The 55,158-nt window shown below is 70.1% G+C and carries 54 protein-coding genes, 1 tRNA gene and 1 riboswitch (1 of these 56 only partly in view); of the genes, 26 read left to right on the top strand and 29 right to left on the bottom strand.

From position 1 onward, the window contains the following. Positions 1-457, top strand: partial view of a response regulator transcription factor gene (locus ACFYRX_RS40300; RefSeq protein WP_007382946.1) — the 3' portion only. It extends 224 nt beyond the left edge of the window; only the last 457 of its 681 coding nucleotides appear in the window; the start codon falls outside the window, past its left edge; it ends in the stop codon at positions 455-457. 255 nt (positions 458-712) lie between these two features. On the opposite strand, the gene ACFYRX_RS40295 is transcribed toward ACFYRX_RS40300, so the two are convergent. Then, complete coding sequence (locus ACFYRX_RS40295) at positions 713-1,360, bottom strand: DUF461 domain-containing protein (RefSeq protein WP_389111468.1); 648 nt, start codon at positions 1,358-1,360, stop codon at positions 713-715. Positions 1,361-1,958: 598 nt separating this feature from the next. Here ACFYRX_RS40295 and ACFYRX_RS40290 point away from each other — a divergent pair. From ACFYRX_RS40290 to ACFYRX_RS40265, 6 genes are all read left to right on the top strand, one after another. Then, positions 1,959-2,441, top strand: coding sequence for a CarD family transcriptional regulator (locus ACFYRX_RS40290; RefSeq protein WP_006380568.1), 483 nt, complete (start codon positions 1,959-1,961; stop codon positions 2,439-2,441). Between the two features lie 317 nt (positions 2,442-2,758). Then, on the top strand, positions 2,759-3,523 hold the full coding sequence (gene ispD, locus ACFYRX_RS40285; protein WP_389111465.1) for a 2-C-methyl-D-erythritol 4-phosphate cytidylyltransferase: 765 nt from the start codon (positions 2,759-2,761) through the stop codon (positions 3,521-3,523). Beyond that, a complete protein-coding gene (ispF, locus tag ACFYRX_RS40280; protein ID WP_389111462.1) occupies positions 3,513-4,010 on the top strand; it encodes a 2-C-methyl-D-erythritol 2,4-cyclodiphosphate synthase in 498 nt (165 codons plus the stop codon). The genes ispD and ispF overlap by 11 nt, the downstream gene beginning before the upstream one ends. A gap of 139 nt (positions 4,011-4,149) precedes the next feature. Then, positions 4,150-5,547 (top strand): cysteine--tRNA ligase, encoded by a 1,398-nt coding sequence (gene cysS, locus ACFYRX_RS40275; protein WP_389111459.1) that lies wholly within the window; start codon positions 4,150-4,152, stop codon positions 5,545-5,547. A 111-nt stretch (positions 5,548-5,658) separates the two neighbouring features. Beyond that, positions 5,659-6,600 carry a 23S rRNA (guanosine(2251)-2'-O)-methyltransferase RlmB gene (gene rlmB, locus ACFYRX_RS40270; protein ID WP_389111456.1) on the top strand — a complete coding sequence of 314 codons (942 nt, stop codon included), beginning with the start codon at positions 5,659-5,661 and terminating at the stop codon, positions 6,598-6,600. A gap of 140 nt (positions 6,601-6,740) precedes the next feature. Beyond that, positions 6,741-8,402, top strand: a complete 1,662-nt coding sequence (locus ACFYRX_RS40265) for a DoxX family membrane protein (RefSeq protein WP_389111454.1) — start codon at positions 6,741-6,743, stop codon at positions 8,400-8,402. 231 nt (positions 8,403-8,633) lie between these two features. Here the strand turns inward: ACFYRX_RS40265 and ACFYRX_RS40260 are convergent, their stop codons facing one another. From ACFYRX_RS40260 to ACFYRX_RS40250, 3 genes are all read right to left on the bottom strand, one after another. Next, positions 8,634-9,365 (bottom strand): NDP-sugar synthase, encoded by a 732-nt coding sequence (locus tag ACFYRX_RS40260; protein WP_389111451.1) that lies wholly within the window; start codon positions 9,363-9,365, stop codon positions 8,634-8,636. A gap of 58 nt (positions 9,366-9,423) precedes the next feature. Next, positions 9,424-9,882 carry a hypothetical protein gene (locus tag ACFYRX_RS40255; protein WP_389111448.1) on the bottom strand — a complete coding sequence of 153 codons (459 nt, stop codon included), beginning with the start codon at positions 9,880-9,882 and terminating at the stop codon, positions 9,424-9,426. Positions 9,883-10,109: 227 nt separating this feature from the next. Next, entirely contained in the window at positions 10,110-11,246 is a 1,137-nt protein-coding gene (locus tag ACFYRX_RS40250) for an ABC transporter ATP-binding protein (protein WP_389111445.1), read from the bottom strand. Between the two features lie 215 nt (positions 11,247-11,461). Between ACFYRX_RS40250 and ACFYRX_RS40245 the strand changes: the two genes are divergently transcribed. Continuing rightward, positions 11,462-11,535: transfer RNA gene (locus ACFYRX_RS40245), tRNA-Thr, on the top strand. Positions 11,536-11,549: 14 nt separating this feature from the next. On the opposite strand, the gene ACFYRX_RS40240 is transcribed toward ACFYRX_RS40245, so the two are convergent. From ACFYRX_RS40240 to ACFYRX_RS40230, 3 genes are read right to left on the bottom strand one after another with little or no spacing between them, the layout of a single operon-like run. Further along, complete coding sequence (locus ACFYRX_RS40240; protein ID WP_389111442.1) at positions 11,550-12,608, bottom strand: DUF4037 domain-containing protein; 1,059 nt, start codon at positions 12,606-12,608, stop codon at positions 11,550-11,552. A gap of 13 nt (positions 12,609-12,621) precedes the next feature. Beyond that, positions 12,622-13,104: a GNAT family N-acetyltransferase gene (locus tag ACFYRX_RS40235; RefSeq protein WP_389111439.1), complete on the bottom strand. Its 483-nt coding sequence runs from the start codon at positions 13,102-13,104 to the stop codon at positions 12,622-12,624. Further along, positions 13,101-14,027, bottom strand: a complete 927-nt coding sequence (locus ACFYRX_RS40230) for an aminoglycoside phosphotransferase family protein (protein ID WP_389111436.1) — start codon at positions 14,025-14,027, stop codon at positions 13,101-13,103. The genes ACFYRX_RS40235 and ACFYRX_RS40230 overlap by 4 nt, the downstream gene beginning before the upstream one ends. Between ACFYRX_RS40230 and ACFYRX_RS40225 the strand changes: the two genes are divergently transcribed. The 3 genes from ACFYRX_RS40225 to ACFYRX_RS40215 all read left to right on the top strand — a co-directional run bounded on the left by ACFYRX_RS40225 (position 14,026) and on the right by ACFYRX_RS40215 (position 19,525). After that, entirely contained in the window at positions 14,026-14,679 is a 654-nt protein-coding gene (locus ACFYRX_RS40225; protein WP_389111740.1) for a rhomboid-like protein, read from the top strand. The genes ACFYRX_RS40230 and ACFYRX_RS40225 overlap by 2 nt on opposite strands. Positions 14,680-14,690: 11 nt before the next feature. Next, positions 14,691-16,085 carry an NAD(P)/FAD-dependent oxidoreductase gene (locus ACFYRX_RS40220; RefSeq protein WP_389111434.1) on the top strand — a complete coding sequence of 465 codons (1,395 nt, stop codon included), beginning with the start codon at positions 14,691-14,693 and terminating at the stop codon, positions 16,083-16,085. 209 nt (positions 16,086-16,294) lie between these two features. After that, positions 16,295-19,525 (top strand): Tat pathway signal protein, encoded by a 3,231-nt coding sequence (locus ACFYRX_RS40215; RefSeq protein ID WP_389111432.1) that lies wholly within the window; start codon positions 16,295-16,297, stop codon positions 19,523-19,525. Positions 19,526-19,600: 75 nt separating this feature from the next. On the opposite strand, the gene ACFYRX_RS40210 is transcribed toward ACFYRX_RS40215, so the two are convergent. Genes ACFYRX_RS40210 through ACFYRX_RS40200 form a run of 3 tightly spaced genes read right to left on the bottom strand, consistent with a single transcriptional unit; the run spans position 19,601 to position 23,334 of the window. After that, positions 19,601-21,097: an MFS transporter gene (locus ACFYRX_RS40210; protein WP_389111429.1), complete on the bottom strand. Its 1,497-nt coding sequence runs from the start codon at positions 21,095-21,097 to the stop codon at positions 19,601-19,603. 44 nt (positions 21,098-21,141) lie between these two features. Next, entirely contained in the window at positions 21,142-22,131 is a 990-nt protein-coding gene (locus tag ACFYRX_RS40205) for a zinc-binding dehydrogenase (RefSeq protein WP_389111427.1), read from the bottom strand. A 42-nt stretch (positions 22,132-22,173) separates the two neighbouring features. Continuing rightward, entirely contained in the window at positions 22,174-23,334 is a 1,161-nt protein-coding gene (locus ACFYRX_RS40200) for an NAD(P)-binding protein (protein ID WP_389111425.1), read from the bottom strand. A gap of 145 nt (positions 23,335-23,479) precedes the next feature. On the opposite strand from ACFYRX_RS40200, the gene ACFYRX_RS40195 reads away from it, so the two are divergent. After that, on the top strand, positions 23,480-24,217 hold the full coding sequence (locus tag ACFYRX_RS40195; RefSeq protein WP_389111422.1) for a pentapeptide repeat-containing protein: 738 nt from the start codon (positions 23,480-23,482) through the stop codon (positions 24,215-24,217). A gap of 360 nt (positions 24,218-24,577) precedes the next feature. After that, positions 24,578-24,790, top strand: coding sequence for a hypothetical protein (locus ACFYRX_RS40190; RefSeq protein WP_389111420.1), 213 nt, complete (start codon positions 24,578-24,580; stop codon positions 24,788-24,790). Between the two features lie 62 nt (positions 24,791-24,852). Here ACFYRX_RS40190 and ACFYRX_RS40185 read toward each other — a convergent pair whose 3' ends face one another. After that, positions 24,853-25,353 carry a hypothetical protein gene (locus ACFYRX_RS40185; RefSeq protein ID WP_389111418.1) on the bottom strand — a complete coding sequence of 167 codons (501 nt, stop codon included), beginning with the start codon at positions 25,351-25,353 and terminating at the stop codon, positions 24,853-24,855. Positions 25,354-25,394: 41 nt separating this feature from the next. Here ACFYRX_RS40185 and ACFYRX_RS40180 point away from each other — a divergent pair, with 41 nt between their 5' ends. Beyond that, complete coding sequence (locus tag ACFYRX_RS40180; protein ID WP_389111415.1) at positions 25,395-26,816, top strand: M1 family metallopeptidase; 1,422 nt, start codon at positions 25,395-25,397, stop codon at positions 26,814-26,816. Here the strand turns inward: ACFYRX_RS40180 and ACFYRX_RS40175 are convergent. Genes ACFYRX_RS40175 through ACFYRX_RS40160 form a run of 4 tightly spaced genes read right to left on the bottom strand, consistent with a single transcriptional unit; the run spans position 26,761 to position 31,788 of the window. Beyond that, positions 26,761-27,969: an XdhC family protein gene (locus tag ACFYRX_RS40175; protein ID WP_389111413.1), complete on the bottom strand. Its 1,209-nt coding sequence runs from the start codon at positions 27,967-27,969 to the stop codon at positions 26,761-26,763. The two genes, ACFYRX_RS40180 and ACFYRX_RS40175, sit on opposite strands and share 56 nt — an antisense overlap. 44 nt (positions 27,970-28,013) lie before the next feature. Continuing rightward, positions 28,014-30,197 carry a xanthine dehydrogenase family protein molybdopterin-binding subunit gene (locus tag ACFYRX_RS40170; RefSeq protein WP_389111411.1) on the bottom strand — a complete coding sequence of 728 codons (2,184 nt, stop codon included), beginning with the start codon at positions 30,195-30,197 and terminating at the stop codon, positions 28,014-28,016. A gap of 59 nt (positions 30,198-30,256) precedes the next feature. Then, positions 30,257-31,252 (bottom strand): FAD binding domain-containing protein, encoded by a 996-nt coding sequence (locus ACFYRX_RS40165; RefSeq protein WP_389111408.1) that lies wholly within the window; start codon positions 31,250-31,252, stop codon positions 30,257-30,259. Continuing rightward, positions 31,249-31,788, bottom strand: a complete 540-nt coding sequence (locus ACFYRX_RS40160; protein WP_389111405.1) for a (2Fe-2S)-binding protein — start codon at positions 31,786-31,788, stop codon at positions 31,249-31,251. The genes ACFYRX_RS40165 and ACFYRX_RS40160 overlap by 4 nt, the downstream gene beginning before the upstream one ends. A 288-nt stretch (positions 31,789-32,076) precedes the next feature. Between ACFYRX_RS40160 and ACFYRX_RS40155 the strand changes: the two genes are divergently transcribed. Continuing rightward, complete coding sequence (locus tag ACFYRX_RS40155) at positions 32,077-33,000, top strand: helix-turn-helix transcriptional regulator (RefSeq protein ID WP_389111403.1); 924 nt, start codon at positions 32,077-32,079, stop codon at positions 32,998-33,000. Positions 33,001-33,029: 29 nt separating this feature from the next. Here ACFYRX_RS40155 and ACFYRX_RS40150 read toward each other — a convergent pair whose 3' ends face one another. The 4 genes from ACFYRX_RS40150 to ACFYRX_RS40135 form a co-directional block, all read right to left on the bottom strand. Continuing rightward, complete coding sequence (locus tag ACFYRX_RS40150) at positions 33,030-33,551, bottom strand: hypothetical protein (protein ID WP_389111400.1); 522 nt, start codon at positions 33,549-33,551, stop codon at positions 33,030-33,032. 12 nt (positions 33,552-33,563) lie between these two features. Continuing rightward, complete coding sequence (locus ACFYRX_RS40145) at positions 33,564-33,986, bottom strand: hypothetical protein (RefSeq protein WP_389111398.1); 423 nt, start codon at positions 33,984-33,986, stop codon at positions 33,564-33,566. Then, the gene (locus ACFYRX_RS40140; protein WP_389111396.1) at positions 33,983-34,846 is read right to left on the bottom strand and encodes a helix-turn-helix domain-containing protein; all 864 of its coding nucleotides are present in this window, start codon (positions 34,844-34,846) and stop codon (positions 33,983-33,985) included. The genes ACFYRX_RS40145 and ACFYRX_RS40140 overlap by 4 nt, the downstream gene beginning before the upstream one ends. Before the next feature lie 202 nt (positions 34,847-35,048). Beyond that, positions 35,049-35,510: an ATP-binding protein gene (locus tag ACFYRX_RS40135; protein WP_389111393.1), complete on the bottom strand. Its 462-nt coding sequence runs from the start codon at positions 35,508-35,510 to the stop codon at positions 35,049-35,051. 158 nt (positions 35,511-35,668) lie between these two features. On the opposite strand from ACFYRX_RS40135, the gene ACFYRX_RS40130 reads away from it, so the two are divergent. Both ACFYRX_RS40130 and ACFYRX_RS40125 read left to right on the top strand, forming a co-directional pair. Beyond that, the gene (locus tag ACFYRX_RS40130; RefSeq protein ID WP_389111391.1) at positions 35,669-36,523 is read left to right on the top strand and encodes a helix-turn-helix domain-containing protein; all 855 of its coding nucleotides are present in this window, start codon (positions 35,669-35,671) and stop codon (positions 36,521-36,523) included. Beyond that, a complete protein-coding gene (locus ACFYRX_RS40125; protein ID WP_389111388.1) occupies positions 36,520-36,789 on the top strand; it encodes a DUF397 domain-containing protein in 270 nt (89 codons plus the stop codon). Before ACFYRX_RS40130 ends, ACFYRX_RS40125 begins: the two co-directional genes overlap by 4 nt. Positions 36,790-36,806: 17 nt before the next feature. Here the strand turns inward: ACFYRX_RS40125 and ACFYRX_RS40120 are convergent, their stop codons facing one another. Next, the gene (locus ACFYRX_RS40120; RefSeq protein ID WP_389111385.1) at positions 36,807-37,592 is read right to left on the bottom strand and encodes an alpha/beta fold hydrolase; all 786 of its coding nucleotides are present in this window, start codon (positions 37,590-37,592) and stop codon (positions 36,807-36,809) included. Between the two features lie 134 nt (positions 37,593-37,726). Then, positions 37,727-38,302, bottom strand: a complete 576-nt coding sequence (locus ACFYRX_RS40115; protein WP_389111382.1) for a TerD family protein — start codon at positions 38,300-38,302, stop codon at positions 37,727-37,729. 179 nt (positions 38,303-38,481) lie between these two features. Between ACFYRX_RS40115 and arfB the strand changes: the two genes are divergently transcribed. Together arfB and ACFYRX_RS40105 are read left to right on the top strand one after the other, a co-directional pair. Further along, complete coding sequence (gene arfB, locus ACFYRX_RS40110) at positions 38,482-38,919, top strand: alternative ribosome rescue aminoacyl-tRNA hydrolase ArfB (RefSeq protein WP_389111381.1); 438 nt, start codon at positions 38,482-38,484, stop codon at positions 38,917-38,919. Between the two features lie 144 nt (positions 38,920-39,063). After that, positions 39,064-39,903, top strand: coding sequence for a sigma-70 family RNA polymerase sigma factor (locus tag ACFYRX_RS40105; protein ID WP_389111379.1), 840 nt, complete (start codon positions 39,064-39,066; stop codon positions 39,901-39,903). On the opposite strand, the gene ACFYRX_RS40100 is transcribed toward ACFYRX_RS40105, so the two are convergent. Then, entirely contained in the window at positions 39,900-40,379 is a 480-nt protein-coding gene (locus ACFYRX_RS40100; RefSeq protein ID WP_389111376.1) for a GNAT family N-acetyltransferase, read from the bottom strand. The genes ACFYRX_RS40105 and ACFYRX_RS40100 overlap by 4 nt on opposite strands. A gap of 42 nt (positions 40,380-40,421) precedes the next feature. Continuing rightward, positions 40,422-41,012, bottom strand: coding sequence for a flavin reductase family protein (locus ACFYRX_RS40095; RefSeq protein ID WP_389111373.1), 591 nt, complete (start codon positions 41,010-41,012; stop codon positions 40,422-40,424). Positions 41,013-41,351: 339 nt separating this feature from the next. Here ACFYRX_RS40095 and cdgB point away from each other — a divergent pair, with 339 nt between their 5' ends. Together cdgB and ACFYRX_RS40085 are read left to right on the top strand one after the other, a co-directional pair. Next, the gene (gene cdgB / locus ACFYRX_RS40090) at positions 41,352-43,010 is read left to right on the top strand and encodes a diguanylate cyclase CdgB (protein ID WP_389111370.1); all 1,659 of its coding nucleotides are present in this window, start codon (positions 41,352-41,354) and stop codon (positions 43,008-43,010) included. A gap of 123 nt (positions 43,011-43,133) precedes the next feature. Then, positions 43,134-44,099 (top strand): carbohydrate-binding protein, encoded by a 966-nt coding sequence (locus tag ACFYRX_RS40085; protein ID WP_389111368.1) that lies wholly within the window; start codon positions 43,134-43,136, stop codon positions 44,097-44,099. Between the two features lie 11 nt (positions 44,100-44,110). Here ACFYRX_RS40085 and ACFYRX_RS40080 read toward each other — a convergent pair whose 3' ends face one another. From ACFYRX_RS40080 to ACFYRX_RS40070, 3 genes are all read right to left on the bottom strand, one after another. Then, the gene (locus tag ACFYRX_RS40080) at positions 44,111-45,040 is read right to left on the bottom strand and encodes a 1-phosphofructokinase family hexose kinase (protein WP_389111366.1); all 930 of its coding nucleotides are present in this window, start codon (positions 45,038-45,040) and stop codon (positions 44,111-44,113) included. 75 nt (positions 45,041-45,115) lie between these two features. Continuing rightward, positions 45,116-46,327, bottom strand: a complete 1,212-nt coding sequence (nagA, locus tag ACFYRX_RS40075; RefSeq protein ID WP_389111363.1) for an N-acetylglucosamine-6-phosphate deacetylase — start codon at positions 46,325-46,327, stop codon at positions 45,116-45,118. Continuing rightward, the gene (locus ACFYRX_RS40070; RefSeq protein ID WP_389111361.1) at positions 46,327-47,271 is read right to left on the bottom strand and encodes an ROK family protein; all 945 of its coding nucleotides are present in this window, start codon (positions 47,269-47,271) and stop codon (positions 46,327-46,329) included. Before ACFYRX_RS40070 ends, nagA begins: the two co-directional genes overlap by 1 nt. A gap of 169 nt (positions 47,272-47,440) precedes the next feature. On the opposite strand from ACFYRX_RS40070, the gene ACFYRX_RS40065 reads away from it, so the two are divergent. Together ACFYRX_RS40065 and ACFYRX_RS40060 are read left to right on the top strand one after the other, a co-directional pair. Further along, complete coding sequence (locus ACFYRX_RS40065) at positions 47,441-48,649, top strand: extracellular solute-binding protein (protein ID WP_389111738.1); 1,209 nt, start codon at positions 47,441-47,443, stop codon at positions 48,647-48,649. A 33-nt stretch (positions 48,650-48,682) separates the two neighbouring features. Then, positions 48,683-48,916 carry a DUF3263 domain-containing protein gene (locus tag ACFYRX_RS40060; protein ID WP_389111358.1) on the top strand — a complete coding sequence of 78 codons (234 nt, stop codon included), beginning with the start codon at positions 48,683-48,685 and terminating at the stop codon, positions 48,914-48,916. A gap of 98 nt (positions 48,917-49,014) precedes the next feature. On the opposite strand, the gene otsB is transcribed toward ACFYRX_RS40060, so the two are convergent. From otsB to ACFYRX_RS40045, 3 genes are all read right to left on the bottom strand, one after another. After that, positions 49,015-49,842: a trehalose-phosphatase gene (otsB, locus tag ACFYRX_RS40055; protein ID WP_389111355.1), complete on the bottom strand. Its 828-nt coding sequence runs from the start codon at positions 49,840-49,842 to the stop codon at positions 49,015-49,017. After that, the gene (locus tag ACFYRX_RS40050; RefSeq protein WP_389111352.1) at positions 49,839-51,230 is read right to left on the bottom strand and encodes a trehalose-6-phosphate synthase; all 1,392 of its coding nucleotides are present in this window, start codon (positions 51,228-51,230) and stop codon (positions 49,839-49,841) included. The genes otsB and ACFYRX_RS40050 overlap by 4 nt, the downstream gene beginning before the upstream one ends. Before the next feature lie 83 nt (positions 51,231-51,313). Then, a complete protein-coding gene (locus ACFYRX_RS40045; protein ID WP_266517541.1) occupies positions 51,314-52,258 on the bottom strand; it encodes a glucosyl-3-phosphoglycerate synthase in 945 nt (314 codons plus the stop codon). Between the two features lie 148 nt (positions 52,259-52,406). Continuing rightward, positions 52,407-52,565: riboswitch (SAM riboswitch) on the top strand. Between the two features lie 15 nt (positions 52,566-52,580). Between ACFYRX_RS40045 and thrC the strand changes: the two genes are divergently transcribed. The 3 genes from thrC to ACFYRX_RS40030 all read left to right on the top strand — a co-directional run bounded on the left by thrC (position 52,581) and on the right by ACFYRX_RS40030 (position 54,849). After that, positions 52,581-53,864 (top strand): threonine synthase, encoded by a 1,284-nt coding sequence (gene thrC, locus ACFYRX_RS40040; protein ID WP_389111349.1) that lies wholly within the window; start codon positions 52,581-52,583, stop codon positions 53,862-53,864. A gap of 60 nt (positions 53,865-53,924) precedes the next feature. Continuing rightward, complete coding sequence (locus ACFYRX_RS40035) at positions 53,925-54,200, top strand: MoaD/ThiS family protein (protein WP_389111346.1); 276 nt, start codon at positions 53,925-53,927, stop codon at positions 54,198-54,200. A 442-nt stretch (positions 54,201-54,642) separates the two neighbouring features. Then, complete coding sequence (locus ACFYRX_RS40030; protein WP_007382895.1) at positions 54,643-54,849, top strand: cold-shock protein; 207 nt, start codon at positions 54,643-54,645, stop codon at positions 54,847-54,849. The last annotated feature ends 309 nt before the right edge of the window (positions 54,850-55,158 follow it).

The raw sequence follows: 55,158 nt of genomic DNA, 5'->3' as shown, positions 1-55,158 counted from the left end.
CATCATGGTGACCGCCAAGGACAGCGAGATCGACAAGGTCGTAGGGCTCGAAATAGGAGCCGACGACTACGTCACCAAGCCGTTCTCCTCCCGCGAGCTGGTCGCCCGCATCCGCGCGGTCCTGCGCCGTCGCGGTGAGCCCGAGGAGGTCACGCCGGCCGCCCTGGAGGCGGGCCCGGTCCGCATGGACGTCGACCGCCACGTCGTGACGGTCTCCGGCTCCAAGGTCGACCTCCCCCTCAAGGAGTTCGACCTCCTGGAGATGCTGCTGCGCAACGCCGGCCGCGTCCTGACGCGCATGCAGCTCATCGACCGGGTCTGGGGTGCCGACTACGTCGGCGACACCAAGACCCTCGACGTCCACGTCAAGCGCCTGCGCGCCAAGATCGAGCCCGACCCGGGCGCGCCCCGGTACCTGGTGACGGTGCGGGGTCTCGGCTACAAGTTCGAGCCGTAGGCCGACACCGACCGGAGCCGGCGGACGGAGTCCGGCGCAGCACTTCGAAGCCTGCGAAGCAGCGCGAGGGGTGCGTCAGGAGGAGGTGCTCGAGCCGGACCCGGGTGCGCCCCGGTACCTGGTGACGGTGCGGGGTCTCGGCTACAAGTTCGAGCCGTAAATCCGAGCCGCAAAGAGAAACGTCTCCCGTACGCCGAAGGGCGGAACCTCCTCGGAGGTTCCGCCCTTCGGCGTACGACGCTCGCGTACGGCTGCTCAGTGGGTCGCGGCCGACTCGGTCGCCGTCGCGCTCGCGGAGCCCGCCGTGTCGGCCGGCGTGCCCGAGCCGGTCGGGGTCGCGGAGTCGGCCGGCGTGGGTGAGGTCACCGGCGGCGACGGGATCGCCGTAGGGCCCCACTTGGTGAAGTAGCTGTCGGCCGGGACCACGAACGCGCGCAGGCTCACGTCACCGGTCGTGCTGAAGGTGAAGGTGACCTTCTGGGCGTTGCCGTCCTTGACGCTCTCCCCGATCTCGGCCACCGAGGCGGAGGCGTTGCCCTTGCCGCCGATGACGACGGAGCCGTGGGCCGGGACGGTCACCTTGCCCTTGCCCTTGGCGGGCTTGAGCTCGGCGCTGCCGCCGCCCTCGACGCTCACGGCGTCCAGCGTCTGGGCGGTGCCGGTGCCGTTGAAGACGGTGGCGGAGACCACGGCGGGGCCCTTGGTCACGCCTGCGGCCTCGGTGGTGGGCTGGGTGATGACCACGACGTTCTGGAGCCTGATGCCGCCGACGCTGGTCTCCGCGTTGTCCGGCTTGACCTCCAGCGTCTGGGCGTTGCTTCCGGCTGCGCACGCGGAGAGCGCGGCGACCGAGAACGCGATGGCGGCGGCGGCGAGGACGCCGCGTCGAAGGCTGCTGCTCACGGCGGCGGCAACTCCTTGACTTGAGCGAGGCGGCCGTAAAGCCGCGCTAAGTGTCTGTCAGCGGCTTCAGGTTACCGAGCCGTTCCCGCCGTGCCGCACCCGACCCTCCCCAAGAGGCGTGTCACCCGGGTCACTCGGGTTCACAAGTGACTCATGAGTCACTTCGGTGCCGCACTCCGGCGCTCGTCCGGCATTCACATAAGAGCTTTCGGCATCCAGTAGCAAAACTTCCGTGAAGGAATGCGTGATCGCCTCCGGAATTGATCACCGGCTGATCCGTCCGGCCCGGGTGATCAATTCCTGAATCGACGCGGAACCGACTCCGGACTCCGAACGGAGTAGCGGAAGTCGCACACTTGGAACCGGACATTTGTGGACGTTAGCCCGCCTGGAGGGGCTTCCGGATGTGTGTAACGTACGCGTTTCACCTCCCCTGGAGAGCCGCTCCGACCTGCGAATACCTTCTTCCGCTCAGCTTCCGCAGCACGTTCCTGTTGCTGTTGTCAAGCCCCGAGATATGCCCTGACCTGCGAAAACGCCATTCAGGAACCGCGGTTTCCGTGTTACCCTGGATAGCCACGGAAGGGGTACCTGTCACATGACGTTCAAGGTTGGCGACACCGTGGTCTATCCCCATCACGGGGCCGCGCTGATCGAGGCTATCGAAACTCGCCAGATCAAAGGCGTGGACAAGACCTACTTGGTGCTGAAGGTCGCCCAGGGCGATCTGACGGTACGTGTGCCAGCGGACAATGCGGAGTTCGTCGGCGTGCGTGATGTGGTCGGTCAGGAAGGGCTGGACCGGGTCTTCGAGGTGCTGCGCGCGCCGTACGCCGAGGAGCCCACGAACTGGTCCCGTCGTTACAAGGCAAACCTGGAGAAGCTCGCCTCCGGCGATGTCATCAAGGTCGCGGAAGTCGTGCGTGACCTGTGGCGTCGTGAGCGTGAGCGTGGACTCTCCGCAGGTGAGAAGCGCATGCTCGCCAAGGCGCGGCAGATCCTGGTGAGCGAACTCGCCCTCGCGGAGAACACGAACGAGGACAAGGCCGAGGCGCTTCTCGACGAGGTTCTCGCGTCCTGAGCGTTCCTGTGCAGGCACCTCGCCCGCCCAGCTCAGCACACACTGAATCCCAATTGCCGCACTGAAATGCCGCGGTGCCCGATGACGCAACAGCTGTCGCCGGGCGCTGCGGCATGTTCGTTTCCGGATGTCGACACCTGTGACGTCACCGGTTGCCGTGCGCGTGTTCCTCTCGGGGAAAGCTCCCCCGATACTTGGCGTGCCGGGCCCGGACGGCAGGCTCGACCGGTGTCACGGAAGGGTCCGGTCAAGGCGTCGCGCCCGGCACGCTGTCTCCGTACCCACGTTGGCCGAGCACACAAACCTGACAGGAACCGATGTCTGACGTTTCGCGCCCCGAGCCCGCCGCAGCACGTGCGGAAGCCCGCACCGCGGTGGTGATTCCGGCCGCCGGAAGGGGCGTACGCCTCGGTCCGGGCGCCCCCAAAGCGCTCCGCGCGCTGAACGGCACCCCCATGCTGATCCACGCGGTCCGCGCGATGGCCGCGTCCCGTGCCGTCTCCCTGGTCGTCGTGGTGGCCCCGCCCGACGGCGCCGGCGAGGTCAAGTCGCTCCTCGACGCACACGCCCTGCCCGAGCGGACGGACTTCCTCGTCGTCCCGGGCGGCGACTCCCGCCAGGAATCGGTGAAACTCGGCCTGGACGCCCTGCCGTCCGGCCACGACATCGTGCTGGTCCACGACGCGGCCCGCCCGCTCGTCCCGGTGGACACCGTCGACGCGGTCATCGAGGCCGTACGGGAGGGCGCGCCCGCCGTCGTCCCGGCGCTGCCCCTCGCGGACACCGTGAAGGAGGTCGAACCGGCGACCGCCCCCGGCGAGCCCGAACCGGTCGTGGCGACCCCGGTCCGCGCCCGCCTCCGTGCCGTACAGACCCCGCAGGGCTTCGACCGGGCCACGCTGGTCCGCGCCCACGAGACGGTCACCGAGGACGTCACCGACGACGCGAGCATGGTCGAGCAACTGGGCCTGACGGTCGTGGTCGTGCCCGGCCACGAGGAGGCCTTCAAGGTGACCCGCCCACTGGACCTGGTCCTCGCGGAGGCGGTCCTGGCGCGCAGGAGGCTCAACGATGGCTTCTGAGCAGCCCGTGATCCTGCCCCAGGTCGGCATCGGCACCGACATCCACGCCTTCGAGGAAGGCCGCGAGCTGTGGTGCGCGGGCCTGAAATGGGAGGGCGAGGGCACCGGCCTGGCCGGCCACTCCGACGCGGACGTCGTCGCCCACGCCGCCTGCAACGCGCTGTTCTCGGCGGCCGGCCTCGGCGACCTGGGGCAGCACTTCGGCACCGGGCGCCCCGAGTGGTCGGGTGCATCCGGCGTCACCCTGTTGACGGAGGCGGCCCGGATCGTGCGCGAGGCGGGCTTCGCCATCGGCAACATCGCCGTACAGGTCGTAGGACCGCGCCCGAAGATCGGAAAGCGCAGGGAAGAGGCCCAGAAGATCCTCTCGGAGGCGGCCGGGGCACTGGTGTCGGTGTCGGGCGCGACAACGGACGGCCTCGGCTTCCCGGGTCGAGGTGAGGGCCTCATGGCAGTGGCAACGGCGTTGGTTGTGCGTACCGGGTGAGCGGACCCACCTTTCTTGGGGGCGCGGGGCTGTGTCGACTTGCGGCTCACCGCGTGGGCGCGACAAGCCCCCACCGGCCCGCACCCGACAATCCACACGCGGCTCCACACACACCCCGCCGCCCACTACCCTAGGCATCGTGACCATTCGCCTGTACGACACCAACGCCCGGCAGATCCGCGACTTCGCCCCGCTCACACAGGGCTGTGTCTCGATCTACCTCTGTGGTGCCACCGTGCAGGCCGCACCGCACATCGGCCACATCCGCTCCGGCCTGAACTTCGACATCATGCGCCGCTGGTTCGAACACCGCGGCTACGACGTCACGTTCATCCGCAACGTCACGGACATCGACGACAAGATCATCGCGAAGTCCCGCGACCAGGGCCGCCCCTGGTGGTCCATCGGCTACGACAACGAGCGCGCGTTCAACGACGGCTACGACGCCCTCGGCTGCCTCCCGCCCACATACGAACCGCGGGCCACCGGGCACGTCCCCGAGATGATCGAGATGATGCGCGGCCTCATCGAGCGGGGCCACGCCTACGAGTCCGAGGGCAACGTCTACTTCGACGTGAAGTCCTTCCCGGAGTACCTCCAGCTCTCCAACCAGGAACTGGAGAACCTCCTGCAGCCCTCCGCCGACGGCGAGACGGGCAAGCGGGACCCGCGGGACTTCGCCCTGTGGAAGGCGACCAAGCCCGGCGAGCCCGACTGGGAGACCCCGTGGGGCCGCGGCCGCCCCGGCTGGCACCTGGAGTGCTCCGCCATGGCCCACAAGTACCTCGGCACCGCCTTCGACATCCACGGCGGCGGCCTGGACCTGATCTTCCCGCACCACGAGAACGAGATCGCCCAGGCCAAGGCCTACGGCGACGAGTTCGCGAAGTACTGGGTGCACAACGCCTGGGTCACCATGAGCGGCGAGAAGATGTCCAAGTCGCTCGGCAACAGCGTCCTCGTCTCCGAGATGGTCAAGCAGTGGCGGCCGATCGTGCTCAGGTACTACCTGGGCACCCCCCACTACCGCTCGATGATCGAGTACAGCGAGGACGCCCTGCGCGAGGCCGAGTCCGCGTTCGCGCGCATCGAGGGCTTCGTCCAGCGGGTCGTGGAGAAGGCCGGCGACGTGGCGCCCGCGACGGAGGTGCCGCCCGCCTTCGCCGAGGCAATGGACGACGACCTCAGCGTCCCGCAGGCGCTCGCCATCGTGCACACCACCGTCCGGCAGGGCAACAGCGCCCTCGCGGCCGACGACAAGGAGGCCGCGGTGGCCCGCCTCGCCGAGGTGCGCGCCATGCTCGGCGTCCTCGGCCTGGACCCGCTCGACCCGCACTGGGCCGGCGAGACCGACCGAGGCGAGGACCTGCACGGCGTCGTCGACAGCCTCGTACGCCTGGTCCTCGACCAGCGCGAGGCGGCCCGCGCCCGCAAGGACTGGGCCACCGCGGACGCCATCCGCGACCAGCTCGGCCAGTCGGGACTGACCATCGAGGACAGCCCCCAGGGACCGCGCTGGACCCTCGGACCGCGCTAGCCCCGCCCCCGGTCACCGAAGATCGATTGTGCCGCCCGGCCTTCCGGGCGGCACACTGCATAGACGTACGAACATCTCACCGACGCAGCACCGACGTGGAACAGGTAGGTCATGGCAGCCAACAACCGCCGCATGTCCGGCAAGAAGGGCGCGCAGGTCGGCAGTGGCGGCCAGCGACGCAAGGGCCTGGAGGGCAAGGGCCCGACCCCGCCCGCCGAGGCGCGCAAGGGACACAAGAAGAACCGAATCGTCAACGCCAAGGCGAAGCAGGCGGTGCGCCGTCCCGCCCCGCGCGGCCGCGGCGGCAAGGGCACCTCGGAGATGGTCGTCGGCCGTAACCCCGTCGTCGAGGCGCTGCGTGAGGGCGTGCCCGCGGTGACGCTCTACGTCCAGCAGTTCATCGACAACGACGAGCGGGTCCGCGAGGCCCTCCAGCTCGTCGCCGACCGGGGCGGCGTCCACCTCATGGAGGCCCCCCGCCCCGAGCTCGACCGCATGACCAACGGGCTCAACCACCAGGGCATGGTCCTCCAGGTCCCGCCGTACGAGTACGCGCACGCCGAGGACCTCGCGAGCGCCGCCTACGACGAGGGGCAGGACCCCCTGATCGTCGCCCTCGACGGCGTGACCGACCCGCGCAACCTCGGTGCCGCCGTCCGTTCCGTCTCCGCCTTCGGCGGCCACGGCGTCCTCGTGCCCGAGCGGCGCGCGGCCGGCATGACCGCCGGCGCGTGGAAGTCGTCCGCCGGTACGGCCGCCCGCACCCCCGTCGCCCGCTGCACCAACCTGACGCGCGCCCTGGAGGCGTACAAGAAGGCCGGCATCGCGGTCGTCGGCCTCGCCGCCGACGGTGAGCACGAGGTGGGCGACCTGGAAGCCCTCGGCGGCCCCGTCGTCATCGTGGTCGGCAGCGAGGGCAAGGGCCTGTCCCGCCTGGTCGGCGAAACCTGCGACTACCGGGTGCGGATCCCCATGCCGGGCGGCGCGGAGTCCCTCAACGCCGGTGTGGCGGCGGGGATCGTGCTGTACGAGGCGGCTCGTCGGCGGGCCTGACGGTGCACCCCGTCGAGGTTGAACAGGTTTTCGGCGCGGGCCCCCACACGGGGTATTCGTGGCGTACGGGGCAACCTTGACGGGGTCCGGACAGATCCGGCGAGTCAAAGCAGTGTCCTAAACACACGTCACTCGGTTAGATGAGTGTGGACACCAGAACACCCCGCACACCCACGGGGGGCGGCTCGTCGGGATTCGATTCCGGGTTCGATGACGCTCCCGCGCTGAGCATGGTGAAGGTGCCGAGCGATCCGGCGCAGATCATCGTCAACCACGCCAGTTTCCGCGTGCAGTTGGGCGCGTCGACGCGGCGCACGGCCCAATCCCAGCGGATCGCACGGCACTTGAGCGCCGCCGAGGACACCGCGCGCATCGCGGCCGTCGGCGCCACGGCGGTCAGAACCGGCGCGGCCCCCGTCGCGGGGCGCCGCCGGCCCGTCGTGTGGAGCGGCAGGTCCGCCCCCGACGACACCGGCGCCCACCGCCTGCTCCAGGCCGTGCGGGGCGGCAGCGTCGGCCACGGTGAACGCCCCGCCGCCGACGCCGGAGCCACCCAGGTCATCCCCCGCATCGACGTCGAACGCGGCTACGAGGCCGACTACGACGGCGAGTTGGCCCAGACCATGGAGACCCCGGTCGTCGGCGCCCAGCGCACCCACGACGGTGCCGACGGCACCCGACTCCTCCCCGACATGCGGACCGTCGGCAGCGCGTACGACGAACACGCCTACCCGGGCCAGGAGTTCGACGACGGCTACGACGAGACCGGCACCGACCGCGCCTCGAAGCGGCAGGGCGACGAACCCGCGCGGCACGCGTACTTCCCGGGCCGCCGCATGAACCTCGGCGTCGTCCTCCTCCCGCTCCGCATCTTCCTCGGCTTCATCTCCATCTACGCCGGCATGGGCAAGCTCTGCGACCCCGTCTACTTCGACGGCGGCGAACGCGGCTCCATGGTCAAGTGGCTCAACACCCTGCACCCATGGGAAGTGGCCGAACCACTACGCCAGTTCGCCCTCCAGCACCCGGTCGGCGCCGGCCTCGTCATCGCCTTCCTCCAGGTCATCGTGGGCGTCCTCACGATCCTGGGCTGCTGGCAGCGCGTCGGCGCGATCGTCGGCGCCGGCCTCTCCGCCGCGCTCCTCGTCACCGTCAGCTGGAAGAGCGTCCCCGCCTACGACACCCCCGACATCATCTACCTCGCCGCCTGGTCCCCGCTGATCATCGCCGGCGCCCCCGTCTACTCCATCGACGGCCGCCTCGCCGGCAGCGCATGGCGCCGCCTCGGACCCCGCTCCGACATCTGGGAACTGCGCCGCTACGTCCTGCGCCGCGGCGCCCTCATCACCGCGATCGTCATCGGCCTGACCCTGCTGCTCGGCTCCGTGCTCGGCAGCGCCGTCCGCGACGCCGACCGCGTCATCGTCCCCGGCCCCGGCGAGGCCCCGCGCAACGAACTGCCCGGCTCCCCGCTCCCGCAGGACTCCGCCAAGGCCCGCAAGAAGAGCCCGCCGGCGTCCACCACGCCCAGCCAGGGCGCCACGAGCGGCCCGTCCGCCAAGACCTCCACCACCCCCGGCGCCACCCGCGACACCGGCGCCACCACCGGCGGCTCGCCCAGCCAGACCCAGGGCACCACCGGCCGGACCTCACCCCAGCAGTCCTCCCCGGCCCAGCAGGCCCCCAGCACCACCTCGGGCCCCACCGGCGGCACCAGCACCTCCGGCGGTTCAACAGGCGGCTCCGGCACGGGGGGCTCCTCCTCCGGCGAACCGGGCCTGGTCGGCGGCCTGTTGGGGTAGGCGGGCCGGTGGGCGACGTACTGGGCAACCCCACCGGCTGAGCGACACGAGCCCACGAAAAGGTCCCGCACCCATGGAGGTGCGGGACCTTTTCAACGAAACGAAGGGGGACCGAAGAGTTCACAGGGGCGCGGGCCTGCACTCGATGTGCGGCTACCGCCGCGTGGGCGCGACCAGCCACGACGGACCCGCACCCGCAAGACGCCCGTCAGCGCACTCGGAAGGCGCCCCTCACCGCCCCAACGCGGCCAGTTCCTTCGCCGCCTCGGTCAGGTCCTTCGCCGTGTCGATGGCCCGCCAGTACGCCCCCTGAGGAATCGGGAACCCGGCCAGCCGCAGCTCACGCGCGAGCGTGGGGAACGTCGTCCGCTCATGGTCGCCGCGCTCCGGCAGCAGATCGGCGAACGCCGGCGAGAAGACGTACACACCCGCGTTGATCTCGAACGTCGACGGCGGAGCCTCGATGAAGTCCGTGATGTGACCGAAGCCGTCGGTCTGCACCGCCCCCCACGGAATCCGCGGACGCGCCAACGCCAGCGTCGCGACCGCGTCGCGCTCGGTGTGGAAGTCCGCCATGTCACGCAGCGAGAAACGGGTCCAGATGTCACCGTTCGTCGCGTACCACGCCCGCTCCGGGTGCGGCAGATGCGCGGCCGCGTACTTCAGACCGCCACCCCGCCCCAGCGGCTCCGTCTCGATGACGGTGGTGACCCGCAGCGGAAGATCGGCCGACTTCAGCCAGTTCTGCAGCACCTCGGCGAGATGCCCACAGCTGACCACCACGTCCGTCACGCCCTCCTCGGCGAGCCAGACAAGCTGATGGCCGATGATCGGAGTCCCCGTACCGGGGATCTCGACCATCGGCTTGGGCCGGTCGTCGGTGTAGGGACGCAGCCGGGAACCCTGGCCGCCGGCCAGGATCACGGCCTGGGTGGGACGGGACGCGCCGTTCTGATCGGTCATGACCGAAACTGTACGACGCGCCCCTTTCCCGAGCTCTGTCGGCGTCCCCCGTCGCGGGTCAGCCGTGCGCGGCCGCCACACCCGTCGCGAAGGACGTGTCGCAGACGGGGCGGGTGTACGACTGGGCGCGCTTGGGACCGTACACACGGACCGCTGCACGGCCCAGGGCCTTCGCGATGGAGACGCAGTGCCTGGCGAGCGACGGACGGTCGTTGACGGCCTCCTGGAGGTGCGTGAGGGCGATGCCGGGGTTCTTCTCCTGGAGCTCGGTCAGCAGCTGCTCGCGCAGGGCGTCCTGCGGAGCCAGGGGAGCGCTGCGCGGCTTGCCGTCGGAGACCGTCGCGTCCGAAGCGGTGAGCACCGAAGAGCTCGAGGGATCTCCCGACCAGTTGACTCGGGTGACCGCCAGGGTCCCGGAGAGCACCAGGACGACAGGCAGGACAAGGGCGAGGGAGCGGCCGATACGGCGGGCGGGGCCCCGGCCGCGTCGCGTCTGTTGGTTAGTGGAGTGCTTCACGCGTGTGAGGGTAGCGTGCGGTAATGATTTGGCGACATTTAGTCACCGGTTCGGGGGATGAGATGGTGCCGCTTTTTGGGTAAGGCGTTGACGCACACTGCTCGAAATGACTGAAGTGCCGGGGTATTCGCCCCACGGTGCCGTCGGCAGCGTCCAGACGCGAGAAGGGCCCCGCAGCGTGCTGCGGGGCCCTCTTCGTCAGCCGGACCGGGCCGGACTCAGTCGTCTCAGTCGGTGAGGCGCTCGCCCGTGGAGGTCGAGAACACGTGGGTCTCGCCCGGACGCGGCACGACGTGCAGCGTGGCGCCCTTGTCCGGGACCGCACGGCCGCTGACACGGACAACCAGGTCCTTCAGCTCGCCGTCGACCTTGGCGGAGCCGTAGACGTAACCGTCGGCGCCGAGCTCCTCGACGACGTTCACGGTGACCGCGAGACCGGCCGGGGCGTCCTCGGTGTCCTTGGTGAGGGCCGCGGCGGCGGCGCCGTTGTGCTCGACGACGTCGAAGTGCTCGGGACGGACACCGACCGTCACCGTGGTGTCACCCTTGTCCGAGGCGGCCTTGAGGGCCTCACGGTTGACGGGCACCACGCTGTTGCCGAACTTCACACCACCGTCGGTGATCGGAACCTCGACGAGGTTCATCGCCGGGGAGCCGATGAAGCCGGCGACGAACAGGTTCGCCGGACGGTCGTACATGTTGCGCGGGGAGTCGACCTGCTGGAGCAGACCGTCCTTCAGCACGGCCACCCGGTCGCCCATCGTCATGGCCTCGACCTGGTCGTGGGTGACGTAGACGGTGGTGATGCCGAGACGGCGCTGCAGCGACGCGATCTGCGTACGCGTCGACACACGGAGCTTGGCGTCCAGGTTGGACAGCGGCTCGTCCATGAGGAACACCTGCGGCTCACGCACGATGGCACGGCCCATCGCGACACGCTGGCGCTGACCACCGGAGAGGGCCTTCGGCTTGCGGTCCAGGTACTCGGTCAGGTCGAGGATCTTCGCCGCCTCCTCGACCTTCTGCCGGATCTCCGCCTTGTTGATGCCGGCGATCTTGAGCGCGAAGCCCATGTTGTCGGCGACCGACATGTGCGGGTACAGCGCGTAGTTCTGGAACACCATGGCGATGTCCCGGTCCTTCGGCGGCAGGTGCGTCACGTCGCGGTCACCGATGCGGATGGCACCGCCGTTGACGTCCTCGAGCCCCGCCAGCATGCGGAGCGAGGTGGACTTGCCACAGCCGGACGGGCCGACGAGGACGAGGAACTCGCCGTCCTCGATGTGGATGTCGAGACCGTCGACGGCGGGCTTGGTGGAACCCGGGTAGATCCGGGTCGCCTTGTCGAACGAAACAGTGGCCATGGTGAAGGGCCCCCTTCTACCGGCAGGAACGTGCCGGACGATCCGTTGTAGGAAGGTGGTGGTGTAGTCCACACGAGTGGACTGGGTCAGGACGGTACCTGGGGTTCACGCGTATGTCAGTACCTGGAGGTCTGTGAACTTCGCGGAAATTTTCGACAGGCCCCTCCGGTGACCTGGGTACACTGCTCGGGCGCACGCACGCGGTAAGCGGGCACGCCTCCTTAGCTCAGATGGCCAGAGCAACGCACTTGTAATGCGTAGGTCGTCGGTTCGAATCCGACAGGGGGCTCTGGAAAGCCCAGGTCAGGAGGTTTCTGGCCTGGGCTTTTGTGTGTTTTCCGGGGTCGTGTCCGTCGGGGCCGGTAGGGGTAGGGCTCTGATCGTCGGGTCCGACACCCGGGACTTCAGTGCTTCCGCGAAGCGGTCCGCTCGCAGGACGCGGTAAGGGCGGGAGTGGTACGGGCGGGTCGTCGGGTCGAGGGTGTCGGTGAGGCCGAGGCGGTTGTGGAGGGCGGCGACCGTCTCGTAGGCGGTGGCGAGGTGGCGTTCTCGGTCGTGCCAGTTCGTGGAGGCCAGGGCTGCTGTGAGGACCGGGGTCAGGCGGTCGGCTGCCGGCGTGTGCGCGAAGGCGCTACCGAGCCATTTGGCGTACGGCGGGTAGCGGCGGTCCATGAGGAGGCACAGGCGCATCAGGTCGCGGGTGATGCGGGCGGCGATGACGGCTGAGCCGAGTTCGTCGCCGACCTCGCCGCAGCGGCCGACGAAGGCTTCCTCGTGGGCGATGCGTTGCCACTGGCAGGCCAGGACGTGGAGCCAGAGGTCGTGGGGGTACCAGCGGAGGGCCGTGCGGGCGGGGGTGAGGGTGTGGAGCCCGTCGTGGAAGACGGCGCCGGCGGTGACTTCGGCGAGGCGTTGGGTGGGGGTGCCGAGCCAGTCGGCGGGGGCGATGGGGGCGGTCGGGTCGAAGCCGAGGGTGCTGGTGAACCAGGAGGCGATGTGGGTGATTTCGACGCGGTGGTGGACCGGGCCCCGGGTGCTGCGCATGGTGCGGATGTCGCGGGTCTCGCCGGTGGGGGCGAAGTTCGTGGGGTAGCCGAGGAAGGTTTTCGGCAGGTGTTCGGCGAGGACGTGGCTGATGGTGTCGGCGTGGTGGGTGGCGTCCTGGGGGTGGAGGAAGAGCTGGAGGCGTGGGCCCCATTCGTGGTCGGCGGAGCGGGGGGTGTCGTAGCCGAGGACTTCGGAGCCGGGGCCGATGCGTGCGGCGGAGTGGACGATGCCTGGGGTGGTCTTCTTCAGTAGAGGGGCCACGGCTTCTGTGTAGAAGCAGCGGGAGAGTTCGAGGCCGGGGAGGAAGGCGGGCAAGGTGTGGGCCCTTTCAGCGGGTGGGCGTGCGGGCCGCCCGTGTCAGGGCTTCGTCGGTGAGGCGGTAGGTCGTCCATTCGGTCTGGGGGTGGGCGTCGAGGGATTCGTAGAAGGTGATGGCGGGGGTGTTCCAGTTGAGGACGGACCATTCGAGGCGCTGGTAGCCGCGGTCGTCGCAGATGCGGGCGAGTTCGGTGAGGAGGGCCTTGCCGTGGCCGGCGCCTCGGGCGGCCGGGCGGACGTAGAGGTCCTCGAGGTAGATGCCGTGGACTCCGCGCCAGGTGGAGAAGGTGAGGAACCAGATGGCGTAGCCGATCACCGTGTCCGTGGAGTCGGTTGCCACGTGGGCGTAGGCCGCGGGGTGGGGGCCGAAGAGGGCCTCTTGGAGTTGTTCCTGGGTCGCCTTCGCTTCCTTCAACGCCTTTTCGTAGTCGGCGAGTTCGCGGATGAGGGTGTGGATGGCGGGGATGTCGGCGGGGGTGGCGGGGCGGATCATGGCTGGTGGCTCCGGTGGGTGCGCAGGCGGTGGGCGATCTCGACGTGGTGGGGTGCCAGGGGGCGGCTGTCCCAGATGGCGTTCTGGAGGAGGCGTGCCAGGGTCCAGGCACGCGCGCGTGTGCGGTCGAGGCCGAGGGTGTCGGTCATGGCGTCGAAGCGCCAGGTGATGTCGTCGGCGTCGAAGCGGTTGTCGAGGGCGGGCCAGAGGTCGAACCCGGGGTCGCCGGCGAGGGGTTTGGGGTCGATGGCTAGCCAGGGGGCGCGGTCGGAGGCGAGGACGTTGTCGTAGTGGAGGTCCCAGTGCAGGAGTCGGTCGCCGGGTTCGTCGGCGACTTCGCGCAGGGCGGCGGCGCAGTCGGCGACGAGGTGGCGGGTGTCGGGGTCGGCGATGCGGTGCAGGGTTTGTGGGGTTCTGTCGAGCATGTTCGCCGCGATGTCACCGAGGCTGCGTAGGCCGGGTGGGGCGGGGGTGGCGGTGAGGTGGGCGAGCAGGTCTGCGATGACGAGGACGGCTTCGCGGGTGTCGGGCAGGGTGGAGAGCATGCGGGTGGAGTCGAGGCGCTCCAGGAGCATGGTGTGGGTGGTGGGGTCGTGGTCGAGGAGGCGGACGGCTCCGTCGCCGTTCCAGACGCGTAGGGCGAGGGGTTCGCCGGCGCTCTCGTCGTCGCGGAGTTGCAGTTTGAGGGCGGCCGGGGTGTCGTCGGCGCGGCGGACGACGGGCAGGACGAGGGCGGTGACTCCGTGCATGGGGGTGCCGTCGGGTCTGAGGTCCCAGCGGTCCAGGAAGTCGGTCACCAGCGCGGGCAGTGCGGCGATGAACTCCCGTCCTTTGTCGCCGTTGTGAAGCTCCTGTGTCGCCGCCAGTTCCGCCGGGATGTCGATCACGCGGGGGACCCTACCGGCGTGCGTGAATCGCCTCATGCGAATTAACCGGGGTGTCCACTGGGTGCGGGCCTGGGTCCGCGGGGCCCCCGGCACCTATGTCTGGCTGGGGATTCTGTTCGTGACGACGGTGGCGTTGCATCACATGTCGCCGGAGTTCGAGGAGGAGTTCCTGCGGCAGCGTTCGACCAATATCCATGAGTTGTCGAGCAATCCGGTGCGGGTGCTGGTCTCCAGTGCCATGTGGATCGACGGCGGGCACTGGTTGCCGTATGTCGGGCTGTACTCCCTCTTTCATGCGCCGGTGGAGCGTTGGCTGGGTACCGCGCGGTGGCTGGGGGTGTGTGCGGCGGCGCATGTGCTGGCGACGCTGATCAGTGAGGGGGCGTTGTTGTGGGGGATCCGGCACGGGGTGGCGCCCGCGTCGGCGGTCAACACGCTGGACATCGGGGTGAGTTACGCGTTGGCGGGGGTGGTGGCGGTGCTGGTGTACCGGATTCCGGCGCCGTGGCGGTACGGCTACGGGTTCGTCGTTCTCGTGGTGTACGCGGTGCCGTTGGTGACCGGGCGGACGTTCACCGATCTGGGGCATTTCACCTCGGTGCTGATCGGGTTCGGGTGTTATCCGCTGGTCAGGGGGCGGAAAAGTGTGCGGATTCCGAAGGAGACAGCGGGGGCTTCGGCGGGTTAGCGTCCCGGGCCATGAGCAGTGGTGTCGTGAACGGCGGTGTCTCCTACTGGTACGCGGACGACGGTTTTCCCGGGGTGCAGGAGCCGCTCGGTGGTGACGCGTCGGCGGATGTCGTGATCGTGGGTGGCGGGTACACGGGGCTGTGGACGGCGTACTACCTGAAGAAGGCCGTGCCCTTTCTGCGGATCACCGTACTGGAGCAGAAGTTCTGCGGTTACGGCGCCTCCGGGCGTAACGGGGGTTGGCTGTACAACGGCATCGCGGGGCGGGAGCGGTACGCGAAGCTGCACGGTCATGAGGCCGCCGTGCGGCTTCAGCGGGCCATGAACGACACCGTCGACGAGGTCGTCCGGGTCGTCGGCGAGGAGGGTTTCGACGCCGGTCTCCACAAGGGGGGCGTCCTCGAAGTCGCGCGTTCGCCCGCGCAGTTGGCGCGGTTGCGGGCTTTCCACGAGCACGAGTTGTCGTACGGCGAGAAGGACCGTGAGCTGTACGGGGCCCGGGAGACGGCGGAGCGGGTGAGGGTCGCGGACGCGGTGGGCTCGTCGTGGACGCCGCACGGGGCGCGGGTGCATCCGGTGCGGTTGGTGAAGGGGCTCGCGGCGGCGGTGGAGGCGCTGGGGGTGACCGTTCACGAGCACACTCCGGTGACGGAGATCCGGGCCAAGCACGCGGTCACGCCGTACGGCACGGTCCGTGCGCCCTATGTGCTGCGGTGCACCGAGGGCTTCACGGCGGCTCTGAAGGGTCAGCGGCGGACCTGGTTGCCGATGAACTCCTCGATGATCGCCACCGAGCCGCTCTCTGAGGAGCAGTGGGCGGAGATCGGCTGGGAGGGGCGTCAGACGCTGGGGGACATGGCGCACGCGTACATGTACGCGCAGCGGACGTCCGACGGGCGGATCGCGCTGGGCGGGCGTGGGGTGCCGTACCGCTTCGGGTCGCGGACGGACAACGACGGGCGGACGCAGGAGGCGACGGTCGAGGCGCTGCGGGAGGTTCTCGTGAGCTTCTTCCCGATGCTGGCCGGGGTGCGGGTCGCGCATGCCTGGTCGGGGGTGCTGGGGGTGCCGCGTGACTGGTGCGCGTCGGTGACGCTGGACCGTTCGACGGGGGTGGGCTGGGCGGGCGGTTACGTGGGTTCGGGTGTCGCGACCGCCAATCTGGCGGCCCGGACCCTGCGGGATCTGGTGCAGCAGGACTCGGGGCAGGGTGGCCGGACGGAGTTGACGGACCTGCCGTGGGTGGGGCACAAGGTGCGCAGATGGGAGCCGGAGCCGCTGCGGTGGCTGGGCGTGCAGGGGATGTACGCCACGTATCGCGCGGCGGACCGGCGGGAGTTCGCGAGCCGTCGTGCGGAGTCGTCACGGCTGGCGCGGTGGGCGGACCGGGTTGCCGGACGGTAGTGATCGGGTCGGCGGCGAGTGCTCGGATCACCGGAGGCGGGTGATCGGGTCGCTGGTCGGCGCTGGTCGGACCGTCTGCGGTGGGTGATCGGGTTGCTGGTCGGCACTGATCGGATAACGCTTTCTGCTGCCTGTGGATAACTCACGTGGTGCTGTCGGACCCCTGTGTCACTATCGCCTCAACGTTTTACTGATCCAGGGGGGATCCTTTGTCCGTCGATGACTCCTGTCCGCCTGGCGGAAGGCGGAGACGGGTTGCCGTCTTCGCCGCTGTCGTCGCGCTGTTCGCCTCGCTGCTGACTCTGACCGGGGCGAGTCCGGTGCTCGCCGCCGACCTCGCCGACGAGGAGTGCGCGCCGGTCGTGCTCGCGTCCTTCGGGGATCCCGGGGACGCGGTCAACAAGGCCACGCTCCCGGCCGAGAGCAGCACCTGCTTCACGATGACGGTCCCGGCGGCCGGTCTGTATCTGGTGTCGCAACAGCGGAGCAACCCCGCGAACGCGACGCTGTACGACGCCGACGGCACAGCAATCGACTGCTACGACGAACGGGCGTCGCGGGACGGCCGGTGCCAGGTGCCGGCCGCCGGCACCTACACGTTCAAGGTCGTCAACGACCGGACTTGGGCCACCGACGCCTCGTTCACCGTCGTCCCGCTCGGCGCGGACACTCCGGGCTGCTTCGATCCCATCGGCACGAGCTGGGACCTCGAGCCGGTGAACCGGACCACCGTGGGTGAACTGGAGGTCGACTGCCAGGAGTTCGAGGGCAAGCCCGGCGAGCGCGTCCTCCTGACCAACAGGACGACGTACTACGGCAGCAGCCTCGCGTGGATCACCGACGAGACCGGCGCCTGGATATGCCCGCGCGTCACCGAGGACGACGAGGACACCCGCAGCTGTGTGCTGCCCGGTGACGGCCCCTACCGGGTGGTGTCGCAGGTGACGGAAGCGGAGCGGGGTTTCCCCGCCGAGTACGGAGTCTTCGTGCGGTCGCTGTCCGACCCGCAGGGCTGCCGTACCGCGTCCGTGCGTCCCTTCGGTGCGCTCACGGAGCTGGACTACGGCACCAACACCTGTTTCACCTTCACTGTCGGCAAGGCGGGCCAGTACGTCGTGCACTCCGTGGACGACTACTCCGCCGACCGGGTCCGTGTGTACAGCGCGGACGGGAAGATCGCCTGCGAGGAGGGTGACCCATGCCGTCTGCCGGCCGCGGGCACCTACACCGGGATCATCACCTACGCGTCGCCGGACGACCTCCTCGTCCTCGATCTGGCCTCCGACGCGGGGTGCGTCACCGCCGAGGCCGGTGTGTACCGGGGTGAGTTGCGGACGGTCGGGCAGTACGACTGCCTGGCGCTGGACATGCCGCAGGGCGCCCATGTCGCCGGGCTCACGCCGCTCGGCGCGTCCGGCATTGACGCGCAGGTGCAGGTCTACGACGCGAACGGCAAAGGGCAGTGCATAGGGACCGCACTTGCCGACGGTAACTGTGCGTTGACCGGTACGGCCCCCTACCGGGCGCTGGTGCACTCCGACGGCGTGGGCGATGGGGCGACGGGCCCGTACGCGATCGCCTTCCACCGCACCGACGGCGGGAACGACTGCCCGGTGCTGCCCGTCGGCGGTTTCTCCGCCGACGGTGCGAAGGCCACGTTCGGCACGGGTGACGGCGTCTTCTCGCGGTGCCTGAGTATTCCGGCCGACGCGCACACCGGTGCGGAGGTCCTCCAGCTGGTGAAGACCTCAGGTGGTGCCACCGCGAAGTTCGCCGTCGTGGACGCGACCGGCAGGAACGTCTGCGGCTACCCCGCCACCGGCAGCGGCTGGGTGATCTGCTCGCTGACCGCCGGCCAGGCCCACACCGTGCTGGTCACCGGCTACGACGCGACCGCCTCGTACACGCTGGCCCGGCGGGATGTGACCGCGAGTGCCACTTCGGTGGGCTGTGCGAAGAGCGCCGCGACCAAGGTCGGCGGGCCGTCCCTGGCCGCGGCGTCCGGTGAGCCGGGCACCCTGACCTGCCACCAGATCACCACCGGCGCGGCCACCGACGTGCTGCATGTCAACCTGCGGGACGCGCTGGGCACCGCCGACCTCGCCGTGTTCGGCCCGGACGGCGACTACGAGTGCTCGTACGGCAACGACTCCTGCGGGGCCACCGGGTCCACTGCCTACCAAGTCCTCGTGGAGACCCCGGTCACGCGGAAGGCGGCGCCCGAGTACCACCTGGACGCCCTGCGGATCGCGACGGCGGACGGTCCGGCGCCGGAGTGCACGAGGGTGTCGGCGGTGTCGTACGGCTACGGGCCGGTCACCGGCACGCTGGACGAGCAGCACAACGCGGTGTGCGCGGTGCTGCCGACGGCCGGGAAGGACAACTTCGACGTGGTCGTCAAGGACACCACCGGCGCGGGTGCGAGGATGGTTCCGGCGCTTTACAGCACGTCGTGGACCAACGACTGTTCGCAGTACATATCGCCGACCTGGCAGTGTTCGGCGGGCGGTTGGACCTCGGCGCCGAGCCCGAGTGTGTTCGTACTCGGCTTGCCGGACAAGGCGTCCAGTACCGCCTACAGCGCGAAGCTGACCTGCACGCGCACGCTCTGCGGCTTGGACCAGGTGAGTGTCGCCTCGGTGGGCCCCGCCACCGGGGTCGCGGGGAGCAAGGTCACCTTCACGGTGACCGGTACCGCGCTGCCGGCGAACGCCACGGTCCGGCTGACGCGGAGCGGCACGACCCTGACCGCCACGACGGACTCCGTCTCGGCGGACAACAGGACGCTGACGGCGACCCTCGACCTGACGGGCGCGGCCGCGGGCAGTTGGAGCGTCAGCGTGTCCACCACGTGCTGCCAGTACCAACGCGGCACCTTCACCGTCACCGAGCCCCAGCTCACCAACACGGCGGCCCCGAAGATCACCGGGACGGTCAAGACCGGCGCCAAGGTGACTGCGGCGCCGGGCAGTTGGTCGGCGACGCCGACGTCGTACACGTACCAGTGGAAGGCGAACGGCACCGCGATCAGCGGGGCCACCGCGAGCACCTACACCGTTGCCGCCCCGGTGGTCGGGAAGAAGCTCACGGTGACCGTCACCGCGGTCAGGAGCGGGTGGAAGAGCGGGACGGGGACCTCGGGCGCGGTGACCGTGGCCAAGGGGGACGCGCCCAAGGCGACCAAGCTGCCGGTGATCAGCGGAACGGCGAAGGTCGGCAGGACGCTGAAGGCGTCGAAGGGGACATGGACTCCGGCGCCGACGTCGTACGCGTACCAGTGGTACGCGAACGGCAAGGTGATCAGCGGGGCTACCAAGTCCTCGCTGGTGCTGAAGACCGCCCAGAAGGGCAAGAAGATCACCGTGAAGGTGGTCGCGCACCGCACCGGTCACAAGGACGGGTCGGCGGTGAGCAAGGCGACGAAGGCGGTCGCGAAGTGAAGTGAACTGAACCGGCCGGCCTTCGGTGCCGGTGGAGAGGGGCGGCCCGGAAGGACCCGGGCCGCCCCTTCGCGTTCAGGCCACGGATTCCGGCAGCGGAGCCGGGGCGGGCGCCCCCTGCTTCGGCGGCTTCGTCGTCACCATCAGGGCCGCCACCAGGCCGGCCAGGAGCATGATGCCGACGGCCCACCAGATGGCGACGGTGTAGCCGTGCACGACACCCTCCCTGACGACCAGGGCCTTCTGCGAGGAACCGGCCAGATGGGCGCCGACGTAGGCGGTGCTGCTGGTGGTGGCGATCGTGTTGAGCAGTGCCGTACCGATGGAACCGCCCACCTGCTGTGCGGTGTTGACGGTCGCCGAGGTCACTCCGGAGTCCTGCGGGGCGACGCCCGCGGTGGCGGTGGAGAACACCGGCATGAAGGTGAGGCCCATGCCGAGGCCCATCAGGAGCAGGGCGGGCAGGATCTCGGTGGCGTAGGAACTGTTCACGGTCATCCGCGTCAGGACCAGCATGCCGCCCGCCGCGAGGACCATGCCGGGGGCCATGAGCATGCGCGGCGCGACGTGGTTCATCAGCCGGGCCGAGATCTGCGTGGAGCCGACGATGATCGCGGCGGTCATCGGCAGGAAGGCGAGGCCGGTGCGGACGGGGGAGTAGGCGAGCACGACCTGCAGGTAGTAGGTCATGAACAGGAACAGGCCGAACATGCCGATGACGGCGAGCCCCATGGTCAGGAAGCAGCCCGCACGGTTGCGGTCCTTGACGATGTGCAGCGGGAGCAGGGGTGTGCGCGCCCGGGACTGCCACCACACGAAGGCCGCCAGGAGTACGACGCCCCCCACGATCAGCGTCAGCACGAGGGGGTCGCTCCAGCCGCGGGGCTGGGCCTCGCTGAAGCCGTAGACGATCGCGACCAGGCCGCCGCAGCCCAGCAGGACGCCGGGCACGTCGAGACGGGCGCCCGCGTGGCCGGGGCGGTCGTGCAGCAGGACGAGGGCGCCGATGACGGCGGCGACTGCGATGGGCACGTTGACGTACAGGCACCAGCGCCAGTTCAGGTACTCGGTGAGCAGGCCGCCGACGATGAACCCGATCGCCGAGCCGGAGCCGGCGAGGGCGCCGTAGATCCCGAAGGCCTTCCCGCGCTCCTTCGGGTCGGTGAAGGTCGTGGTCAGCAGGGACAGCGCGGAGGGGGCGAGGACGGCGGCGAAGACGCCCTGGAGGGCGCGGGCGGCGAAGAGCATGCCGGAGCCGGTGGCGGCGCCGCCGAGTGCGGAGGCGGCGGCGAAGCCGACCAGGCCGATCACGAAGGTGCGTTTGCGGCCGACCAGGTCGGCGATGCGGCCGCCGAGGAGGAGGAGACCGCCGAAGGCCAGTGTGTAGGCGGTGATGACCCACTGCCGGTTGCCGTCGGACATGCCGAGGTCGCGCTGCGCGGAGGGGAGCGCGATGTTCACGATCGTGGCGTCGAGGACGACCATGAGTTGCGCGAGGGCGATGACCACCAGACCCCACCAGCGGCGGGGGTCCGTCTGTTCGGCTGATTGGGCCGACCGGGTGACGCTCACCCGGCCAGAAGACCATGAATCGGTGTGAGTCGCATCTGGGCGTGTCATGGCTCCAGGACCACCTTTCCGGTTGTGCCGCGCGTTTCCAGGGCCCGGTGCGCGGCCGCCGCGTCGGCGAGGGGGAAGCGTTGTACGGCGGGCGTCAGGCGGCCCGCGGCGGCCTCGGTGAGGGCGCGCAGTTCGAGCGTGCGAATGGGGTCGGGTCCGCCGGCCTTCCGCATCATGACGGGCCCGAGGACCTGCTCGGACAGGCCCTCGACGAGGTACGGCCGGCCGTCGTGGATGCCTTCGCCGGACCAGCCGAAGACGATGTGCCGGCCGGTCCGGTTCTCGTGGCCGAGGAGGCCGACGCACGCGCGGGCGACCTTCCCGCCCACGCCGTCGAAGACGACGGTGACGGACCGGCCGCCGAGGAAGGCGCGGACCGCGTCCGGCCACGCGGGGTCGGTGTAGTCGACGGCGAGGTCGGCGCCGTTCTTCTCGGTGAGGCGGACCTTCTGCGGACCGCCCGCGAGGCCGATGACGGTGGCTCCCGCGTTCTTCGCGTACTGCACGAGCAGGGTGCCGATGCCTCCGGCCGCCGCCGGGATCACGACCACGGAGTCCGGGCCGAGCTCGGTGAACTGGAGGATCCCCATCGCCGTACGGCCCGTGCCGATCATGGCGACGGCCTGGGCGAAGTCGAGGTTGCCGGGGATCTCGTGGACGCGCTCGACCTCGGTGACGGCCAGTTCGGCGTAGCCTCCCGGGGCGAAGCCGAGGTGCGCGACCACGCGCTTGCCGAGCCACAGCGCGGCGACGCCGTCCCCCAGGAACTCGACCGTGCCGGCGACCTCGCGGCCGGGGATCGTGGGCAGCGCGGTCGGCTTCGGCAGCGGGCCCTGCCGGCCCTCGCGCAGGGCGGTGTCCAGGAGGTGGACTCCGGCCGCCCGTACGGCGATACGGACCTGGCCGGGGCCGGGCAGCGGATCGTCGGTGCTCTCGTAGGTGAGGTTCCCGGCGGGGCCGAAGGAGTGCAGGCGGATGGCGTGCATGAGGAGAACTCCCTGTGTCGTCAGGGGGACCACTCTTCGACCTCAAGCATGCTTGAGGTCAAGGGCGTTGCGGCCCAGTGCCAGCGATACGGCGGTGAGCGCGCTGGTGAAGGACACCTCCGACAGCACCCCGGGCGCCGCGACCTGGTCGCCCGCCAGGTAGACGCCGTCGCCCCGGTCGACGGCGGGCCGGTCGCGCCAGCTCGTGCCGGGCAGGTCGACGGCTCCGGTACGGCCGTTCGCGACGGACTCGCTCCGCCAGGTCACGCGCTCGCGCCAGCCCTCGAAGGCGAGATCGAGCAGTTGCTCCGCACGCGCGACGCCGTCGGCCCTGCTCTCGTGCGGGGCGATCGGGATCTGCCCCTGGAGGAGCTGTTCGCCCGCGGGTGCCAGGGTGCGGTCCTGGGCGGTGAACCGTTCGATCCAACCGGGCGAGTCGAGGTCGGATACGGCGAAGGCGTCACCGCGCCGGGTGCGCAGGGCGAGGTCGAGGAGTGCCGTACGGCCGCTCGGCCAGGTCAGCGAGTCGTCGCCGAGGAGCCTGCGGGCCGCGTCGAGGGAGGTGGCTACGACGACCGGGCTGTCGGTGGGCAGGGTGTCGACGCGGGACAGGGTCTCCATCCGGACGCCCAGGTTCCAGGCGCGGGCGGCCATCCGGTCCACGACGCCGGCCCAGCCGCCGCGCGGGTAGTGCGCCTCGGGCGGCAGCCTGGTCGCGCGCCGCAGCCGTTCCTGCACGAACGCGGCGGACAGGGCGCCCGGGTCGTGGTGGAAGAGCGCGACGGCGGAGTAGTGGGCGGCGGCCCGGGCACCCTCCTCGCCCGCCTGCTCGGTCGCCCACGACATGAAGTCCACGTCGACGGGGGCGCGTTGGGCGCTGCGGCGGAGCAGCTTGAGCATGGCGAAGGGCGGGGTGCGGCGCAGGATGCCCTTGTGCCTGAGTCGCAGCCGGGCCGCCTCCAGGGGAGGCAGCGGGGCCAACGGGCCGACGAGGTCGCGCTGCTGGAGCCAGGACCAGTGCGGCCCGCCGTTGTAGAGGGCGTGCGGACCGTCGTTGGTGCGGTACGGCGCCTCGGCGGTGCGGGCCCGGCCGCCGAGCGTGTGATGGGCCTCGTACACGGTGACCTTGACGCCCGCCTCTGCGGCGGTGATCGCCGCGGTCAGTCCGGCGAGGCCACCGCCGACGACGGTGATGCGGTGCATGGCTGGGGGTCTCCCTCTGCTCGGGATTCGCGTGTCTCGCCGGTATGACTGACTGAGGGCACCGGAATGTGACATGGAGGGGTGTTCTCGCAGGTCAGGGTGGATGTCACGGGGGATTGTCAGTGGCGGGGTGCAGGATGGGGGCATGGCGAGGAAAGCGACGGGTGGAGCGGGCCGGTCCGGTGAGTCGGGGGGCTCGGGTACGGCGGGTGCGGCGGCCGGCTCGCGGGTGAAGGGTGCGCGGCGGCCGGAGGTGCGGCTGCCGCCGCTGGAGCCCTTCGGGGCATTCGGGGGAGGGGAGCTGGAGCCGGACGGGGACTACGACGGGCTGGAGTTCCTGGAAGTGGACTTCGTGGGGCAGGACGGGGCGGGGGCCCGCTTCATGGACTGCGCGCTGAGAAGCTGCGCGCTGGACGAGACCCGGCTCCACCACGCCCGCTTCCTCGACTCGGTCCTCACCGGCATACGGGGGGTGGGCACCGACCTCGCGGAGTCGACCCTCCGTGACGTCGAGCTGGTCGACGCCCGCCTCGGCGGCGTCCAGCTGCACGGTGCGGTGCTGGAACGGGTGGTGATCCGCGGCGGCAAGATCGACTACCTGAACCTGCGCACGGCCAGGCTGAAGGACGTCGTCTTCGAGGGCTGCGTGCTGGTGGAACCGGACTTCGGGGGCGCCCGGCTGGAGCGCGTGGAGTTCGTGGACTGCGCCCTGAAGGGAGCGGACCTCACAGCGGCGACCCTCAAGGACGTCGACCTGCGCGGGGCGGCCTCACTGGAGATCGCCCGCGGGATCGACCGGCTGGCGGGGGCGGTGATCAGCCCGTCTCAACTACTGGACCTGGCACCGGTGTTGGCGGCGGAGGTGGGGATCCGGGTGGAGTGAGGGGGAGGGGCGGTTTCCCTGAATGACAGCTGTCTCGCTGAACCCGACCACGACAATCACAGTGGCGGTGGCGCAGCGACATACCCGATGATCGGCTCCATGGATGTCGTCGTTCAACGAGTACGCACGTCATGGACGAAGGCGTCCCGGGGCGGGGCCGGGGCCGCCGCGCGAAACGCAGCCCCCACAGTGTTCCCACTCCCGCTTGGCCTGAAGTCCGGCCTGCACGAGGTCGTCATGCGGGAGTCCGACGCGTTCAGACCGAAGATGTCCGAGCAGGACCTGTCGGATCCCGGCCTCGTTCTTCGCGACGCCGACGGACTGCTACGAGTCCATCCACCAGAGATGACGATCTTCAGCATGCCACGACGCAACCGCCGCCCTCCGGCGGTCCGACTCGCCCCCGGGCAGTGGCTGCAATGGCGGATCAACTACCGGTTCATCGGCACCGAGGGCGGGCCGTGGTCATACCGACTCGACACGTACAACATCTCCTACGGCCTCGCCTCGCCCGAAGTCTTCCTCGGCACACCACCGACACGCACCGTCGACGAGTGCGATTTCCTGCGCTGAACCATGAGGGCGCTGGGACGGCCACACAGGGTTGTCATCAGAGGAAAGTTCCTCAAACGGCGTCACGACATGCGCGGGAACCGTGCCTGGAGTGTCCAGATCGCCGGGTTCTCGCCCAGGTCGTCGTGGAGGTCGACGAGGTCGGCGATGAGGTCGTGCAGGAAGTCGCGGGCCTCGCGGCGCAGATCCGTGTGGGAGAAGGTGAGCGGGGGCTCCTCCACAGGCATCCAGTCGGCCTCGATGTCCACCCACCCGAAGCGGCGCTCGAAGAGCATGCGGTCCGTGGACTCGGTGAAGTCGAGTTCCGCGTGCTGGGGGCGGGACGCGCGGGAGCCCGCGGGGTCGCGGTCGAGGTGTTCCACGATGTCGCACAGCGCCCACGCGAAGTCGAGCACCGGCACCCATCCCCAGGCTGTGGACAGTTCCCGGTCTTCCTTGGTGTCGGCGAGATACACGTCCCCGCAGAACAGGTCGTGCCGCAGCGCGTGGACGTCCGCGCGGCGGTAGTCGGTCTGCGGGGGGTCCGGGAAGCGGTTGGAGAGGGCGTAGCCGATGTCGAGCACGGAGCCGATGGTGTCACGCGCCTGACCGTAGGATCACCGCCGTGTCCCGATCCGCGCAGCTCGTCCCCGCCACCGCCCTGCTCCTGGTGGGAGCCCTCGCGCTGACCGCGTGCGACGGCGGCGTGCACGGCACCCCGGGCGGCTCCGGCCCGCGCGACCCGTACTTCCCGAAGTCGGGCAACGGCGGCTACGACGTCACCCACTACGCCCTGGACCTCGCCTACGACCCGGACGGGAACCGGCTGTCCGGCACCGCGACCCTCACCGCCCGAGCCACCGACGACCTGTCCGCCTTCGACCTCGACCTCGACGGCCTCGACGTCAAGAGCGTCACCGTCGGCGGCGACAAGGCCCGCTGGAACCGCACCGGCCAGGAACTGACCGTGCGCCCGCACGACGACCTCGACGAGGGCCGCACCTTCCGGGTGACCGTCCGCTACTCCGGCACCCCAAGGACGATCACCGACCCGGACGGCTCCGAGGAGGGCTGGCTGCCCACCGAGGACGGCGCGGTGGCCCTCGGTGAACCGACCGGCTCGATGGCCTGGTTCCCCGGCAACCACCACCCCTCCGACAAGGCGCCCTACGACCTCACCATCACCGTCCCCGAGGGCCTCCAGGCCGTCTCCAACGGTGAGTTGACCGCGTCCAGGACCAGCGGCGGCCGTACGACGTCCACCTGGCACACCGCCGAACCCATGGCGAGCTACCTCGCCACCCTCGCGATCGGCGACTACGACATCCGGCGCTCCACCATCCCCGGCATCGAGGGCGCCTCCGATGGCGGCCTGCCCGTGTACACGGCCGTCGACCCGTCCGAGGCCGCCGCGAGCCGGAAGGTGCTGGCGCAGCTCCCCGGGATCATGAAGTGGGCCCAGGCCGCCTTCGGCCCGTACCCCTTCTCCTCCACCGGCGCGATCGTCGACCGCCAGGGCGACGCCGGATACGCCCTGGAAACCCAGAACCGCCCCTACTTCCCCGGTACCCCCGACACCGGGACGCTCGTCCACGAGCTGGCCCACCAGTGGTTCGGCGACTCGGTCACCCCGAAGACCTGGCGCGACATGTGGCTCAACGAGGGCTTCGCGACCTACGCCGAGTGGCTGTGGACCGAGGACCACGGCGGCGACAGCGCCCAGCAGACCTTCGACGCGCTCTACGACCACGGCGACGACGTCTACGACGACCTCTGGGACTTCCCGCCCGCGAAGCCGTCGAGCGCCGCGCACCTCTCCGACAGCCCCGTCTACCAGCGCGGCGCGATGGTCCTGCACAAGATCCGGCAGACCGTCGGCGACAAGGCGTTCGCGGCGCTCGTCCGGGGCTGGGCCGCCGCCCACCGACACGGCAACGCGGACACCGACGACTTCACGACGTACGTCGAACACCAGGCACCCGACAAGGACTTCACCCCGATCTGGGACGACTGGCTGTACGGGGACGGCAAGCCGGAGCGGGCGTAGCCGACGGGGCGCGACCACCCTCCCCGGAAGGGAGGTCGGTTCGGTCATGGTGGATCGGGATCTGTGAGTCGCTCAGGGGAAGCCCTGTTCCGCCGTGGCGGGCGGCGACGATCTCGGCCGCGATGGACAGGGCGGTCTCCTCGGGCGTGCGGGCGCCGAGGTCGAGGCCGATGGGTGAGTGCAGGCGGGTCAGTTCGGCTTCGGTGAGGCCGACTTCGCGGAGTCTGCGGTCGCGGTCCTGGTGGGTGCGGCGGGAGCCCATCGCACCGATGTAGGCGGCCGGCAGGCGCAGGGCCGTTTCCAGGAGGGGTAGGTCGAACTTGGCGTCGTGGGTGAGGACGCACACCACGGTGCGGTCGTCGGTCCGGGTGCGGCGCAGGTAGCGGTGTGGCCAGTCGACCACGATGTCGTCGGCGTCGGGGAAGCGTGCCCGGGTGGCGAAGACGGGCCGGGCGTCGCACACGGTGACGTGATAGCTGAGGAACTTGCCCACGCGTACGAGCGCCGTGGCGAAGTCGATGGCGCCGAAGACGAGCATGCGGGGCGGCGGCACGCTCGACTCGACGAACACGGTCAGGTCCGGCTCGCAGGGGGAGCCGTCCCGCGCGATGTCGAAAGTGCGGGTGCGGCCGGCGTTCAGCAGGGAGCGGGTTTCGCCGACGACGGCACGGTCCAGGTCGGGACGTCCGCCGAGTTCGCCTTCGTAGGAGCCGTCCTGGCGGACTGCCAGCGCCCGGCCGAGGAGCTCTGCCGGGCCGCGGACCACGCGGGCGAGTGCCACCGCCTCGCCCCGGGCGGCAGCCGCCAGGGCCATCCGGAACGTCTTCCTGCCGGGCGCGTCGGCGGGCACCGGGGTGACCAGGATGTCGAGGACGCCGCCGCAGGTCAGTCCTACGGCGAAGGCGTCCTCGTCGCTGTAGCCGAACCGCTCACGCACCACCTGGCCGTCGGCAAGGGCCTGAACGCACAGGTCGTAGACCGCGCCCTCCACGCAGCCTCCCGAGACGGACCCGATGGCGGTGCCGTCGGCGTCGACGGCGAGCGCGGCGCCCGGACCTCGCGGCGCGCTGCCGCTGACGGCCACGACGGTGGCCACGGCGAAGGCGCGTCCTTCCTCGAGCCACCGGTTCAGCTCGTCCGCGATGTCCAGCACGTGCATGCCTTTCTGGAGGAGGGATTGGGCGAACCGCCCTCGCTTCAGAGCAGTTTGTCCAGCGTGATCGGCAGGTCCCGCACCCGTTTGCCGGTCGCGTGGTACACGGCGTTCGCGACGGCCGCGCCGACACCCGTGACACCCACCTCGCCCGCGCCGAGGATGCCGAGGGGTGTGTTCGGATCCGGTTCGTCGAGGAAGGACACGTCGATCGGCGGGATGTCGGCGTGCACCGGGACGTGGTACTCAGCCAGGCTGGGGTTCATGATCCGTCCGTTGCGCGGGTCGACGAGGGTCTCCTCGGCCGTCGCCAGGCCCAGGCCCATCACGATGCCGCCGCGGACCTGGCTGGCCGCCGTCTTCGCGTTGATCACCCTGCCGATGTCGAACACGCCGACCCAGCGCGACACCCGTGTCTCACCGGTTTCGGCATCCACGCGCACCTCGCAGAACTGCACACCGGAGGCAGCCTTGATCAACCGCTGGGCCCCGAGCAGGAAGCCCGGGAGGAACCGTGCCCGCCCGGCGATCCGGCCGAGCCGCGTCTCCGACCCGACTTTGGCTTCGACGTGCGGCACCTTCGCGCGCCGGAGAATCTCCTCGTGGCTCTCGCCGCCGGTCTTGCGGGCCATGGACTTCAGCGTCTGCTTCAGCTCCTCGCACGCCTGCAGCACACTGGCGGCGGTGCTCGCGGTCTGGACGGAGGAAGCGGCGGCAGGCCCCATCGGCAGATCGGAATCGCCGTACTCCACGCGCACGGCGTCGAACGGCACACCCAGCGCGTCGGCCGTGATCTGGGCCTGAGCCGTGGCCGCGCCCATGCCCATCTCCTGGAAGGCGCAGCGCACCAGCACGCTGCCGTCGGCCGACAGCCGGACCGTGACGTTGACCGGCATCATCAGCGCCGGGTGGAACGCCGTGGCCACACCCGTCCCGACCAGCCACCGTCCCTCGCGCGTCGAGCGCGGTTCGGGGTTGCGCTCGTGCCAGCCGAACCGCTCCGAACCCAGTGCATACAGCTCGGGCAGCTTGCGGTGGGAGAACTTCTTCTTGCCGTCGATCGGGTCGACCGCGGTGTCATTGCGCAGGCGCAGCGCGATCGGGTCCATGCCCAGCTCATAGGCCAGCTCGTCGATCGCCGACTCCAGCGCGAAGGTGCCGATCGCCTCGCCCGGCGCCCGCATGAAGGTGCTGGGCAGCAGGTCCATCTGGACACGGTCGTGCCGCGCGAGGATGTTCTCGGCCGCGTACAGATGCTGGGACACACCGGTGACCTGCTCGAAATTACCGCCGATCTCGCTGGCGCGGGTGACGCTGGTGTGCAACAGCGAGGTCAGCCTGCCGTCACGGTCCGCTCCCAGCGCGACCCGCTGGATGGACGGGGTGCGTCCGCCCACCGTGCGGTAGACCGCCTCCCGCGACAGCACCAGCCGCACCGGCCTCTTGGTCGCCCGGGCCGCCAGCACCGCGAGAATGGTGCCGGGCCAGATCGCGAACTTGCCGCCGAAAGCGCCGCCGACGAAGGGCGCCAGCACCCGTACGTCTCTCCTGGGCACGGAGAACCGCAGCGCGAGGTGGGTGCGGAACCAGTCGATCGACTGCGTCGCGTCGTGAACGGTCAGCCGGTCGCCGTCCCAGACCGCGATGGTGGCGTGCAGCTCCAGCGCGTTGTGGCTGTGCTGCGCGGTGGTGTACCGCAGGTCCAGCGACACCTGCGCGGTGGCCAGCGCCGCCTCCGCATCACCCCTGCTTGCTCCCCGGGGGAAGAACGAATCGTTCGGTTGCGGCTGTGCGTCGTGTTCGGCCCCCTCGAAGTCCACCGAGGACTGGGTGACGGCGTACTCGGCGCGCACCAGTGCGGCCGCCTCCCGGGCGGCGGCGGAGGTCTCCGCGACGACCACCGCGATCGGCTGCCCCTCCCAGTGCACCTCGTCGGTCTGCAGGTAGTTCACCGAGGTCCCGGAGAACAGACCGGCGAAGTTGAATGTTCCGGGCAATTGCGCCGGTTTCATGGGGGGCGCGTTGAGGTGGGTGAGGACGGCGATCACACCCGGCACCGCGCTCGCCGCATCGGTGTGCAGGGCGGTGACGCGGCCTCGGCTGATGGTGGCGTGCACGAGTACGGCGTGTGTGAGGCCGGGATAGGAGTGCTCGGCCGCGAACTTCGCGGCACCGGTCGTCTTGACGCCGCCGTCGACACGGTCGAGCGGTTGTCCGATCGTGGTCATGCCGCCCTGCCTTCTTCCGTACGGCCCGGTCGCTCCTGACGTGGGAGTTGAGTTCGGCATCAGGCGGCGCTCCCCTCGGTCAGCAGTTGCCGCAGGGTCGCCACGATCGTGCGCCGCGCGAGTTCGATCTTGAAGGTGTTCTGCGGCCCGCCCTCCGCGGCGGCGAGTTCTGCTTCCGCCGCCCGCCGGAAGGCTTCCTCGGTCGCCGGCCGGCCCAGGAGCGCGCGTTCGGCTTCGGTGGCGCGCCAGGGTTTGGTGCCGACACCGCCCAGCGCGAGCCGCACCTCGGTGACCACGCCGTCCTCTACGGCCAGCGCGGCGGCGACGGAGACGAGGGCGAAGGCGTAGGACGCGCGGTCGCGGACCTTGCGGTAGCGCGAGTGCGCCGCGACCGGCACCGGCGGCAGTTCTACGGCTGTGATCAGCTCGTCGGAGGCCAGCACCGTCTCGATGTGGGGAGTGTCGCCGGGCAGCCGGTGGAACTCGGCGACCGGGATACGCCGCACGCCGCGCACACTCTCCACCTCGACGACGGCGTCGAGCATCACCAGCGCCACCGCCATGTCCGAGGGATGCGTCGCGTTGCAGTGCTCGCTCGCCCCCAGCACCGCGCTGCCCCGGGAGAACCCGCCGATCGCGTCACACCCACTGCCGGGCACACGCTTGTTGCACGCCGACGTCTCGTCGTAGAAGTACATGCACCGGGTGCGCTGCAGCAGGTTGCCGCCCACGGTCGCCATGTTCCGCAGCTGGGCGGACGCCCCCAGCAGGATCGCCTGCGCCAGCACCGGACAGCGGGCACGGATGACAGGGTCGGCCGCGAGCCGGCTGTTGGTGACCAGCGCCCCGACGCGGAGGGTGCCGTCGGGGAGCTGGTCGATCCCGGTCAGCGGCAGGCGGGTGATGTCCACGACCGTCGACGGATGCTCGATGCCCTCCCGCATGAGGTCGACGAGGTTCGTGCCGCCCGCGAGGAACTTCACGTCCTCGCCGTCCGTGATCGCGTGCAGCGCCGTGGCCGTGTCCGGTGCGCTGACGTAAGAGAACGACTTCACTTCGCGACCTCCTTGATCGCCGCGACGATGCCGTTGTAGGCGCCGCAGCGGCACAGGTTGCCGCTCATCCGCTCCCGGATCTCCGCCTCGTCCAGCTCCCCGCCGCTGTCGGCGAGGTGCTCGGTCGCCGCGCTGGGCGCGCCCTCCTTGTGCTCGGTGAGCATCCCGATCGCCGAGCAGATCTGGCCCGGCGTGCAGTAGCCGCACTGGAATCCGTCCGCGCGGACGAACGCCGCCTGCAGCGGGTGGTCGACCCCTTCGACGGTCGTGATGTCACGGCCCTGGTACTGCACCGCCAGCGCCAGGCAGGCGTTGATCCGCCGACCGTCCACCAGCACCGTGCAGGCCCCGCACGCGCCCTGGTCACAGCCCTTCTTCGTGCCGGTCAGGCCCAGGTACTCGCGCAGCGCGTCGAGCAGGCTCACCTGCGGTGCGACGTCCAACCGTCGGGCGGATCCGTTGATCCGCAGCTCTATCTCCACCGTGTCATTCCTCCGGTTCACCCGAGGGCTCGTTCTCTTAAAGGGGGGCGCCATCAGGCACAAGGGGCTGGATCAGAAGGACTCTGGCCTGCGGCCTGGAACTTCGCGTTGCGGCCTGGAACCCGCGTTCTGCCTGGCCATGCTCACGAAGGGTGATCTTTTTTCCGGTGGGGTGAGTTCCTCCAGCTGAGGTTCCGCGCCCGGCTGCCTTCCGGCCGGGCACGCGGTGGCCAGCGTCCCGGCCGGGCCCGCGTCCATCCAGGCCACGGCTTTGCCTACGCCTGCGATGCCTACCACTGGTTGGGTCAGGCTGGTGTGCGTCCGAACGTAGATACTCAAGGTATGGACGAACACCCCGAACCGGTGCTCGAGCCCGCCGTCGGCGCTCTGGACCCGCGTGCCGAGCTCAGTGAGTTCCTGCGCACCCGGCGGGCCCGGCTGAAGCCGGAGGATGTGGGGCTGCGGAGCTTCGGACGGTACCGGCGGGTGCCGGGGCTGCGCCGCGAGGAGCTGGCGCAGCTGGCCGGGGTGTCAGTGGCCTATTACACGCGCCTGGAGCAGGGCAACGGGCAGCACGTGTCCGCGGAGGTCCTCGACGCCATCGCACACGCGCTCAGGCTGAGCGACGCCGAGCACGCCCACCTCACGCACCTGGCGAAGCCGAAGCGGCAGAAGAGGAAGCCGGCCGCCCGCACCCAGCAGGTGCGGAGCCACCTGCGGACGCTGCTGGACGCCATGGACGGCGTCCCGGCGATCCTCGTGGGGCCGCGCTCGGACATCCTCGCCTGGAACCGGATGACCGCGGCGGTCTTCGGCGACTGGGCCGAGTTGCCCGAGCAGGAGCGGAACTGGGCGCGGCTGGTGTTCCTCAGGCCCCGGTACCGCGACCTGTTCGTGGACTGGGAGCACAAAGCGAACGACGTCGTCTCTCAGTTGCGCATGTACGCCGGCACCCATCCGAACGACCGCCAGGTGTCCGCGCTGGTGGGCGAACTCTCCGTGAAGAGCGAGGAGTTCAGGCAGTTGTGGGCCGCCCACGACGTCACGGAGAAGTGCCGCGGCGTCCAGCGCCTGCACCACCCGCTCGTCGGCGAACTCGATCTACGCCTCGAGGCGTTCCACCTGGCCGACGCCCATGAACAGATGCTGCTGACGTACCACGCCGAACCGGGCTCCCCGTCGGCGGAGGCCCTAAGACTGCTGGCCAGTTGGGGCACCGACGCGACAAGGGCGGGAGCCGGGATGCCGCCGACACACACTGCTTGATGCACTTCCGATGCTCGCTCCTCCGAGAATCATCCCAACTCGCCCACCAGGGAGACGTCGTGGCAGGTGCCGTCACGGCTGCCGCGGCACCACCACACCTCTGGGTTCGACGTGTCCGTTTCGCCCCCGTGCCAGTCGTCAGTGGTCCCTGCGGGACGAAGGTGCATTCCGACCTTGTGCTCCAGGCAGATCGGCCAGGCCTGCCAGAGCAGCTCCATGATCGTGTCCTGCGCCGCCCCCGCGACCAGGCTCAGCGCCGTCATCGCATCGTCCGGCTCCGGCGGGTCGCCCTCCTCCAGGTCCGCGTTCACCGCGTTGCCCTGCCAACGGCCGTCCGGCATCGCCACGAAGACCAAGCCCCTGTCGATCCCGTTCGGAGGCAGCGGCTGCCAGGACGGGGCGACCATCAGTATCAGCGGGTCCTGACCGGGCAGGGTCGCCGTCACGTCGCGATTGACCACGGCGAGTGTGGCCTCGAATTCCGGCCACTCACCGGGCTCGGCGGGTCTGGGCTCCTGGAGGGGCGGCCGGTCATACGAGAAGGAGTTCACCGAGGCATCGTCTCAGCCACGCCGTCCCTCATCAGCCGTGTAGCGCGGCAGACCGTCCGTGGAGATGGTCCAGTCGGCGATGGTGACGTCCTCGCCGTAGACGAAGTCCTTGCGGGTGGCGTAGCGGGGGCCTTCGGGGGTGGGGTGGATGTCGGTGAGGACGGCGCCGGTGCCGGTGCGGGGGTCGAAGATCGCGTAGACGGGGATGCCGATCAGGGGGTAGTCGCGGACCTTGCCGACCCAGTCGTTGTCGGGGCTGCACGCGGCGGTGAGTTCATGCCGACCGACGCCCGCTGTGATGTCGTGAACGATCCCCTTCTTGGTGATCTCGAACCTGCCGGGCACGGTGTCGTCCAGGGACTGCACGAAGTCCCGCATGGCGCGGTACCGGTGGTGAGAGGTGGCTCGCCGGCCGTCGCCCGGGGTGCCCGTCATGGTGCGGCACGGCAGTCGCGGCAGCGGCCCGGTTCGGGGGCGCGGAAGACGCGGGTGCAGCCGTCGCAGTCCTGGAACGGGTGGAGGACGGCTGGTGGTGCCGCGCCGAGCGGCCGGAACGGGGGCGGTGGGGGCGGCAGCAGGTCGGTCAGCCGGTGGGCCAGGAAGGCCGCGGGGTGGCGGGGGCCGTCGGGAGGCAGGTCGGCGGTGAGGGCGTCGCGTACGGCGGTGGGGGTGACGTCCCGTTCCAGCCAGGCGGCGACTCCCGGGGCGAGGTGGCCGGTGTCCCGGGCGGAGAGGGGCAGGCGGGAGTCGATGCGGCGCAGGCCCGCGAGGAGGTCGGTGGCCTTCTGGAGGAGCCCCGGGGAAGGGCAGGCGGGCTGCGGTACGGCGCGCAGGGACGGTTTCTCGGAGCGCGGAGTGTCGTGCGCGGGCGGTGCTGCCCTTCGTGCCGGGGCTGTGCGGTGCTGTTTCGGCTGGTTGCAGGAGACCGTGCGGGTGACGATGCGGCCGCCGGGGATACGGCGCCGCTCGCGACGCAGGTAGCCGTGGGCCTCCAGTTCGCGCAGGGCGGCGGCGATCCGGTCCCGGCCCTCGGGAAAGCGGTCGGCCAGGAACTTGATGTCGGCGCAGGCGCCCTGCGGCAGCGACTGGAGGTGTGTGGCCAGGCCGATGGCCAGCAGCGACAGCTCCGGGTGCTGGCTGAGGTGGTTGCCGATCACCGTGAAGCGGGTGGTGTGGCGGGTGTGGTCGTGGAGCAGACCGCCGCCGGGTTCGGCTTCGGGGTCCCGGTTCGGGTGGTTCTTGGCGGCAACACGGGACCGGGCGCGCGAGGGCGCGCTAGGGTTTTGGGTATCCATCGGGAAGCCTGTTTCTTCCTTGGTGGTCAGGCCCTCGCATCGGGATTGCAGTCCCTGCGAGGGCCGTTGCATGTCTGCGGTTGTGTTGGGGCTGACTGTAGGGCAGGCAACCGGGGCGAAATCCAGCTGAGTTGGCGATGTTCACTCGTGAGAGTGAGCCGACCGCGAGGCGGGAGGAGGGGTGGGTTTGGTCGGGGTTCTTTCACCCATGAGTTCCTTGGAAAAGGCCGCCCCCACCACCGACGTACGGGTTTCCGGGATCCGGTTTCAGGTCGAGTTCCGCCCACACCGTCTTGCGTGGACGCGGCCCCGGCGCCACGCCCCACCGGTCGGCGAGCGCGTCCACCAGAACGAGACCCCGGCCCGACTCGGCGTCCGGTGCGGGGAGTTCGGCGCGGGGCAGACGGTCACCCCGGGTGTCCGTGACCTCGATGCGCAGGGTGTGGCCTACGACGTACAGCGTGAGGCGGAAGTCGCGCCCCGGGACCCTGCCGTGCGTGGCCGCGTTCACCGCCAGCTCCGCCACGATGTGCTCCGCCGGGTGCAACGGGAGTCCCCACTCACGCAGTTGCTCGCCGGCCAGCAGCCGGGCCAGGCGGGCTCCACGCGGGGTGGGGGACAGCGGGACGCTGAAGTTGCGGATGACGGCGGTTTCTTGATTCACGTCACTCAGCGTGGCCGCCGGTGCTTACCGTGAACAGTGACGACACCGATGCGTACGGTGACTGTCCGGAGCTTGTCCGGTCGTGTCCGGGCTGTCGGGGGCGGACGTACGGGTAGGGGCAGTCGCGGACACGGACGTACGGCGGAGGGGCGCGGGAGATGAGCGTGGACGGCGAGACGGTCGACCCTGGGTGGGAGGTCGATCCGGACGACGAGTGGGGTGTCGCGGTGATCGCGACCGTCGGACGGCAACTGAAGCTACGGCGCGAGGCCGTGGGGATGCGGGCCGGCGAGTTCGGTGAGGCCGTCGGGTACGGGGAGGACCTGGTCTACAAGGTCGAGGGCGGGAAGCGGATCCCTCGGCTCGACTATCTGGACAGGGCCGACGAGGTCCTGGGGGCGGGTGGGCTCATCTCCGCGATGAAGGAGGACGTGAGGAAGGTCCGGTATCCGAAGAAGGTTCGGGAGCTGGCCAAGTTGGAGGGGCAGGCGGTGGAGATCGGGGTGTATGAGTGCAACAGCGTCCATGGGTTGTTGCAGACGACGGATCACGCGCGGGCCCTCTTCGAGGCGGCTCAGCCGCCGTACTCGCGGGACGACGTGGAGCGCATGGTGACCGCCCGCTTGGCCCGGCAGTCGGTCTTCCAGCGTGACCCGGCCCCGTCCCTCCACTTCGTGTTGGAGGAGGCGGTGGTACGGCGACCGGTCGGGGGCACAATGGTGTGGCAGCAGCAGCTCGAACGTCTGCTGGAGGTGGGGAGGTTGCGCAACGTCACGCTTCAGGTCATGCCGACCGATCGTGATGCCCACCCGGGCCTGGACGGCAAGATCGAGCTGCTGAAGTTTCCGGACGGAACGGCAGTGGGGCGTTCGGACGGCGCCTTCAACGGCCGCCCCATCACCGACCCGAAACAACTCCGCATTCTTGAACTGCGGTATGGCACCATCCGGGCTCAGGCGCTCTCCTCATGGGAGTCGCTGGCCTTCATCGAGCAACTGCTGGGAGAGACATGATCCGCAAGATCGCTGCAGGGGACGCCTCCGAGCTGATGTGGTTCAAGAGCAGTTACAGCAGCGGCACCGATGGCAACTCCTGCGTCGAGATCGCACTGGACTGGTTCAAGAGCAGTTACAGCGGCGGCAATGACGGCGAGTCCTGCGTCGAGATCGCGGTAGCCCCCCGCACCATCCACGTCCGCGACTCGAAGAACGACGACGCAGCCGGCCCCCGCCTCGCCCTCACCCCAGCCGCCTGGACCGCGTTCGTCTCGCAGGCGTAGAAACGACCGACCGTGCGTCAGCGTGCCAGGAACGGGTGGAGTGCCGCGGTGAGTTCGGTGGGCGCGTCCAGTGCGATGAGGTGGGCCGCGGTGGGGAACTCGACGAGGGTGGCACCGGGGATCTCGGTGGCGTACCGGCGGGCGATGTCCTGGAAGTCGGCGACGTCGAGCTTGCCGATCCCGACCAGTGTGGGAACGGTGATCGTGCCGATGTCGCCTTCTGCGCCGCCTTGGGAGTGTTCTCCGACGGTGTCCTGGTTCACCAGCGACGTCCGTACCGGGGTGCGGAGTTGTCCGGCCAGTTCCGGGGCGACTTCCTCCCAGCTGCGGGCCGGCCCGCGCAGCCACATGTCCAGGTTCACGCGGACTGCGGTGTCCAGGTCGCCCGCGGCCAGGGCTGCGGTTTCCGCCTCGTCGTACGCGATCATCTCCGCCGACCAGTCATATCCCGGCCACGGCGGGGCGAGCACCGCCAGGGACCGCACCCGGTCCGGGTGGGTGAGAGTGAAGTTCACGGCCACGCGGCCGCCCCAGGACGCGCCGATGAGCCGGACGCGTTCGTGGCCGAGGTGGTCCAGGAGGCGGCGCAGGTCGTCGGTCTCGCTGAACGGACCGGCCGGGGGTGCGGACTCGCCGAAACCGCGCAGGTCGTAGCGGATGACTGTGTGCCGCTCCGCGAGGGCGGGCACGACCGCGTCCCACATGCGGTGGTCGGCGACGCCCGCGTGCACGAGTACGACGGGCGAACCTTCGCCGGTGACCGTGTATGAAAGATGGCCGAGTTCGTCGGCAAGGGTAAGCATCGGCAGATACTCGCAGCTCAGCACCGCACGGGCCACCGCATTAGCGTCTCGGAAGACGACTGCGAACGCCGGAGCCCCCGGCCGGTACGACCAGGGGCTCCCGCTCAGCTCGGTTCAGCTCAGCGCAGCGAACGTCAGACGTTGACGCCGAAGTCCGTGGCGATGCCGACCAGGCCGGAGGCGTAGCCCTGGCCGACCGCGCGGAACTTCCACTCCGCGCCGTTGCGGTACAGCTCGCCGAAGACCATGGCCGTCTCCGTCGCCGCGTCCTCGGAGAGGTCGTAGCGCGCGATCTCGGCGCCGCCGGCCTCGTTCAGGATGCGGATGTAGGCGTTGCGGACCTGGCCGAAGTTCTGCGAGCGGTTCTCCGCGTCGTAGATCGAGACCGGGAAGACGATCTTGTCGATGTCGGCGGGGAGGCCGGCGAGGTTGACCTTGATCGCCTCGTCGTCGCCCGCGCCCTCACCGGTGCGGTTGTCGCCGGTGTGGACGATGGTCTTGTCCGGGGTCTCCTTGTTGTTGAAGAAGACGAAGTGGCCGTCCGAGTAGACCTTGCCCTCGGTGTTGACCGCGATCGCGGAGGCGTCGAGGTCGAAGTCGGTGCCGGTGGTCGTGCGGACGTCCCAGCCGAGGCCCACGGTGACGGCGGTCAGGCCCGGAGCCTCCTTGGTGAGCGAGACGTTGCCACCCTTGGACAGGCTTACAGCCATGGTTTGGGAGTCCTTCCCTCGTTAAGACGTCTATGTACGGCGGTACGGCCTTGAAGCTACAGCTACCCGTATGAACGCCGCGAGGGGTGCCCAAGGTTCCCCGTGTCTTTACTTTCTTTACCAAGTCGGGGAGGGGCTCGGCGATATTCGGGTGACGTGGACCGGACAGAGCCGGGAACATGGACCTCATGTCCGGTCCCTATGTCATCCGCGGCTCCGTCTCACTCCCCGAGGCCGAGCTCATGTGGCGTTTCTCGCGGTCGTCCGGGCCCGGCGGACAGCACGTCAACACCAGTGACACGCAGGTCGAGCTGCGTTTCGACGTCGAGCGGACCGAGTCGCTGCCCGAGGTGTGGAAGCAGCGGGCGCTGGAGAGGCTGGCCGGGCGGCTCGTCGACGGCGTCGTCACCGTCCGCGCCTCCGAGCACCGTTCGCAGTGGCGCAACCGTGAGACCGCCGCCGTGCGCCTCGCGGCGCTGCTCGCCGAGTCCACGGCGCCGCCGCCGAAGCCGCGCCGCGCGACACGTATCCCTCGCGGGATCAACGAACGTCGGCTTCGGGAGAAGAAGCAGCGCTCGGACACGAAGCGGGGGCGGACGGGGCGGGACTGGGGGTAGTGCCTCCGGGCATCGGGCTGTTCATCGGCTGACGCGCCGTCGTGGCTGGTCGCGCAGTTCCCCGCGCCCCTAAAACGCGTGTCACATCTCCCCCCTCTCTTTCGTCAACTGACTGGCAGCCGGTGACGACGAGAGCGGTGATCCATGGGTGACGACGACTTCCTGGCCGAGCGGTTCGAGTCTCACCGGGCACGGCTGCGGGCGGTCGCGCATCGGATGCTGGGGTCGGCCGCCGAGGCCGAGGACGCTGTGCAGGAGGCCTGGGTGCGGGTGAGCCGGGCGGACACCGAGCGCGTCGACAATCTGGCGGGGTGGCTGACGACCGTCGTGGGACGGGTCTGTCTCGACATGCTGCGGTCGCGCAAGGCGCGGGGCGAGCAGCCGTTGGACGGCGAGGCGCCGGTCGCGGACGCCGTGCCCGGGCCCGAGCAGGACGCCCTGCTCGCGGACTCCGTCGGCGCCGCGCTCCTCGTCGTCCTCGACACCCTCACGCCCCCCGAACGGCTCGCGTTCGTCCTGCACGACCTGTTCGCCGTGCCGTACGAGGAGATCGCCGGTGTTGTCGGCAAGTCCCCCGCGGCCGCCCGCCAGCTCGCCAGCCGGGCGCGGCGTCGGGTGCAGGGCGCCGAACCGCAGGACGCCGATCTCGTACGGCAGCGGGAGGTTGTCGACGCCTTCCTGGCCGCCGCGCGCGAGGGCGACTTCGACGGGCTGCTGGCGGTCCTCGATCCGGACGTCGTGGTGCGTACGGAGGTCGGGGTGACGACGGGGGCGTCGGCGGTGGCCAAGGGAGCGAGCAGCTACTCGCACATGGCCTTCGTCGCCGTACCCGCTCTCATCGAGGGCGTCACGGGTCTCGCGGTCCTCCGGGACGGCCGCCTGGAGCGAACGCTCGCCTTCACGTTCGTACACGACAGGATCGCCGTGATCGACATCACCACGGATCCGGAGCGGGCGGCCCGGCTCGACGTCACCCTGGTCTAGTCGAGGCTGAGCACTCCCACGGTCTCCCCGTCGCTGAGTTCCCCGGTCCTGCGGAAGCCGAGTCTCAGGTAGAAGTCCGCCGGGCCGTGCGGTCCCTCGTGCCAGGTGACGTACAGCTCCTTCGTGCCCCGGCGGCGCAGCTCCGCGGCGACGGCCTCGACCGCGAAACGGCCGTAGCCCATGCCCTGCTCGCCGGCCGCGATGTTCAGCCGCCACAGGCCGGAGCGGAGCACGCTGCCGCCGTCGGCGTGCCAGTCGATGTCGAGGAAGGCCATGAGGAAGCCGACCGTGCGGTCGCCGTCGACGATCAGGCGCGGCCAGGCCACTCCCGCGGGATGCACGTATGCCTCGGCGAGGGACTTCATCACGGGGGAGACCGCGAATTCCTGCTCGGGGTGCACCCGAATACCGATGGCGGTTGCGAAATTCCCGGGTGTGATCTCTTCGAGGCGGGGGATGGAGATCGCTGAGGTCATCCGGGGACCCTAGTTCGGGCTGGTGGCCGGCGGCCAGGGAATTCAGCCCAGCTGCCGGTACCGTCCGCGGAAATAGGCCAGCGGGCCGCCGTCCGCGCTCGGTACGGCGGCTGTCAGGACGTGGCCGATCACCAGGGTGTGGTCGCCGGCCTCCACGCGTTGTTCCGTGCGGCACTCCAGGGTGGCGAGGGCGCCGCCGAGCAGTGCGGCGCCGGTCGCCTCGCCGCGGACGTAGGGGATGTCCTCGAACAGGAGGCGGTCGCTGATGCGGCCCTTCATGGCGAAGCGGCCGGCGATGTGGCGCTGGCTCTCGGACAGGACGGAGACCGCCCAGTGGGGCTGCTCGTCGAGCAGGTCGTCCATGCGGGAGCCGGTACGCAGGCTGACCAGCACCAGAGGCGGGTCCAGGGAGACCGACAGGAACGCCGTCGCCGTCATGCCGATGTCCTCGCCGCCCGGTCCTTCGGCGTCGAGCGGGGGCTCGAACGCGGTCACCAGGACCACGCCCGCGGCAAGCCGGGACATGGCGGCGCGGAACTCGTCGTTGCTCACCCCCACAGCATGCCCGGAAGCGGCGGCGGGGATCATCGGGACGGTGGGGGCGACGGTGGTGGCAAGGGGAGTCCGGGACATGCTCGGAACGCTAATCGTGTGTCCGGGGAGGCCGCATCGGGCCTTCGTCCGAGGTCGGACCTAGGACCACCGGCGGAGATGCGCACATCTTCCACAAACACCCAAAGTTTGCGTTCAGTAAACGCACAGGTAAACCGCAGAAACCCTACTCAATTGTTCATCTTTCGCTGTGACTTGAGTCACAAGAGGTACTAATTGTTGACCCTGTGTACCGAGTGGGCAGCGCGCTGTGATTCAGTGGCGGAGAAGTACCGACGGCGCGGCACCACCGAAACCGCGCTGAAGATACGCCAGAGAGAACCCTTGATTCACTGCGAGGTCTCGGGGGGAGGGCGAGCAATGGAGACCGAGTCGGAGCCGTACGTCCAGCTTGCGTCCCTGCGACAGTTGCACCAGGTCATGGCGGACATGAACACGGCCCGCAGCCTGGCCGACACGCTGCAGACGGTCGCGAACGGCGTGACCCAGGCACTCGGCTACGAGCTGGCGTGCGTCAACCTCGCGCGCCCCGACGGCGACCTCGTGGTCGCCGCGTTCTCCGGGAACCAGGCCGCCGAGGCCCTGATCACCGGCCGGGTGGGCTCCCGTGACTCCTGGGAGCGCCGGCTGAGCATGGGCGAGACCTGGGGCGACCTGGTCTTCATCCCGCACACCGAGGGCTGGGTCCTCGACGACGACGACGTACCGCAGTGGTACACCGACGGCCCCGCGCCCCGCTTCGAGGACGAGTGGCACCCCTCCGACCGGCTCTTCGCGCCCATGTACACGCCGAGCGCGCAGAGCGGCGGCCAGTGCGGCGAGCTGATCGGCGTCCTGTCCGTGGACCGGCCGCGCAACGGCCGCCGACCGGGCGCATGGGGACGCGAAGCGCTCCAGATGTACGCCTTCCAGGCCGCCATCGCGATCAGCAACGCGCGTCTACGCGCGAACATGCAGCGCGCACTGGTCAGGCTCGAAAGGGAGCAGCAGGCCCTCAGAGCCAGCGAGGAGAGCTTCCGGCAGGCCTTCGAGTACGCCCCCTCCGGCATGGCCATCGCCGAGATGGGCGGCGACCAGCACGGCCGGATCCTGCGCACCAACGACGCCCTGTGCCGCCTGCTCGGCCGCCCCGCGTCCGCGATGCGCCGCTACGCCTTCTCCGACCTCGTGCACCCCGAGGACATAGGCACCCTGCTGCGGACCTCGGCGGAGGGCGGACGGGCCGAGCTGCGCCTCGGGCGCCGGGACGGCACCTACGTCTGGGTGTCCCTGCGCAACTCCGTCGTCGCCGACGCCGCCGACGGGCCGCGCTTCCTGCTCACCCATGTCGAGGACATAGCGGAACGCAAGCAGCGTGAGATGCAGCTCGCCCACCGCGCCTCCCACGACTCCCTGACCGGCCTGCCGAACTCCGCCGAGCTGCGTGCGCGGCTGTCGTCCCGCCTGTGTCGGCGCTCGACCCACTCCGGTGCGTTGGAGTCCATGGACGCGGCCTTCGGCCACCCGGCCTTCGACGCGAACGGCCACGGCTTCGACTTCCGTGCCGACGGCGCCGAGGCGTACGAGGCCTTCGACCACCATGTGCACACCGTCGCCCCCGAGGGGACGCACGACGACGGCACCAAGGGGCTCGCGGTGCTCTTCTGCGACCTCGACGGCTTCAAGTCGATCAACGACCGGTTCGGGCACAACGCGGGTGACGCGGTGCTCATCGAGGTCGCCAGGCGGCTGTCCCAGTGCGTGCGCGACGGCGACACCGTGGCCCGGCTCGGCGGCGACGAGTTCGTGATCCTCGCCGATGGGCTCGGGCAGGCCGACGCCGCCGACCTCGCCGTACGGCTTCGCAACGAGATAATCCAGCCGATCCGCGCCGAAGGACGGGCCGTCCGGGTCGGGGCCAGCTTCGGCATCGGCTGGGCGCACTGCGGCATGACTGCGGACGAAGTGTTGAAGTCCGCCGACGAGCGGATGTACGTCGAGAAACGATCTCGTCCCAAACAACACAGACGCGCGGGTTGATCCCCAGGTCAGCGAGCTGATGCGATCCGAGTCACCCGTTTGGGCCATCAGGAGCGGGTAGGCTCGCCATTCTCACTACACGTATCGCATCCGTTTTCCGCACCTGCTGAGGAGTACCAAGGGATGACGTCCGGCAACAACGGCGCGAGCCCGCCCGAGGACGAAGACCCGTTCGGCTACCTCTACGCCGACGGCCAGGCCAACGGCGCCCAGCCGCCGTCCGGCGGCGGTTACGGCTACGGCTATCCGAACTCCGTCAACCGGTCGCGTTCGGTCGGCCAGCGGCAGTACGGCCAGCAGCAGGCACCGGCCGCGCCGAACGGTCCGTACGGCCAGGTCCCGCAGCAGCAGGCCACCTACGGTCAGCCCACCGCCCACTACTCGGCCCCCGAGACCTTCCCGGGCGGCGCCCCCACCAGCCAGCAGCCCATGCCCGGCTACAGCGGCGGCGGCGGCCGGAGCGGAGGCCCCAACACCAAGGGCCTGCTGATCGGCGCGATCGCGGTGGTCGCCGCGGTGGTCATCGGCATCGGCGTGGCGATGATGGGCGGCGACGACAAGAAGGACGGCACCAGCGACCAGGTCGCGACCAGTCCGACCGCCTCCCAGAGCTCGAAGCCGAGCGCGTCCAGCAGCAGCGGCGCGGCGAGCGACGAGTACCAGAAGACGATCGACGCGAAGGCGCTGCGCCTCGGTGGCGGTGCCGCCCTCGCCTCGGACGTCCAGGGCGCCCAGGCGGACGGCGGGATCTACGTCGGCAACCTGAACAACGTGGGCTCGTCGGTGACGTGGACCGTCAACGGCGTTCCCTCGAACGGCGTGTACACGCTGTTCGCGCACTACAGCGCCGCCGGTGACGACCAGTCGATGACCCTCACGGTCAACGGCAAGGTCTTCGGCACCAAGGTGGGCATGGACAACTACGCCCACGCCAAGGACGGCGACTTCGCCAAGGGCTGGACGACGACCTACTCCTGGCCGTCCCTCACCAAGGGCACCAACACCATCAGCATCTCGTGCGCGGACGGCGACAAGTGCAACGTCCTGCTCGACCAGGTGTGGCTCAAGGAGGGCCAGGTCAAGAAGTAGGGCGGCGGCGGTCAGGCCGCGCCGGTCTCCCCGGTCACCGTGACCTGCCCCAGCAGTTCCTCGTAGGCCGCGCGGTCGAACTCGCCGGCCACCGGGGCCAGTACGGTCGCGGCGGACAGGGCGACCGCGCGGGACAGCCGGTCCGGCCAGGGCAGGTTCTCCGCCAGGCCCGACAGCAGAGCCGCCACCACCGAGTCGCCGGCGCCCGTCGGGTTGCCGTGGACCGGGGTGGGCGGGCCGGCGCGCCAGCGTCCCTCGGGAGTCACGGCGAGGAGGCCCTCCTTGCCCAGAGAGGCGATCACGGACTGCGCGCCCCTGCGCCTCGCGTCCTGCGTCGCGCGCAACGGCTCGTGGGAGCCGGTCAGTTCGGCCAGTTCGTCGGCGTTCGGCTTGACGATGTCGGGGCGGGCGGCGATCCCGCGGCGCAGTGCCTCCCCGGCGGTGTCGAGCAGCACCGGCACCCCGGCCGCCTTCGCCGTGCGGACCAGGCCCGCGTACGCCCCCACCGGCACCCCCGGCGGCAGACTCCCGCACAGGGCCACCGCCGAGACCGAGGGGACGAGATCCTCGTACGCCTCCTGGAAGGCCGACCACTCCGCCGAAGTCACCGTCGGGCCCGGCTCGTTGAGCTGGGTGGTGTCGCCGGACCGCTCGTCGACGACGGCGATCGTGCGCCGCGTCGGGCCGCTGACCGGGACGAGCGCGTCCATCAGGCCCGGTACGGCGGCGAGTTGCTCCTGGACGATGCGGCCCGTCGCGCCGCCCGTGAAGCCGGTGACGGTGACCTCGTGCCCGAGCGCTGTGAGCACCCGGGCCACGTTGAGCCCCTTGCCGCCCGGGCGTTCGGCGACCTCGGTGATCCGGTGGCTGGTGTGGGGCCGCAACGCCGGTACGCGATAGGTGATGTCGAGAGCGGTGTTCAGCGTGACCGTGAGGATCACCTGTACCGACCTCCCCGCAGATGAAAGAGCCCGTTCAGTGTCCCAGGACACCGCCGCCCCCAACAGCGGGACACATCAGCCCAGTTGTGGATCGACCACCCATTCACCCCGGCGCATGACTCCCTTGAGGTCGAATTGATGGTCCAGGAGGACCAGGTCGGCGTCCTTGCCGGGCTCCAGCGAGCCGATCCGGTCGGCCATGCCCAGCAGCCGGGCCGGGTTGGCGGAGATCGCGGCGACGACCTCCTCCACCGGGAGCCGGTCGACGGTCACCGCCCGCTTGAAGGCGCGGTCCAGGGTGAGAGTGGAGCCCGCGATCGAGCCGCCCTCGACCAGGCGGGCGACGCCTTCGCTGACCTCGACCTCCAGCGGACCGAGCATGTAACGGCCGTCCCCGAAGCCCGCCGCGTCCATGGCGTCCGTGATGAACGCGACCCTCTCGGAACGCGCGTGATGGAACGCCAGTTGCAGTGCCGCCGGGTGCAGATGCGTGCCGTCGTTGATGAGCTCGACCGTGATCCGCTCGTCCTCCAGGAGGGCGGTGATGGGGCCGGGGTCGCGGTGGCCGAGGGGCGGCATCGCGTTGAAGAGATGCGTGGCGACGGTCGCGCCCGCGGCGATGGCCTCCACGGTCTGCTCGTAGGTCGCGTCCGTGTGCCCGATCGCCGCGATGACGCCGTGCTCGGCGAGGAGCCGTACGGAGTCGATGCCGCCGGGGAGTTCGGTGGCGAGCGTGACCATCCCGGCCTGCCCGCGCGCCGCGTCGATCAGCTTGCGGACCTCCGCCGGGTCGGGGTCGCGCAGGAGTTTCTCCGCGTGGGCGCCCTTGCGGCAGGGGGAGATGAAGGGGCCCTCGAAGTGGATCGCGGCGATGTCGCCCTGTTCGGCGAGTTCGCTCAGCAGGCCGGCGCGTTGGGCGAGGAAGTCCATGTCGCCGGTCACGGTGGAGGCGACGAGGGTGGTGGTGCCGTGGAGGCGGTGGGTGTGGATTCCCTTGAGGATCTCTTCGGGGGTGCCCGATGTGAACGAGGCTCCTCCGCCGCCGTGGTTGTGGAGGTCCACGAAGCCTGGGACGAGCCAGTGACCGGAGACGTCGGTCAGGTGGGAGTTCTCTGGTGCGGCGCCGGTGATGCGCGTGCCGTCGATGACAACTTGGCCGTTCCTGACCGTCCCCGTGGGCAGGACCACGTTGGCACCGGAGAGCACCAGGGGGGTTCCGGCCGTCGCGGGGTGCGGGTTCGTTGTGGCTGGTCGCGCAGTTCCCCGCGCCCCTGAGTGGGGTGCCATCAGGGAGTTACCTCCGTACCGTCGGTCTTGTTTAGGAGATCCCAGGCCAGGAGGCCGGCGCCCAGGCAGCCGGCCGTGTCGCCCAGGGCCGCTGGGACGATGGTCGGTGGCTTCTGGAAGGTGATCCGTTGCCGGACCGCTTCCCGTAGTGGTGTGAACAGGGTTTCTCCCGCCTCCGCGAGGCCTCCGCCGATGATCAGGGTGCGGGGGTCCAGGAGGGTGAGGGCGGTGACCAGGCCGTCCGCCAGGGCGGCCACGGCGTCCTGCCAGACCTGCCGCGCTTTCGGGTCCTCGGCGTCCACCGCCTTGGCGCAGTCCGCCGCGTCCGCCTCAGGGTTCCCGGTGACCGAGGCCCAGGCCCCGCTGACCGCGGCTGCGGACGCGTACCGCTCCAGGCAGCCGCGCTGACCGCACGGGCAGGGCAGGCCGTCCGGGCGTACGACGATGTGGCCGATCTCGCCCGCGAAACCGTGGGCGCCCGCCTCGACCCGGCCCGCGATGCCGATCGCGCCCGCGATGCCGGTGCCCAGGGGGACGAAGAGGAAGCGGTCGGCGCCCTTGCCCGCGCCGATACGGCCCTCCGCCAGGCCGCCGGTGCGGACGTCGTGGCCGAGGGCGACGGGGATGCCGTCGAGGCGGTCGGCGAGCAGTGCGCGCAGGGGGAGGTCGCGCCAGCCCAGGTTGGCGGCGTAGACCGCGGTGCCCTGGTCCTCGTCGACGATGCCGGGGACGGCGACGCCGGCCGCGAGCGCGGGAGCACCGAGATGCTCGGCGCCGTGGGCGCGCAGTTCGGCGGCGAAGTCGAGGATGCCGTCGACGACCGCGTCGGGGCCTCGCTCACGGCCGGTCGCGCGGCGCGCCCGGTGCAGCAGAGCGCCGTCCGCGCCGATCAGGGCCGCTTTCATCCCGGTGCCGCCCACGTCCAGGGCGATGACATGTCTCACGAGGAACAGTGTGACCCTTCGACCCGCAAGAGGTCTAGTCCACTTACGTGGTGTAGACCTGAGGGCGGAGATATGTATGACTTTTCGAAAGTTTTCGAACGTGAGTGTGGGGCGGTTGTCGGTGCGGCGGCGTAGGACGGAAACGATCGCGGCGGTGTCCGCACTGGGCATGACGGCGGTTCTGGGCGGCTGCGGACTGGGCGGCGGGCCGGACGAGGTGACGCTGAAGCTGGTCGCCGCCGACTATGGCGACGGCCCGGCCAACAGCTCGCAGAAGTACTGGGACGACCTCGTCAAGGAGTACGAGGCCAAGCACTCCGGCGTGAAGATCGACGTCAGCGTGTACTCCTGGACCGACGTCGACAGTAAGGTCAAGGAGCTCGTCGACGCCGGGAAGGCGCCCGACATGGCACAGATCGGCGCGTACGCCGACTACGCCGACAAGGGACTGCTGTACAAGGCCGACGACCTGATCGGGATCCGGGAGCAGGCCGACTTCGCCGGGCAGCTCGGCTCCGCGGGGCAGATCAACGGGATCCAGTACGGGATGCCGTTCGCCGCCTCCACCCGGCTGCTCTTCTACAACAAGACCCTCTTCGCCGACGCCGGGCTCACCCCGCCGAAGACGTGGAAGCAGCTCGCCGCCGACGCCGAGGCGCTCAAGGCGGACGGGGTGAAGTACCCGTACGCGCTGCCCCTCGGGCCCGAGGAGGCGCAGGCCGAGACCATGCAGTGGCTGCTGAGCGGAGGCGGCGGGTACGTCAACTCCGTCGGGACGTACGGCATCGACTCCACGGAGAACCTCGCGACGCTGACCTGGCTCAAGGACGACCTCGTCGGCAAGGGGCTGACCGGTCCCGTCGCGCCCGGGAACCTGAACCGGGCCACCGCGTTCTCGGCGTTTGCCGCCGGGGACGTCGGGATGCTCGACGGGCACCCCGCGCTGATGAAGATCGCCGCCGCGAAGGGGGTGAAGTTCGGGATGGTGCCGATGCCCGGCGTCGAGGGGCAGACCAAGAACGCCATGGGCGTGGCCGACTGGATGATGGCCTTCAAGAAGAACGGGCACGCCGAACAGGTGGGGGACTTCCTCGACTTCGTCTACAGCGAGAAGAACGTGCTCGCGTTCTCGCGGGAGTACGACCTGCTGCCGGTGACCAACTCCGCGTCCTCGGTCATGAGCGGGGACTCCCGGGACGCCGACCTCAAGCCCTTCCTCGATGCCCTGCCCGACTCCGAACTGCCTCCGGTCGGCAAGACGTCCTGGGCCTCGGTCAGCGCGGACGTCAAGAAGCGGATCGGGTCCGCGGTGAGGGCGGACGGGGATCCTGCCGGGGTGCTGCGGGCGCTGCAGCTGACCGCGCAGAACGCGGAGTAGTCGCTGTCAGTGGCGAGGGCTACGGTTTTCGGCATGGAGCATCCGGAGCTGGGCCGTAGGGAGCGGGACGTTCTCGCGCTGGAGCGTCGTGGATTTGCCGGGCCCGGGGCGAAGGAGCGGGCGATACGGGAGGAGCTGGGGTTGGCGCCGGTTCGCTACTACCAGCTGCTGAACGCGTTGCTGGATGATGCGCGGGCTCTGGCCTTTGATCCGGTGACGGTTAATCGGCTGCGGCGGGTGCGGGAGTCTCGGCGGTCGGAGCGGTAGGGGCTTTTTCTCGCCCCCGCCGCCCCTACCCGTCCCGTCCGCTTCCAGGGGGCTCTGCCCCCTGGACCCCCGCTCCTCAAACGCCGGAGGGGCTGAATTCACCCGAGGTGTTCCACCAGGGTGCTCAGTAGGGCCACCACGCCCTCCGGGCCCTTCACCACCAGGTCCGCGCGGTTGCTCAGTTCTGGCACCTCGTCGCTGCCGCTGCAGACCAGGAGGCCCGGGGTGCCGGTTGTGCGGAGGGCGTCGACCGCGGTGAAGGCCGGGAGGTCGCCCAGGTCGTCGCCGGCGTAGAGGACGGAGGCGGCGGACAGGTCGTGGACGTGGGCCAGGAGTGCCACTCCCTTGTCCATGCCGGGGGGACGGAGTTCCAGGACCAGGCGGCCGGGCTCGACGATCAGGCCGTGCTCGGTGGCCAGCGCGGTGAGGGGGGCGCGGAGGGTGTCGAAGGTCGCCTGGGGGTCAGGGGCCCGGCGGGTGTGGACGGCCACCGCCCGGCCGCCCTTCTCCTCGATCCACGCGCCGGTGCCGTCGAGGAGGGACGGCAGTGCGGCGCGGACCGCGGCCACGCCCGGGTGCGGTTCCGGGGCCGTGACCTTGCCCGTCGCCGCGTCCCAGCGCTCCGCGCCGTAGTGGCCGAGCACGGTCAGGTGCTCCAGTCCGGGAACGTCCGCGAAGCCGCCGTAGCGGACCGCGACCTCGGCCGGGCGGCCGGTGATCACCGCGACGGACGCCACCTTCGGGGCCAGGGCGGCCAGGGCCGCGACCGCCTCCGGGTGGGCCCGCGCCTGCTCCGGGTCCGCGACGATCGGCGCCAGCGTTCCGTCGAAGTCCAGGCCGATCACCGCCCTGCCGGGGTCCGCGAGGAGGGCCCGGAGGCCGTCCCGGCCGGCGGCGGTGCTGGGCGTCGGCAGGCTCATGCTCATCCGTTCAGTGCGTTCAACTGGTCCAGGAACCACTGCGCCGGCGGCAGTGCCGTCGCCGCCGCGGCCAGCCTCTTCGCGCGTTCGGCCCGCTCACCCGACGGCATCGTCAGGGCCTCGTGCAGAGCCGTCGCCGTCTGCTCCACGTCGTACGGGTTGACCACGATCGCGTCGTCACCCAGTTCCTCGTACGCCCCCGCCTCCCGCGACAGCACCAGCGCGCACCCCTCGTCGGAGACCACCGGCACCTCCTTCGCGACCAGGTTCATGCCGTCCCGGATCGGGTTGACCAGCGCCACGTCCGCCAACCGGTACGCGGCGAGGGAGCGCGCGAAGTCGTCCTTGACGTGCAGTACGACCGGGGTCCAGCCGGGCGTGCCGAAAGCGTCGTTGATCTCGTCCGCCAGCCGCTGCACCTCCGCCGTGTAGTCCCGGTACACCGCGAGGTCCTGGCGGGAGGGGTACGCGAAGGCCACGTGCACGACCCGCTCACGCCACTCGGGCCGCGACTCCAGCAGCCGCCGGTACGCCAGCATGCCCCGCACGATGTTCTTCGACAGCTCGGTCCGGTCCACCCGCACGATCGTCCTGCGGCCCTCGCCGATCTCCTCGCGCAGCGCCGCCATCCGCTCGTTCACGTCACGCCGGTGCGACCGCTCGCGCAGGAAGTCCGCGTCCGCGCCCAGGCCGTGCACGCCGATCTCCGTGTCGCCGAGGCCGCCCGTGAACTCCGTGGCGCAGGCCGTGAAGGCGTCCGCCCAGCGGCGGGTGAGGAAACCGAGCCGGTCGGCGCCCAGCATGCCCCGCAGGACCTGGGACGCGATGTCGTCCGGCAGCATCCGGAAGTAGTCCACCGGCGCCCACGGCGTGTGCGAGAAGTGGGCGATGCGCAGGTCGGGGCGCAGCTCCCGCAGCATCCCCGGCACCAGACACAGGTGGTAGTCCTGCACCAGGACCGCGGCCCCCTGCGCCGCCTCCTCGGCGAGCGCCTCCGCGAAGGCGCGGTTGTACGTCTCGTACGACGCCCACTGCCGACGGAACTCCGCGTCGAAGACCGGCTCCAGCGGGGTCTGGTAGAGCAGGTGGTGGACGAACCACAGCACCGAGTTCGCGATGCCGTTGTACGCGTCGGCGTGCACGTCGGCCGGGATCGCGAGCATCCGGACGTCGTCCTCGCCGACCCCCTGCCGTACCGCCTCGCGGTCGCCGTCGGACAGCGCCGAGCACACCCACAGCGCGCCGGCGTCCGGTCCGATCGCCGACAGACCGGAGACGAGCCCGCCGCCGCCCCGTTTGGCGTTCAGCGAGCCGTCCTCGCCCACTTCGTAAGAGACCGGGCCGCGATTGGACGCGACCAGCACCTGGTGAGCAGCGCCGTGCGTGGAAGCCATACGCCTCAACCTAGCCCGGTCCGGAACCGCTCAAACGTACGGTTGCGCTCAGTGGGGAGCCGTATACGGAACGCGTGCTCCGGTCACGCGACCTTCCGCTTCGCGTACTCCGCGATCTCCACCATCGGCGGCCGTTCCTCCGTGTCCACGGAGTACGTACGCGGCTCGAAGCCGTCCCGGCCCCGCTCGAACTGGGTGAGGGAGGGCCGGATCATGTGGCCGCGGGCCAACCGGAGCTGGGCGGTGCGGTAGATCGCGGCGGACATCCTCCCCAGGGCCTGGCCGTCCTGGTGGCGGTGCTTGCGCACACCCACGTCGACCTGGGCGAGGGCGTCCAGGCCCACCAGGTGCAGGGCGTCGACCAGCATGCCCAGCTCGACGCCGTAGCCGACGGGGAACGGGAGCTGCTCAAGGAGGCTGCGGCGGGCCGCGTACTCGCCGCCCAGCGGCTGCACGAAACCGGCCAGCTGCGGCCAGTGCATGTTCAGCAGCGGGCGCGCCATGAGCTCGGTGACCCGGCCGCCCTGGCCCGCGGCGCCGCCCAGGGGGCGGTCGTACATGCCCTTGACCAGGTCGACCTCGGGGTCGGTGAGCAGCGGGCCGACGATGCCGGAGACGAAGTCCGAGGAGAACTCCTTCAGGTCGGCGTCGATGAAGCAGACGATGTCCCCGCTGGTGGCGAGGAGGGAGCGCCACAGGACCTCGCCCTTGCCGGGCACGGCCGGGATGCGCGGGAGGATGTCGTCGCGGTGGACGACCCTCGCGCCCGCGGCGGCCGCCACTTCCGAGGTGCGGTCGGTGGATCCCGAGTCGACCACGACGATCTCGTCGACCAGCGGGACCTGCTGCATGAGGTCGTGACGGATCACGGAGACGATGTCACCGACCGTCTCCTCCTCGTTGAGCGCGGGCAGAACAACGCTGACCGTGCGGCCCGTGCCCCGTTTCGCCGCCATGATCCTGTGGAGCGGGCGATCGGTCACGGACCAGGAACGGGTGGCCAGCCAGCGCTCGACTTCGTTCAGCACAGTGCGCGGCTCCTCTGCGTGTGATCTACGTGTGATCCATCTCGCGGTTCGGACGTCTCTCTCAACTGTCCAGGCCGTCGGTTACAGTCTTGAACAACGCGGATGACCATCGCATGTCCAGGGTGGCTCCCCGTTCACAACTTCATACCGCTCATCCAGAGGGGCAGAGGGATACGGCCCGATGAAGCCCCGGCAACCCTCCAGTCGGTTCTCGTAGCGATCGCTGACGATCGTTTTCGCGAGGCTCCCGATTCGGGAAGGTGCCAAATCCGTCTCACGGCGAAGTGCGTCGTGAGGAAGATGAGGAAAGGGCCTCGCCTCCATGGCTGCGCAGACTGTTGCAAGCACCACCGAAACCACCGTAGACCTCGGTCCCGCCGCGGCGCTCAGCTGCCGCGAGTGCGGTCACCGCGTGCCGCTCGGCCCGGTCTTCGCCTGCGAGGAGTGTTTCGGCCCGCTCGAGATCGCGTACGACTTCTCGGCCTACGAAACCGAGGAGCTCCGCAAGCAGATCGAGGCGGGCCCCGCGAACATCTGGCGGTACGCCCCGCTGCTGCCCGTCCCCGCGGACGTGGCGGACAAGCCCAACATCAACCCCGGCTGGACCCACCTCGTCAAGGCCGACAACCTCGCCCGCGAGCTCGGCGTCACCGGCGGCCTGTACATCAAGGACGACTCCGGCAACCCGACGCACTCCTTCAAGGACCGCGTCGTCGCGCAGGCCATCGAGGCCGCTCGCGCCTTCGGCTTCACCACGCTCTCCTGCTCCTCCACCGGCAACCTCGCCGGCGCGGTCGGCGCCGCCGCGGCGCGGGCCGGCTTCCGTTCCTGCGTGTTCATCCCGCACGACCTGGAGCAGGGCAAGGTCGTCATGGCCGCGATCTACGGCGGCGAGCTCGTCGGCATCGAGGGCAACTACGACGACGTGAACCGCTTCTGCTCCGAGCTGATCGGCGACCCGGCCGGTGAGGGCTGGGGCTTCGTCAACGTCAACCTGCGGCCGTACTACGCGGAGGGCTCCAAGACCCTGGCGTACGAGATCTGCGAGCAGCTCGGCTGGCGGCTGCCCGACCAGCTTGTCGTTCCCATCGCTTCCGGCTCGCAGCTCACGAAGATCGACAAGGGGCTCCAGGAGCTGATCAAGCTCGGGCTCGTCGAGGACAGGCCGTACAAGATCTTCGGCGCGCAGGCCGAGGGGTGCTCGCCGGTGTCCGTGGCGTACAAGGCGGGGCACGACGTCGTACGGCCGCAGAAGCCGAACACCATCGCCAAGTCGCTGGCGATCGGGAACCCGGCGGACGGCCCGTACGTGCTGGACATCGCGCGTCGTACCGGCGGTGCGGTGGAGGACGTGAACGACGAGCAGATCGTGGACGCGATCAAGCTGCTCGCGCGGACCGAGGGGATCTTCGCGGAGACCGCCGGTGGCGTGACCGTCGGTGTCACGAAGAAGCTCATCGAGAGCGGTGTGCTGGATCCCTCGCTGACGACCGTCGTGCTGAACACCGGTGACGGTCTGAAGACGCTGGACGCGGTGGCGGGTACGGGTCTCACCGCCACGATCCGTCCCAACCTGGATTCGTTCCGCGAGGCTGGTCTCGCGTAGTCGCGTAGTCGCGTAGTTCCCCGCGCCCCTGGGTGCGCCACCTGACCGGAGGTCTAGAGCATGAGCGTTTCCGTCCGTATCCCCACCATCCTGCGTACCTACACCGGCGGGCAGGCCGAGGTGCAGGCCGAGGGTGCGACCCTCGCCGAGGTCATCACGGACCTGGAGAAGAACCACACCGGCATCGCGGCCCGCGTTCTGGACGACCAGGGCAAGCTGCGGCGGTTCGTCAACGTGTACGTGAACGACGACGACGTGCGGTTCGAGCAGGGGCTGGAGACGGCGACGCCCGACGGGGCCGGTGTCTCCATCATTCCGGCGGTTGCCGGAGGGTGACCGTATGACCGGTCATTACCGTCGGTAATGTCAATTACCGAGTGTTCATCCGATTGCCCCCTCCGCTAAGAAGCGGAGGGGGCAATTCTCTATGGTTGAGCACGGTACAGTTGGGGAAGCTGCGGCTCTCTTCATGCCGCACGCATATGAGTTCTTGCTTCACAGGCGATGAGAAGTAGCCAAACTGTGTGCGCCTTATGTGCGTTATGCGTCCTTTATGGGGCCCGACTTGCCCCGAATTCAGGCGAATTCTCGCTACATTCCGGACCCCTTCCGTCCAGAATTCTCGTCCGATTGACCTGTTGCAGACGGCAGTTGGACAGATACATTCAGCCGCGGTCGACGCGTTCCGGCGCACGCCCCCAACCATGTGGGGGGTGAGGTCTGACCCGGATCCGCGAAGTGCGGATCCGTGCAAGGGCCAGTAATAGGGGAGTTAGGCATGGCTCAGGGCACCGTCAAGTGGTTCAACGCGGAGAAGGGGTACGGCTTCATCGCGGTCGACGGTGGTGCGGATGTATTCGTCCACTACAGCGCGATTCAGATGGACGGCTACCGCACCCTTGAAGAGGGCCAGCGGGTCGAGTTCGAGATCTCGCAAGGTCAGAAGGGGCCGCAGGCGGACATGGTTCGTCTCGCGACTGGCTGAAGCACGCGCCGGGTAACAACAGCGTCGTTCTTCGTTCTTCAATCGGAGGGCTCGTACCCCTGGGGAGTCATGGGTACGGGCCCTTCGGCATGCGCGGGTTCGGTGGGGGCGGGCGTTTTTGCGCAGTTCCCCGCGCCCCTGATGCCTGCGGCGGCCCGTGCGGGTCCGGTGGGGGCGGGCGTTTTTTGCGCAGTTCCCCGCGCCCCTATCGCTGCGGTCCGGTGGGTGGGTCGGGGGCGGGGGGGGGGGGGGGGGGGGGGGGGGGGGGGGGGGGGGGGGGGGGGGGGGGGGGGGGGGGGGGGGGGCGGG

It is taken from the genome of Streptomyces sp. NPDC005374, assembly GCF_042872225.1.
Taxonomy (GTDB): domain Bacteria; phylum Actinomycetota; class Actinomycetes; order Streptomycetales; family Streptomycetaceae; genus Streptomyces.
This window is presented reverse-complemented; position numbering and strand designations above follow the sequence as displayed.

Coding starts and splice junctions, on each gene's coding strand:
- ACFYRX_RS40290 (WP_006380568.1), top strand. CDS start 1,959: ATGACGTTCAAGGTTGGCGACACCGTGGTCTATCCCCATCACGGGGCC.
- ispD (WP_389111465.1), top strand. CDS start 2,759: ATGTCTGACGTTTCGCGCCCCGAGCCCGCCGCAGCACGTGCGGAAGCC.
- ispF (WP_389111462.1), top strand. CDS start 3,513: ATGGCTTCTGAGCAGCCCGTGATCCTGCCCCAGGTCGGCATCGGCACC.
- rlmB (WP_389111456.1), top strand. CDS start 5,659: ATGGCAGCCAACAACCGCCGCATGTCCGGCAAGAAGGGCGCGCAGGTC.
- ACFYRX_RS40265 (WP_389111454.1), top strand. CDS start 6,741: ATGAGTGTGGACACCAGAACACCCCGCACACCCACGGGGGGCGGCTCG.
- ACFYRX_RS40260 (WP_389111451.1), bottom strand. CDS start 9,365: ATGACCGATCAGAACGGCGCGTCCCGTCCCACCCAGGCCGTGATCCTG.
- ACFYRX_RS40250 (WP_389111445.1), bottom strand. CDS start 11,246: ATGGCCACTGTTTCGTTCGACAAGGCGACCCGGATCTACCCGGGTTCC.
- ACFYRX_RS40235 (WP_389111439.1), bottom strand. CDS start 13,104: ATGATCCGCCCCGCCACCCCCGCCGACATCCCCGCCATCCACACCCTC.
- ACFYRX_RS40225 (WP_389111740.1), top strand. CDS start 14,026: ATGCGAATTAACCGGGGTGTCCACTGGGTGCGGGCCTGGGTCCGCGGG.
- ACFYRX_RS40230 (WP_389111436.1), bottom strand. CDS start 14,027: ATGAGGCGATTCACGCACGCCGGTAGGGTCCCCCGCGTGATCGACATC.
- ACFYRX_RS40220 (WP_389111434.1), top strand. CDS start 14,691: ATGAGCAGTGGTGTCGTGAACGGCGGTGTCTCCTACTGGTACGCGGAC.
- ACFYRX_RS40205 (WP_389111427.1), bottom strand. CDS start 22,131: ATGCACGCCATCCGCCTGCACTCCTTCGGCCCCGCCGGGAACCTCACC.
- ACFYRX_RS40200 (WP_389111425.1), bottom strand. CDS start 23,334: ATGCACCGCATCACCGTCGTCGGCGGTGGCCTCGCCGGACTGACCGCG.
- ACFYRX_RS40195 (WP_389111422.1), top strand. CDS start 23,480: ATGGCGAGGAAAGCGACGGGTGGAGCGGGCCGGTCCGGTGAGTCGGGG.
- ACFYRX_RS40190 (WP_389111420.1), top strand. CDS start 24,578: ATGCCACGACGCAACCGCCGCCCTCCGGCGGTCCGACTCGCCCCCGGG.
- ACFYRX_RS40170 (WP_389111411.1), bottom strand. CDS start 30,197: ATGACCACGATCGGACAACCGCTCGACCGTGTCGACGGCGGCGTCAAG.
- ACFYRX_RS40160 (WP_389111405.1), bottom strand. CDS start 31,788: ATGGCGCCCCCCTTTAAGAGAACGAGCCCTCGGGTGAACCGGAGGAAT.
- ACFYRX_RS40155 (WP_389111403.1), top strand. CDS start 32,077: ATGGACGAACACCCCGAACCGGTGCTCGAGCCCGCCGTCGGCGCTCTG.
- ACFYRX_RS40145 (WP_389111398.1), bottom strand. CDS start 33,986: ATGACGGGCACCCCGGGCGACGGCCGGCGAGCCACCTCTCACCACCGG.
- ACFYRX_RS40140 (WP_389111396.1), bottom strand. CDS start 34,846: ATGGATACCCAAAACCCTAGCGCGCCCTCGCGCGCCCGGTCCCGTGTT.
- ACFYRX_RS40130 (WP_389111391.1), top strand. CDS start 35,669: ATGAGCGTGGACGGCGAGACGGTCGACCCTGGGTGGGAGGTCGATCCG.
- ACFYRX_RS40125 (WP_389111388.1), top strand. CDS start 36,520: ATGATCCGCAAGATCGCTGCAGGGGACGCCTCCGAGCTGATGTGGTTC.
- ACFYRX_RS40120 (WP_389111385.1), bottom strand. CDS start 37,592: ATGCTTACCCTTGCCGACGAACTCGGCCATCTTTCATACACGGTCACC.
- ACFYRX_RS40115 (WP_389111382.1), bottom strand. CDS start 38,302: ATGGCTGTAAGCCTGTCCAAGGGTGGCAACGTCTCGCTCACCAAGGAG.
- arfB (WP_389111381.1), top strand. CDS start 38,482: ATGGACCTCATGTCCGGTCCCTATGTCATCCGCGGCTCCGTCTCACTC.
- ACFYRX_RS40105 (WP_389111379.1), top strand. CDS start 39,064: ATGGGTGACGACGACTTCCTGGCCGAGCGGTTCGAGTCTCACCGGGCA.
- ACFYRX_RS40100 (WP_389111376.1), bottom strand. CDS start 40,379: ATGACCTCAGCGATCTCCATCCCCCGCCTCGAAGAGATCACACCCGGG.
- ACFYRX_RS40095 (WP_389111373.1), bottom strand. CDS start 41,012: ATGTCCCGGACTCCCCTTGCCACCACCGTCGCCCCCACCGTCCCGATG.
- cdgB (WP_389111370.1), top strand. CDS start 41,352: ATGGAGACCGAGTCGGAGCCGTACGTCCAGCTTGCGTCCCTGCGACAG.
- ACFYRX_RS40085 (WP_389111368.1), top strand. CDS start 43,134: ATGACGTCCGGCAACAACGGCGCGAGCCCGCCCGAGGACGAAGACCCG.
- nagA (WP_389111363.1), bottom strand. CDS start 46,327: ATGGCACCCCACTCAGGGGCGCGGGGAACTGCGCGACCAGCCACAACG.
- ACFYRX_RS40065 (WP_389111738.1), top strand. CDS start 47,441: ATGACGGCGGTTCTGGGCGGCTGCGGACTGGGCGGCGGGCCGGACGAG.
- ACFYRX_RS40060 (WP_389111358.1), top strand. CDS start 48,683: ATGGAGCATCCGGAGCTGGGCCGTAGGGAGCGGGACGTTCTCGCGCTG.
- otsB (WP_389111355.1), bottom strand. CDS start 49,842: ATGAGCATGAGCCTGCCGACGCCCAGCACCGCCGCCGGCCGGGACGGC.
- ACFYRX_RS40050 (WP_389111352.1), bottom strand. CDS start 51,230: ATGGCTTCCACGCACGGCGCTGCTCACCAGGTGCTGGTCGCGTCCAAT.
- thrC (WP_389111349.1), top strand. CDS start 52,581: ATGGCTGCGCAGACTGTTGCAAGCACCACCGAAACCACCGTAGACCTC.
- ACFYRX_RS40035 (WP_389111346.1), top strand. CDS start 53,925: ATGAGCGTTTCCGTCCGTATCCCCACCATCCTGCGTACCTACACCGGC.
- ACFYRX_RS40030 (WP_007382895.1), top strand. CDS start 54,643: ATGGCTCAGGGCACCGTCAAGTGGTTCAACGCGGAGAAGGGGTACGGC.